The 48,022-nt window shown below is 49.4% G+C and carries 40 protein-coding genes and 1 pseudogene; 31 read left to right on the top strand and 10 right to left on the bottom strand.

Annotation, left to right across the window (positions count from 1 at the left end):
• Positions 1-342: 342 nt before the first annotated feature.
• Positions 343-2,007, top strand: coding sequence for a 2-isopropylmalate synthase (leuA, locus tag ACLTD4_RS15015; protein ID WP_002604818.1), 1,665 nt, complete (start codon positions 343-345; stop codon positions 2,005-2,007).
• A gap of 151 nt (positions 2,008-2,158) precedes the next feature.
• Here leuA and ACLTD4_RS15010 read toward each other — a convergent pair whose 3' ends face one another.
• The 4 genes from ACLTD4_RS15010 to ACLTD4_RS14995 form a co-directional block, all read right to left on the bottom strand.
• On the bottom strand, positions 2,159-3,244 hold the full coding sequence (locus ACLTD4_RS15010) for a DUF4179 domain-containing protein (RefSeq protein ID WP_117622406.1): 1,086 nt from the start codon (positions 3,242-3,244) through the stop codon (positions 2,159-2,161).
• Complete coding sequence (locus ACLTD4_RS15005; RefSeq protein WP_117622405.1) at positions 3,237-3,791, bottom strand: RNA polymerase sigma factor; 555 nt, start codon at positions 3,789-3,791, stop codon at positions 3,237-3,239. Before ACLTD4_RS15005 ends, ACLTD4_RS15010 begins: the two co-directional genes overlap by 8 nt.
• 157 nt (positions 3,792-3,948) lie before the next feature.
• A complete protein-coding gene (locus ACLTD4_RS15000) occupies positions 3,949-4,287 on the bottom strand; it encodes a hypothetical protein (RefSeq protein WP_002604815.1) in 339 nt (112 codons plus the stop codon).
• A gap of 17 nt (positions 4,288-4,304) precedes the next feature.
• Positions 4,305-5,078, bottom strand: a complete 774-nt coding sequence (locus ACLTD4_RS14995) for an SDR family oxidoreductase (protein WP_038259001.1) — start codon at positions 5,076-5,078, stop codon at positions 4,305-4,307.
• Between the two features lie 236 nt (positions 5,079-5,314).
• Here ACLTD4_RS14995 and ACLTD4_RS14990 point away from each other — a divergent pair.
• A pseudogene (locus tag ACLTD4_RS14990) lies at positions 5,315-6,738 on the top strand (glutamate synthase-related protein).
• Between the two features lie 156 nt (positions 6,739-6,894).
• Positions 6,895-7,998 (top strand): UDP-galactopyranose mutase, encoded by a 1,104-nt coding sequence (gene glf / locus ACLTD4_RS14985; protein ID WP_117622403.1) that lies wholly within the window; start codon positions 6,895-6,897, stop codon positions 7,996-7,998.
• A gap of 116 nt (positions 7,999-8,114) precedes the next feature.
• Here glf and ACLTD4_RS14980 read toward each other — a convergent pair whose 3' ends face one another.
• Both ACLTD4_RS14980 and ACLTD4_RS14975 read right to left on the bottom strand, forming a co-directional pair.
• Complete coding sequence (locus tag ACLTD4_RS14980) at positions 8,115-8,528, bottom strand: GNAT family N-acetyltransferase (protein ID WP_055653394.1); 414 nt, start codon at positions 8,526-8,528, stop codon at positions 8,115-8,117.
• A gap of 862 nt (positions 8,529-9,390) precedes the next feature.
• Positions 9,391-11,238, bottom strand: a complete 1,848-nt coding sequence (locus ACLTD4_RS14975) for an aminotransferase class I/II-fold pyridoxal phosphate-dependent enzyme (RefSeq protein ID WP_117622402.1) — start codon at positions 11,236-11,238, stop codon at positions 9,391-9,393.
• Positions 11,239-11,508: 270 nt separating this feature from the next.
• On the opposite strand from ACLTD4_RS14975, the gene ACLTD4_RS14970 reads away from it, so the two are divergent.
• Positions 11,509-12,903: a L,D-transpeptidase family protein gene (locus tag ACLTD4_RS14970; protein WP_055653397.1), complete on the top strand. Its 1,395-nt coding sequence runs from the start codon at positions 11,509-11,511 to the stop codon at positions 12,901-12,903.
• 188 nt (positions 12,904-13,091) lie between these two features.
• Here the strand turns inward: ACLTD4_RS14970 and ACLTD4_RS14965 are convergent, their stop codons facing one another.
• The gene (locus ACLTD4_RS14965) at positions 13,092-13,970 is read right to left on the bottom strand and encodes a LysR family transcriptional regulator (RefSeq protein WP_002604808.1); all 879 of its coding nucleotides are present in this window, start codon (positions 13,968-13,970) and stop codon (positions 13,092-13,094) included.
• Between the two features lie 169 nt (positions 13,971-14,139).
• On the opposite strand from ACLTD4_RS14965, the gene sdaAB reads away from it, so the two are divergent.
• From sdaAB to ACLTD4_RS14890, 15 genes are all read left to right on the top strand, one after another.
• The gene (gene sdaAB / locus ACLTD4_RS14960; RefSeq protein ID WP_002604807.1) at positions 14,140-14,808 is read left to right on the top strand and encodes an L-serine ammonia-lyase, iron-sulfur-dependent subunit beta; all 669 of its coding nucleotides are present in this window, start codon (positions 14,140-14,142) and stop codon (positions 14,806-14,808) included.
• A gap of 55 nt (positions 14,809-14,863) precedes the next feature.
• Positions 14,864-15,733 carry an L-serine ammonia-lyase, iron-sulfur-dependent, subunit alpha gene (gene sdaAA, locus ACLTD4_RS14955; RefSeq protein ID WP_181988693.1) on the top strand — a complete coding sequence of 290 codons (870 nt, stop codon included), beginning with the start codon at positions 14,864-14,866 and terminating at the stop codon, positions 15,731-15,733.
• 73 nt (positions 15,734-15,806) lie between these two features.
• The gene (locus tag ACLTD4_RS14950; protein ID WP_117622400.1) at positions 15,807-16,703 is read left to right on the top strand and encodes a LicD family protein; all 897 of its coding nucleotides are present in this window, start codon (positions 15,807-15,809) and stop codon (positions 16,701-16,703) included.
• Entirely contained in the window at positions 16,700-18,004 is a 1,305-nt protein-coding gene (locus tag ACLTD4_RS14945) for a lipopolysaccharide biosynthesis protein (protein ID WP_117622399.1), read from the top strand. The genes ACLTD4_RS14950 and ACLTD4_RS14945 overlap by 4 nt, the downstream gene beginning before the upstream one ends.
• Before the next feature lie 2 nt (positions 18,005-18,006).
• Positions 18,007-18,696 carry a glycosyltransferase family 2 protein gene (locus tag ACLTD4_RS14940; RefSeq protein WP_055653400.1) on the top strand — a complete coding sequence of 230 codons (690 nt, stop codon included), beginning with the start codon at positions 18,007-18,009 and terminating at the stop codon, positions 18,694-18,696.
• Positions 18,697-18,720: 24 nt separating this feature from the next.
• Positions 18,721-19,158: a DUF2304 domain-containing protein gene (locus tag ACLTD4_RS14935; RefSeq protein WP_117622398.1), complete on the top strand. Its 438-nt coding sequence runs from the start codon at positions 18,721-18,723 to the stop codon at positions 19,156-19,158.
• Positions 19,139-20,791, top strand: coding sequence for a DUF2142 domain-containing protein (locus ACLTD4_RS14930; protein WP_117622397.1), 1,653 nt, complete (start codon positions 19,139-19,141; stop codon positions 20,789-20,791). The genes ACLTD4_RS14935 and ACLTD4_RS14930 overlap by 20 nt, the downstream gene beginning before the upstream one ends.
• Positions 20,792-20,883: 92 nt before the next feature.
• On the top strand, positions 20,884-21,849 hold the full coding sequence (locus ACLTD4_RS14925; RefSeq protein ID WP_117622396.1) for a glycosyltransferase family 2 protein: 966 nt from the start codon (positions 20,884-20,886) through the stop codon (positions 21,847-21,849).
• Between the two features lie 408 nt (positions 21,850-22,257).
• A complete protein-coding gene (locus ACLTD4_RS14920) occupies positions 22,258-22,485 on the top strand; it encodes a hypothetical protein (protein WP_055653404.1) in 228 nt (75 codons plus the stop codon).
• A gap of 132 nt (positions 22,486-22,617) precedes the next feature.
• On the top strand, positions 22,618-23,172 hold the full coding sequence (rfbC, locus tag ACLTD4_RS14915; protein WP_002604796.1) for a dTDP-4-dehydrorhamnose 3,5-epimerase: 555 nt from the start codon (positions 22,618-22,620) through the stop codon (positions 23,170-23,172).
• Positions 23,173-23,189: 17 nt separating this feature from the next.
• A complete protein-coding gene (locus tag ACLTD4_RS14910; protein ID WP_025529492.1) occupies positions 23,190-23,999 on the top strand; it encodes an ABC transporter permease in 810 nt (269 codons plus the stop codon).
• Between the two features lie 27 nt (positions 24,000-24,026).
• The gene (locus ACLTD4_RS14905) at positions 24,027-25,367 is read left to right on the top strand and encodes an ABC transporter ATP-binding protein (protein WP_412331396.1); all 1,341 of its coding nucleotides are present in this window, start codon (positions 24,027-24,029) and stop codon (positions 25,365-25,367) included.
• Position 25,368: 1 nt separating this feature from the next.
• A complete protein-coding gene (locus ACLTD4_RS14900) occupies positions 25,369-26,151 on the top strand; it encodes a class I SAM-dependent methyltransferase (RefSeq protein WP_117622394.1) in 783 nt (260 codons plus the stop codon).
• Positions 26,138-29,299 (top strand): glycosyltransferase, encoded by a 3,162-nt coding sequence (locus ACLTD4_RS14895; protein WP_117622393.1) that lies wholly within the window; start codon positions 26,138-26,140, stop codon positions 29,297-29,299. Before ACLTD4_RS14900 ends, ACLTD4_RS14895 begins: the two co-directional genes overlap by 14 nt.
• A gap of 253 nt (positions 29,300-29,552) precedes the next feature.
• Complete coding sequence (locus ACLTD4_RS14890; RefSeq protein ID WP_117622392.1) at positions 29,553-30,173, top strand: PBECR4 domain-containing protein; 621 nt, start codon at positions 29,553-29,555, stop codon at positions 30,171-30,173.
• A 121-nt stretch (positions 30,174-30,294) separates the two neighbouring features.
• Here ACLTD4_RS14890 and ACLTD4_RS14885 read toward each other — a convergent pair whose 3' ends face one another.
• On the bottom strand, positions 30,295-31,995 hold the full coding sequence (locus tag ACLTD4_RS14885) for an AAA family ATPase (RefSeq protein ID WP_117622391.1): 1,701 nt from the start codon (positions 31,993-31,995) through the stop codon (positions 30,295-30,297).
• Between the two features lie 242 nt (positions 31,996-32,237).
• On the opposite strand from ACLTD4_RS14885, the gene ACLTD4_RS14880 reads away from it, so the two are divergent.
• From ACLTD4_RS14880 to ACLTD4_RS14825, 12 genes are all read left to right on the top strand, one after another.
• Positions 32,238-32,948, top strand: a complete 711-nt coding sequence (locus tag ACLTD4_RS14880; RefSeq protein ID WP_055653415.1) for a nucleotidyltransferase family protein — start codon at positions 32,238-32,240, stop codon at positions 32,946-32,948.
• Positions 32,945-34,015 carry a GHMP kinase gene (locus tag ACLTD4_RS14875; protein WP_117622390.1) on the top strand — a complete coding sequence of 357 codons (1,071 nt, stop codon included), beginning with the start codon at positions 32,945-32,947 and terminating at the stop codon, positions 34,013-34,015. Before ACLTD4_RS14880 ends, ACLTD4_RS14875 begins: the two co-directional genes overlap by 4 nt.
• Positions 34,016-34,067: 52 nt before the next feature.
• Complete coding sequence (gene gmhB / locus ACLTD4_RS14870) at positions 34,068-34,655, top strand: D-glycero-beta-D-manno-heptose 1,7-bisphosphate 7-phosphatase (RefSeq protein WP_055653416.1); 588 nt, start codon at positions 34,068-34,070, stop codon at positions 34,653-34,655.
• A 45-nt stretch (positions 34,656-34,700) separates the two neighbouring features.
• A complete protein-coding gene (locus ACLTD4_RS14865) occupies positions 34,701-35,336 on the top strand; it encodes an SIS domain-containing protein (RefSeq protein WP_055653417.1) in 636 nt (211 codons plus the stop codon).
• A gap of 24 nt (positions 35,337-35,360) precedes the next feature.
• Positions 35,361-37,241 carry a hypothetical protein gene (locus tag ACLTD4_RS14860; protein WP_117622389.1) on the top strand — a complete coding sequence of 627 codons (1,881 nt, stop codon included), beginning with the start codon at positions 35,361-35,363 and terminating at the stop codon, positions 37,239-37,241.
• A 41-nt stretch (positions 37,242-37,282) separates the two neighbouring features.
• Complete coding sequence (locus ACLTD4_RS14855) at positions 37,283-38,683, top strand: hypothetical protein (RefSeq protein WP_117634587.1); 1,401 nt, start codon at positions 37,283-37,285, stop codon at positions 38,681-38,683.
• A 25-nt stretch (positions 38,684-38,708) separates the two neighbouring features.
• The gene (locus ACLTD4_RS14850) at positions 38,709-41,099 is read left to right on the top strand and encodes a glycosyltransferase family 39 protein (RefSeq protein WP_117622388.1); all 2,391 of its coding nucleotides are present in this window, start codon (positions 38,709-38,711) and stop codon (positions 41,097-41,099) included.
• 21 nt (positions 41,100-41,120) lie between these two features.
• The gene (locus ACLTD4_RS14845; RefSeq protein ID WP_412331395.1) at positions 41,121-42,698 is read left to right on the top strand and encodes a DUF6056 family protein; all 1,578 of its coding nucleotides are present in this window, start codon (positions 41,121-41,123) and stop codon (positions 42,696-42,698) included.
• Between the two features lie 18 nt (positions 42,699-42,716).
• Positions 42,717-43,661, top strand: a complete 945-nt coding sequence (locus tag ACLTD4_RS14840) for a glycosyltransferase family 2 protein (RefSeq protein WP_117622386.1) — start codon at positions 42,717-42,719, stop codon at positions 43,659-43,661.
• Positions 43,661-44,716 carry a M42 family metallopeptidase gene (locus tag ACLTD4_RS14835; RefSeq protein WP_333490874.1) on the top strand — a complete coding sequence of 352 codons (1,056 nt, stop codon included), beginning with the start codon at positions 43,661-43,663 and terminating at the stop codon, positions 44,714-44,716. The genes ACLTD4_RS14840 and ACLTD4_RS14835 overlap by 1 nt, the downstream gene beginning before the upstream one ends.
• A 23-nt stretch (positions 44,717-44,739) precedes the next feature.
• Entirely contained in the window at positions 44,740-45,912 is a 1,173-nt protein-coding gene (locus ACLTD4_RS14830; protein ID WP_117622385.1) for a winged helix-turn-helix domain-containing protein, read from the top strand.
• A gap of 291 nt (positions 45,913-46,203) precedes the next feature.
• A complete protein-coding gene (locus ACLTD4_RS14825) occupies positions 46,204-46,494 on the top strand; it encodes a hypothetical protein (protein ID WP_117622384.1) in 291 nt (96 codons plus the stop codon).
• A 24-nt stretch (positions 46,495-46,518) separates the two neighbouring features.
• On the opposite strand, the gene ACLTD4_RS14820 is transcribed toward ACLTD4_RS14825, so the two are convergent.
• Together ACLTD4_RS14820 and ACLTD4_RS14815 are read right to left on the bottom strand one after the other, a co-directional pair.
• Positions 46,519-47,700, bottom strand: coding sequence for a VWA domain-containing protein (locus ACLTD4_RS14820; RefSeq protein ID WP_117622383.1), 1,182 nt, complete (start codon positions 47,698-47,700; stop codon positions 46,519-46,521).
• 58 nt (positions 47,701-47,758) lie between these two features.
• Positions 47,759-48,022 (bottom strand): DUF5682 family protein (locus tag ACLTD4_RS14815; protein ID WP_412331394.1); only part of this gene is annotated, 264 nt, incomplete at its 5' end.

Genomic DNA, 48,022 nt, shown 5'->3' with positions numbered 1-48,022 from the left:
TTTACATCAAAAAGGGATAGGATTCCTTATATTTTGGGCATTTTTTTAAAGTTGTGTATAAGTATAAACAGTAATGGTGCTTCTGTGGACAGAACTGCGGAAACTCGAGGAAGATTTTTGTTGTAACTCAATTCTGAACGTGCTATAATAGTATAACACTTTACCTCGGCAAATTCCGGGAGGGTGATTCTTATAGTAAAGGAATGATGAAGATGGGGTTAGACCTGTAAAAACCACGTTGTTCATTGTCAAGAAGTATAGCGTGATTTATCGACTCCAAAGCCCTGGATGAAGATAAAAGGGAATGAATCGAATAAAAATTATAATTTGGAGGAGAAAGACATGTTAAACTATCAGAGATATAAGCGGGTACCAGTAATCAATTATCCGGAGAGACAATGGCCGTACAAAGAGATTGAAAAAGCACCGATCTGGTGCAGCGTTGACTTGAGAGATGGAAACCAGGCGCTCATTGAGCCCATGGTTGTGGAAGAGAAGATTGAGATGTTCAACCTTCTTGTGAAGCTTGGTTTTAAGGAGATTGAGATCGGATTTCCGGCCGCTTCCCAGATTGAGTTTGATTTCTTAAGACAGCTCGTAGAAAGGAAACTGATTCCTGATGATGTGGTAGTCCAGGTTCTGGTTCAGTGCCGTGAGCATCTGATTAAGAGGACATTTGAGGCTATTCAGGGAATTAAGAAGGCGATTGTACATATTTATAACTCCACCTCCACTCTGCAGAGGGATGTGGTATTTCACAAGAGCAAAGAGGAGATCAAGGACATTGCCGTAGAAGGCACAGAGATGGTAAAGAAGTACATGGACGGGTTTGACGGGGAAGTAATCCTCGAATATTCACCGGAAAGCTTTACCGGAACGGAACTTGATTTCGCACTTGATATCTGTACGGCAGTACAGGATACATGGGGAGCGACTCCCGAGAAGAAGATCATTATCAATCTTCCTTCGACCGTGGAGATGACGACTCCTAACGTTTACGCAGATCAGATTGAGTGGATGGACCGTCACTTCAAGAACCGTGACAGCATCATTTTAAGCGTTCATCCCCATAACGACCGCGGAACCGGTATCGCGGCCACGGAGCTTGCGCTCCTGGCAGGCGCTGACAGGGTGGAGGGAACTCTGCTCGGCAACGGCGAACGGACCGGCAACGTGGATATTCTGACCGTGGCATATAATATGTTCTCCCAGGGCATCAATCCGGAGTTAAATCTGGAGAATGTCCGCGAGATCGTGGATGTATGTGAGCGGTGCACCAAGATGGAGGTCGAACCGAGACATCCGTATGCAGGAAAGCTCGTCTTTACCGCGTTCTCCGGTTCCCATCAGGATGCCATTAACAAGGGCATGCAGGCCATGCACGAGAGAAACCAGGAGCACTGGGAGGTTCCGTACCTTCCGATCGACCCGGCGGATATCGGCAGACAGTACGAACCAATCGTGCGCATCAACAGCCAGTCCGGCAAGGGCGGCGTGGCGTTCGTCATGGATACATTCTATGGTTTCAGGCTTCCGAAGGGAATGCACAAGGAATTTGCCGATGTTATTCAGGCGATTTCTGAGAAGCAGGGTGAGGTTGCGCCTGAGCAGATCATGGATGAGTTCAAGAGAAACTACAGCGAGCGCAAGGAACCGATCCATTTCCGTAAGTGCCAGATTACAGAGGCCGAGGACGATACCGAGTTCTCAACGCTGGCCAAGGTCCGTTATACCGACCACGGCGTGGAGAAGGTCTTTGAAGGCGTCGGAAACGGTCCTATCGATGCGGTACAGAAGGGACTTGAGAAAGAGCTGGGAATTGAAATCCGGGTACTGGATTACAACGAGCACGCACTTACTTCCGGTTCAGGAGCACAGGCGGCTTCCTATATCCACCTGCTGGATGTGAAGACCGGACGCGCCACATACGGCGTGGGCATCAGCTCCAACATCACCAGAGCCTCAATCAGAGGTATCTTTAGTGCGGTGAACCGTCTGTTTTATTAAAAAGGAAGAGATATAGCAGAGGCTGCTGCAGAACGACTGAGTGATCGGTCGTTTTGCAGCAGCCTTTTTGTTTCATAGGAAAGTTCAGCCTATGAAATAAAAAACCTCCGGGAGGATGCGCACTCCGCGCTAAGGGAGTACTCCTGTTACTTTAATTTAACGGATACTCTGTACCGTTGACTGAAATGGACTGTATCTCGGATACCAGGATAATCCGTCCGAATTCACCGGCTATTGCAAGCTTTCCGCTGGGATTCCTCTGCCCGTATGTGGTGGTGACAAGCGGTCCGGTCATAGGATCTTCTCCGATGACAACGCCGCCGCCTCCGGTTATTGTACCGCCTTCGCCGGAGTCGAAGGACATGGGCGTGATCAAATCTTCCTGTGATCCGTCCTTAAAGGTAAGGCTGATGGAAGGCGTGGGAAGTCCGCCGGAGGCAGCGCCTTCACTTCCGATAACCAGGAAGCCTAAGGGGGAGATCTGGAGCGTCTCAATCGTCAGACTGCTGTCGATGGCCTGATTGATGGTAAGCTCTGCAGCGGCCGCCGAGCCTTTGATATCCGATTCCAGGGTCAGGTTTCCCAGACTTTCAGACAGGGAGATTTTCATATTCCAGCCGGTACAGTCGGTCAGGGAATCCAGCTGAATGTGGTAAAAATGCTGGCTTTTCGATGAAAATTCCGTCAGTTCCGTGCAGGTAAAGGCCATGGTCTGTTCCTCCTGCTCAGAACCGGAGACGGGAGGCTGAAGCTCTACCTGGAACAGATTGAAAGGATCTGTTTTTTCGATGTCTTTGTCGGCCTTGCCGGATACGGTCTTCAGCGATACAATGAGGTTGATCTTGTAGCCGTCTGTCAGCATGCTGTCCAGCGCCATTTGCCGGGTGCCGTCCGTGACGGTGATTTCAGGTGTCAGAATATCCTGTCTGGCATTGTCAACCGTGTCTCCGTAGATGGAGCGGAAATACTCGAATCCTCCTACCATGGCAAACGCAGTCGTTGCAAACAGGCAGAAGACAGCGGCGATCGCCGCAATTTTCCATGTTTTCTTTTTCATATTTACTCTTTTCCCGACCGGTGCGGCCGTTTTCTGTTCCGGATGCAGCTTCTGAAATACGATATCTTCTATGCGCTGCTCCGAGGGGTGTAAGTCTGTCATATTGGTCACTTCCAGGTCTTCCATATATTGCGGGTTCATCCGGGAACATAAATCACTGATTTTTATCTTTTTATTCATATTGATATCCCCTTTCTTCAAAGATCCCTTTTATCCGTTTGCGGCATCTGTGCAGCTTTGTGCGGATCGTCGACTGGTTCATGGCCAGCCGTCTGCTGATGGCCTCGATGCGCTCACCCAGAAAGTAAAACCGGATAAAGATTTCCCTGTCCGGCTCGCCGAAGGCCTCCACTGCCGAATTGATAATCTGTGTCTGCTCCCGCTTGATGGCCAGTTCATCGGGATTTTCCCCGGCCTGCAATGTGATGATGTCATCGTCAAAGGGCAGGGCAGCTTCTCCGCGCTTTCGCAGTCTGCTGATCGCCGTATTGCGGGCGGTCTGAGCCAGATAGGGGCGCAGCGGCCTGTCCTCCATGAGGCCGGCCGCATGGTTCCAGACGGACAGAAATACGTCGGCGGACAGTTCCTCCACATCCTCCACGCTCAGGCTCCCTTGGGAAATGTTGCAGACAATAGCCGCTACATAGCCGGAATACTGCTTCATTAAGTCCCGGAGGCCGTCCTCCTCCCTGTGCTTTAGCTTTTGGATGATTTCGTAGTCATTCATGATATCCTCCTTTTTATGTATCTCACCTATCAGTACGCAGTCTGTCAGAAAATGTTTCAGTTTATTCCAACTTTTTTATTTCCGCGCAGGGCAGAAACACAGAGACCGCGGCAGCCTTCCGAGAAAGGTGCCGCGGTCTCCAAATGGGTTTGCTGATCTATAGCGGATAGATGTTCAGCCGTTTTATTTTGCCGTTCTCATCCGTCTCGGATAAGAAGGCGGTAACCGGTACGACGTGATCGTGGTAGGTAATAAAGTACCATACGGTATTATCCCCCACGTATTTGACACTGTGAATGGGAAATGGTCCCCCGTTGAATCCGAATTTGTGGTGGAACATCATCTCCACGGCCATCCTTCCTTCCAGGTGGATGGTGTCCATGCCGGCCTTTATAACGGACGAATCGTGAAGAACACCGTACTCATTAAACAGATCGGCCAGTGCCACTTCGTCGCCCTTTTTCATGCATTCAATATACTGCTCTAAGATTGTCATCACTTTTTCCTCCTTATTTAAATCTGCTCTGAACGAAGCAGGGCGTCAATGCCGCCGTCAACGAACAGAATGACTCCGTTGATGCCGCTTGCCAGCGGAGATGCCAGGAACACAATTCCATTGGCGATCTCCTGGGCGTCCAGGAATTCCCTGCGCCCGTAGCGTGTTGGTATCGGGATTAATAAGGCGGCTTCCATCTGGGCGTCTGTCATACCCTGGGTCATCGGTGTCGTCGTGTTGCCGGGGGCCACAGAGTTGATTCTCAGTCCGTCTACGGCCCAGGAAGGAGAAATCCGGCGGACCCAGCGGGCGAGTGCGTGTTTGGAGGAACTGTAGCAGGACGGTGTCTGATTCCTGGGGATATCGTCCGCCAGTTCCAGAATTCTGTCTTCATCCATGACGTTGGAGAGCATATCAACCCAGTCCATACGCACTGTCATGTTGGTGATGGAGTTGGAGGAGGTGATGACACAGTTGCCGCGTTTCTTCTTAAGTAATGGTCTTAAGCCTTCCGCCAATTGAATGCTGGCAAAGAAGTTCAGGGCAAATATCATCTTCGGCGGCGCGGTCGGACCGACACCTGCATTACAGATCAGAACATCGATTCCGTCGGGATACTTCTCAAAGACCGCCTCGATGGCACCCTGGCGTCCCTCCTTCGTGGACAGATCGGCCAGGTAGTCTCCGCCCTTATAATCAATGTTAAATACCTCATGACCCTGGTCCAGTAATGTCTTTCGTACCGCTGCTCCGATTCCGGTTGTTCCGCCGGTAATTACATATGTACTCACTGTTCTTACCTCTCTTTCTCCCATCTGTTTCATGGTGATGCCTAGATAATAGTAATTATTATTAACTTATGAAAACAGCATATCATGTCATGAATTAATTGTCAATTAAAATAAATATTTCACAATCTACGGTTAAAAAAAGGACAAACAGGTATTGTTGTTGCACAAAAATGGTGGTAAACTGGGACTATAAAAAATCCTGCATAAGAAAAGCGGGGAAAGAAAGGAGACAGAATATGGCGAGATTTCAGTGTGGTGTGTGCGGATTTGTTTATGATGAGGAAAAAGAAGGGAAACCTTTTGAAGATCTGAAAGAATGTCCGGTGTGCAGGCAGCCGGCCTCCGTGTTTGCCCCGTTAAAGGAAGCAGAGGAGGAAGCTGCATTGACGAAGGAGGAGGCAGTATCCGCGGAATCTGTGGATATCGGTGAAAATCGGCTAAAGGGCCTGGAATACGATCCAAAGTATGCGAGACAGGACAGCACCTGCCGCTATATGAAAGAGATCCATGAGATGGCGGTGAGCGGGAAGACGATTATCGATGCCATGGGCACAAAGATGGCCATGCCAAATTGGGATGATATCCTGATTCTGGGTGCGCAGCTGAATCCGCCGCCTTTGATGGAGCACGATCCGGTGAATATCACTACGGTGATCGGCAAGCGCGCGAAAAAGCCCATGGTGCTGGACGGACCGGTCTACATATCCCATATGTCCTTCGGAGCGATGTCGAAGGAGATGAAGGTGGCGCTGGCAGAGGGAAGCGCCATGGCCAGGACTGCCATGTGCAGCGGCGAGGGCGGAATACTGCCGGAGGAGAAGGCCGCGGCTTACAAGTATATCTTCGAGTACGTACCCAATAAATACAGCGTGACGCCTGAGAATCTCCAGGAGGCAGATGCCATCGAAATCAAGATTGGAGAACCGCCGGGATGGGCGGCCATCTGCCGGGAGAAAAGGTAACTCCTGAGATTGCTGCGATCCGTAATAAGCCGCTGGGCAAGGACGTGATCAGCCCTTCCAAATTTGAAGATATCCGCAGCAAAGAGGATTTGAGGGACCTGGTAACCCAGCTGCGCCTTGCGTCTGACGGACGGCCCATCGGGATCAAGATTGCGGCGGGAAGAATTGAAAAGGATTTGGAGTACTGTGTGTTCGCAGAACCTGATTTTATCACCATAGACGGCAGAGGAGGCGCCACGGGAGCCAGTCCGAAGCTGGTACGGGATTCCACCAGCGTTCCCACGGTCTTCGCCCTGTCGCGGGCGAGAAAGTATTTAGATGAGGCAGGAGCCGACATTGATCTGGTGATTACAGGCGGACTGCGGGTCTCCTCCGATTTTGCAAAGGCCATTGCCATGGGCGCGGATGCCGTGGCGATAGCGTCTGCGGGCCTGATTGCAGCGGCATGTCAGCAGTACCGGATCTGCGGAAGCGGAAACTGTCCGGTGGGAGCGGCCACGCAGGACCCGGAACTGAGAAAAAGGTTTAATGTCTGTGCCGCGTCTGCACGTGTCGGCAACTTTTTAAAATGCAGCTTTGAGGAACTGAAAACATACGCGCGGATTACCGGTCATGAAGATATCCACGATATGACGGTGGACGATCTGTGCACGATTAACCGGGAGATTTCGGAATTTACGGATATCCGGCATGCGTAAGACGGAAGACATATGAGATACATAAGATACGGTGACACGATACGGCCGCCGGGGCAGGGAACTGAAAGGACTCTGCTCCGGCGGCCGTTGTTTACATTTCCGGGCAGATATAGTACAATGATGGGCAGATGATTACAGAACAGGAGAACACAAAACATGAAAAAGTATGATTACGTCCTGGTAGGCAGCGGACTCTATTCCGGAGTCTTCGCATATCTGGCGGGAAAAAAGGGCAAGAAGTGTCTGGTGGTGGAAAAGCGGGATCATATCGGCGGCAATATTTACTGTGAGGACGTGGAAGGCATCCATGTTCATCGTTACGGCGCGCACATTTTCCATACCAGCAACCGGGAGGTCTGGAAATTTGTGAATGAACTGGCAGAGTTCAACCGCTATACCAACAGCCCGGTGGCAAATTATAAGGGTGAAATGTACAATATGCCCTTCAATATGAATACCTTCAGCAGGATGTGGGGCGTATCCACTCCGGCAGAGGCGAAAAAGAAGATTGAGGAACAGAAGGCCTCCGTAAAGGGAGAACCGAAGAATCTGGAAGAACAGGCCATCAGTCTGGTGGGCATGGATTTATACCAGAAGCTGATCAAGGGCTATACGGAGAAACAGTGGGGCCGTGACTGCAAGGACTTACCGTCCTTTATTATCAAACGGATTCCAGTGCGTTTTACGTATGACAATAATTATTTTAATGACCTGTTTCAGGGAATTCCGGTAGGCGGCTATAACGTAATTATAGACAAGCTGTTCGAGGGATGCGACATCGAGACGGGAGTGGATTACCTGGAGAATAAGGAGCGGTATGACTGTCTGGGTGAGACTGTTGTCTATACGGGGACCATCGACGCTTACTTCGGATACCGTTACGGAAAGCTGGAGTACAGAAGCCTGCGTTTTGAGAGCGAGACGGTGGACACCGATAATTATCAGGGGGTCGCTGTGGTAAACTACACAGACAGGGAGACTCCGTATACGCGGATTATCGAGCATAAGCATTTTGAATTCGGAACCCAGCCTAAATCGGTGATCACCCGGGAGTATCCGGTGACCTGGAGTGAGGGCATGGAACCGTACTATCCGGTCAACGATGAGAAAAATCAGGAGCTGTTCCAGAAATATGCGTCCCTGGCAGATGGCGAAAAGAACGTGATCTTCGGCGGCCGGCTGGGCGAATACAAGTATTACGATATGGATAAGGTGATTGAATCGGCGATGAAAAAGGCCGGAGAGGTGCTGGGAGTATAAACGGAATCGCGGCGGAATAATACAGAACGTGATATAAATTCAGAGTGGAGGCCGCAGGAAACTGCCGCCTCCATTTGACACATTCGGGCAGGAAGCAGTTTCGATCCGCCTCCATTTTAAAGAGTTTTGGTAAGATAATACCGTTTTCCCGTGAGTGGATATTCTTCCAGCGCAAACACTTCACGATAACCGTGTTTTTTATAAAAATCCGGCGCCTGGAAGCTGAACGTATCCAGAAAGGCGTATTTGCAGCCCCTTTTCGTGGCTTCTATTTCTGCTTCCTCCAGAATCCGGCTGCCGATATGCTGGCCTCTCAAGGATTCATCCACCCATAAAAACTTAACCATAAGCCAGTTGCCATGGGTCTCTCCAATCAGCCCCGCCAGTTTCCTGCCCTGCTCATCTTCCAAATAGATGCCCAGTTCCTTTGGATTTCTGTCCTCGATTCTGGCCAGATTATATTCCAGCAGTCCCTGAAAAATTTCCGATCTGTCCTTTTCTTCTATCTTTTCTGTTATTTTAAAATTCATTCTAATCCCCTTTTCTGATGTATGCTCCGCCTTCTGTGAGGCGGAATGGAAGTGCGGTGTGGGAGGTGCCCTTACAGTATAGGGGAAAGCCGGGCGGAGTGCAATGGTCTTTCTAAAGAATTCATGACATTTCCAGATGGCTATGGTAAACTGTATATATCAGCGGAAGAGGAGGTGAGGCCATGTCTGAGAAAACCGATTCCGTTGAGAAACGGGAACGGACGGCAGTGGCACCGCCATCTTAAGAACCGGCCTATAAGAAAGGGCCATTGCATGCAGCCGCGATACCAATTGAGTACTCAGCAGTAAGGGGGAAAACGATGAAAAGAAATAAAAACTGTTTCATAATTTTTTACACGGTTGTAAACATAGCTCCAGTTGTATTAACGATTCTTACAGATATGATGCTCAGAGCATACAAACGGTATGCTTTTCCCGCTATGCCTGTCTATTACCTGTATATTTTTACTCCAATTGTAATTTCAATCCTGTCTTTTATAAAGATAAAAATGCAAAGCAGAATGCCGGTTAAGCTTAGCAGACTTCTTAATATGATAGTCATTATATTTTTTGTTATTGCGGTAAAGCTTTTTTATCATACGCTGGGATTCATGCATTTTATCAGCACGTACGTCTTCACTGCATTTGTCTTTTATTTACAGTTGTGTTCTCTGGCTTATGATATTTTCTTTCGAAAAAGTGAGGATAATAAATGAATTAATTATTTGTATTCGACGTAATGAAAGAGAGCAGTATCTTACCTGCCGGAGCTCCAGCCCGGGAAGAAGATTCCCTGCATAAAACGGCCGGCGGCATGGAACCATTGAGTTCATATGCCGCCGGCCGTTTTATTCCTTGCAATTTACAAGGCTTCTGCACCGTCTGCCATCGCCTTAAGCGCCGCGATAAGTCTGAGGTTATCTTCTCCATTTCTGACTGCGATCCGCACATACTGTCTTCCGTTATGCAGCTTTGAGGTCAGATCCTTGATGAAAATATCGTGTTTCAACAGTTCGCAGGCAATCTCCCTGCTGGTGCGGCCTTCCATGACCTCGCACATCACATAGTTCGCCTGAGAAGGGATCGGCCGGAGAAATGAAACAGAGCTTAACTCCTTTATTAGCCCGCTTCGGTCTGCAGCCAGTTTTTTTAAGGATTCCCGGTAGTCTTTTTTATACTTTTCGCTGTTCTGCATAAAGAATTCGCCAAAGGAGTTGATGTTCCAGATCGGCGCCTCTTTTTTTAACAATGCGATCGCGGCCTCGTCGGAACTTGCCAGAACACCGAGGCGGATTCCGGGAACTCCATAGGATTTGGAGATGCTCTTTACGACGAAAAGACCGCTGTAGGACTGCAGCACCTCCTCATTAATCAGGGATAAGTCCAGGGCCTGCGTGTCTCCTGAAAGCTCTGCAAAGTCAGAAAAGCTTTCATCGATAACGAGGCGTATGGAACTTGTCCTGGCCCAGTCAATCAGCTTTTTAAGGCCTTCGCAGTCGATGTAATTGCCGCTGGGATTATCAGGGTTAATGAGGACCAGCGTACCTACCGTGTGGCCGGGACTGTCGTAATACCGGATTAAATCTTCCGCCGTGTAGGAGAAATCTTCATTATCCGGTGTGTAGACAACCGATAATGCGCTGTCATAGCGATTGGGATATTCTTCAAAGGTCGGGCGGATAAAGCCTACAGGACCTTCCGTGTGTTCCATGAGTACCTTAATCAGTTCTGCGGCACCATTGCCGATCACGATGTGCTCCGGCCGTACGCCGAAGTTTCTGGAGGCCAGCAGGCTGTTGATCCGCATACCGGAGGGATATTCCGAGATCAGGATCTCAAAATTGGATTTCATCTCGTCGAGCATCTTCTGAGGCGGAAAATAGGGATTGACGAGATAGCAGAAGTCCAGCAGCTTCGGATAACGCCAGTGGCCGCCGTAGCGGGAGGCAATGGCATCATACCGCTTCTGGATGGTGCTGGCAAAAAGGCTTTCCGCAATATCCAGATCCTGAATGTCGTCGATCTCATACCAGACCTCGCCGTTCAGCCTTTTAGCCTTGATCTCCTTTGTCTCCAGAAGGGCGATGAGTTTGATGACGGATTCGTAGTATTCGTTGTTGCCCATGGCCTTCGCATACGCTTCCAGGAAGGGAACGTAGGTGTTGGCGGAAAAATGCTGACTGAATTTATAGATATTGACGGTCTTATAGTAACCGCCCTTGTCTTCGAACTTTAAGTATTTACCCGGGATAAAATCTTTGATGGAATCGTCGTCATCCAGCACCATGCAGGTTCCGTCCATCCAGCTGGCGAACTTGTCCACCAGAGCCAGGGTCTCTCTGGAGTCTTCCATCAGAATATCTACCAGGGCTTCCTCAAAAATGATATCGGATTCAAAGAGCAGCGTATCCTCGGATACGAGATACTGTTTGGCCAGAGCCAGGGAGTAGATATTGTTCGTTTTGTCATAGACCTCATTGTTGATAAAGCAGATGGGAGTCTGTATGGCCAGCGTACCGATATAGTCCATGAGCTTCCGGCCTTCATAGCCTACCACAATGACAATTCTGGAAAGCTGTTTTTTATCGAGAATGCGCAGCGCGCGTTCAATTAAAGTGGTTCCATTCACCTTTACCATACATTTTGTATTTTCCGCGGTATATTCCTTCAGTCTCTTTCCCATACCTGCGGCCAGGATGATTGCCTGCATCGCGTTCCTCCAATCCGCGCCCGTCGCGGGCACTTCAAAATTCAGCTTCATTTTATCACAGGCGGGAGATGATTACAATGCGGAAACGCTGGGAGTGGGCTGAATGTATCTTAAGATATTAAGAATTCTTACGATTTTCTTATAAAATTACGATTTTTCCGGATGCTTTACTTTTAAAAATCGCTATAGTATAATGATACTATCTGCTTTTTAGAGTATGGAAAGCCCGTTTCTTTCGGGAAAAAACGGATGTATCAGGAGGATAAGGATATGTTACAGGCATTGAAAAAGGTGGCGGGTGCCGTAGCGCTTGCCGCTTTCATGGTGTTAGGCTGCATGACGGCATTTGCCGACGATGAGGTACAAAATCCACCGTCTCCACATGTTGTATATCAGGTATTTACCGATGGTCAGTGGAAGAATGAAGCCATGGACAAGCAGTCGGCATCAGATTCAGCATCGCCGGTGGAGGGCCTTAAGGTATGGCTCACCGGTGTGGACGGGAGTATTTCCTACCGCGTATACTTACACGACGGCGGCTGGCAGGGCTGGGTTTCTGACGGAGCTGTGGCAGGCGGAGAGAATACCGGGAATCAGATTGAAGCGATTCAGATGAAGCTTTCAGGATACGCAGGACAGGTACTGGATGTCTGGTACCGGGCAACTGTTTCAGGCAAAGAAAAACTTGGCCTGGCCATGACTGGAAGTCCGGCTGGAACCGTAGGAGAGGGGAAACCCTTGACGAGCCTGGAGGCTTACCTGACAGAAGTGAATCATAACGAGAGCGACGGGACACCGTCTGTCAGAACGAATCTTCCATTTGGATTCTATGATGACAATGGCGTAACACGCTACACGGATGTTCCTGGCGGTGTGTTTACCGGCTGGGTCGATCATGACGGAGTGCGCTACTATGTCAGAGACAACTCTTTCTTAACCGGCTGGCAGTACTTAGACGGACTGAAGTTTTACTTCGACGAACAGGGAAAACTGGTCCAGGATTTAGACCCGATTATCGGAATCCAGAGTTCCTACGTAATTAAGGTCAACAAACAGCTAAACACACTGATTCCTTATGCAAAGGATGGCGATAACGGATACATTATTCCGGTGAAATCCATGCTGTGTTCCGTGGGAGATGACACCCCGCTGGGAACCTTCCATACACCGGAGAAGTACCGCTGGCGCCTTATGGTAAATGATACCTATACCCAGTATGCGACCAGAATTACCGCTGGACAGGGATTTTTGATTCACTCGGTCTGTTACGACAAACCCGACATCTACACGATGCAGTCCGTCGGTTATAACGGACTGGGCGTGGTGCGTTCCCTTGGCTGTATCCGTCTGACCGCGGAGAATGCCAAGTGGGTATATGACAACTGCCCGATCGGCACCACGATCGAGATCTTCGAGGATCCGGTAAGTGTAGGCCCATACTATAAACCAACCGTAACTCCGATACCGGTTGAACAGACATGGGATCCGACCGATCCGCTGGTAAGCGAGGATATGAAGAATCAGGCCGCAGCGGCACAGCAGGAAGAAGCTGCACGCCGTCAGGCGGAAGAGCAGGCAGCGGCACAGGCCGCAGCCGAGCAGAAGGCAGCAGAAGAAGCCGCAGAGAAGGAAAGACAGGAAGTCGGACCGGGCTTTGGACTGTAAAAGATGAAAGAAGTGCAGCATCAGAATCTGTTTAAGGCAGATTCTGATGCTGCTTTTTTCATTCCATAGGAAAGTTCGTCCTATGGAATGAAAACCCTCCGGGGGATGCGCACTCCGCGCTAAGGAAATTTGGTTGCTGAAGCAACCGCGCTCCGGCGCAAGAGTCCGGCGAGCCGGGCTCTTCGTTTTCATTCCATCATGGCCAGCCGTATAAATTCATCCATTTCCCGCGTCTTCCATTTATCCTTGTGGTAGAAGATCTGGCGGTACATGGAGGCGTGGAAATCGGTGACATCGAGGACACAGGTCTGCCCCTTTGCGGCGCTTTCCATAACGGCGAAGCGTGGAAGGAAGGAGAGACCCTTGTTCTCCTCGATCATTTTAATGATAAATTCGGTATTGCTGATCTCCAGAAATGGGGTCAGCAGTATATTCTTCGTTGCCAGATAGCGGTCAAATGCGCGCCTGTAATTGGCATTCTTCTCCGTCAGGAAGAAGGGCTCATGAAGCAGCTCCTCCAGTTTAATCCCTTTCTTTCCGGCTAAAGGAAAGGAGGGCGAGGAGAGGAAGACCACCTCTTCCTTCTGTTCCATGGCCTTATACCAGTTGCTGTCATAGCGGGGCTCGTCCAGAATATAGATAAGATCCAGCTGGTTGTGTTCCATCATTTCGATCAATTCTTCCGGCGGCGCGGTGGTGATCCGTATCGCTACCTTCGGGTGATGTTCCCTGAAATAGCGCAGGATAGAAGGAAATTTCGAAAAACAGAGGGACTCAATGGTGCCGATATGGAGGGGATTTTTGAGTTCCGTTTCATCGCTGACGGACAGCTTCGCCCGATTGACCTCATAGAGGATATCGTAAGCACTGGTCAAAAACTGGCTTCCCTGCGGTGTGAGTGTGACCTTTCTTCCGATCCGGTCGAAGAGTCTGGTGCCCAGCTCCTCCTCCAGCAGCCGGATCTGTACCGTGACAGCGGACTGAGAATACCCCAGGCTCCCGGCTGCCTTTGAAAAGCTCTGAAGCTGTGCCGCCCGGATAAATGTGCTCAACTGACGCAGTTCCATTTGATTTACGCCCCTTTCCAAGGATGATTCCGGAATATAATCTATTAAAAATATTCAATAAGTATATAAAATATATGAATTGGATTCATACATAATGCCATGATATAATGAGACCATAAAGATGTCAACCGTGAAATGAAAAAACAGGAAACGGTGCAGGGAGGTTATCATGTCGTTTATCAGTGTTTTTGATGTATTGGGGCCTAATATGATCGGCCCATCCAGTTCACACACGGCGGGAACCGCTGTCATTGCCTATCTCGCCCAAAAGATGATCAATGGGCCGCTTAAGAAGGTAGAATTTACCCTTTACGGGTCATTTGCCAAAACGTACAAAGGCCACGGTACGGACCGGGCTCTCTTAGGCGGAATTATGGGATTTTCCACGGATGATACCAGGATCCGGGAATCATTCCGTATCGCTGACGAGCGGGGCCTTGAGTTTCAATTCATTGTAAATGATACGGAAACCGATATTTACCCAAACACCGTGGATATCCGCATGGAGAATGAGGCCGGCCAGGTCATGACCGTGCGCGGGGAGTCTCTGGGGGGCGGAAAGGTGCGGATCGTGCGCATCAACCAGGTGAAGGTGGATTTCTCCGGCGAGTACAGCGCCGTCATCGTCGTCCATCAGGACAAGCCGGGTGTCGCCGCCCATATCACAAAAGTATTGAGCGACTGCAGCGTCAATATTGCCTTTATGAGAATATTCCGCGAGGCGAAGGGACATACGGCCTACACCATTGTGGAGTCTGACAACCGCCTGCCCGAAAATATAACTGAGACCTTAAGAGAAAACAGCCACGTTCATGATGTGATGATCGTACAGTCATAGGAATGGCGCCGCCGTGTATCTGAAGCAGGCGGCACAGGTGAGGAGAAGAAAAATGATGGATTTTAAAAATGCCAGAGAGCTTCTGGATTTATGCAGTGAAAATCATTGTCCGATATCAACGATTATGCGGAAGAGAGAATGTGACCAGGGAGAGACAACATCCGAGGAGGCGGACGGACGTATGAGGCGTGTCCTGGAGATCATGCGCTCATCCGCCACAGAGCCGATTGAAAGGCCAGGGAAATCCATGGGCGGCCTGATCGGCGGAGAGGCCCGGAAGCTGGCCGTACGCCGGGAACATGGACAAGCCGTATGCGGTACAGTCATGAGCCGGGCGATCACCCACGCCATGGCTGTCCTGGAGGTAAATTCCTCCATGGGACTGATCGTAGCGGCCCCCACAGCAGGCTCCTCCGGCATCGTCCCGGGACTGCTGCTGGCCCTTCAGGAAGAGTACGGCCTTACTGACGACCAGCTTATTGACGCCCTTTACAACGCTGGAGCCGTCGGCTACCTGGCCATGCGCAACGCCACGGTGGCTGGAGCCGTAGGGGGCTGTCAGGCCGAGGTCGGAATCGCCTCCGCCATGGCCGCGTCAGCCGCGGTAGAGCTGATGGAGGGAACCCCGGAGCAGTGCCTCTACGCCGCCTCCACGGTTCTCATGAACATGCTTGGCCTCGTCTGCGACCCCGTAGGCGGCCTTGTAGAATATCCCTGCCAGAACCGCAACGCTTCCGGTGTGGCCAATGCCCTGATCGCTGCAGAGATTTCCTTAAGCGGAATCAGACAGCTGATCCCCTTCGATGAGATGCTGGCTACCATGTACTCTGTGGGCAAAAAGCTTCCTTCTGAACTCCGTGAAACCGCTTTGGGAGGCTGTGCCTCAACTCCATCAGCCTGTCAGTTGTGCCATTTATCCAGTTAATTGAGAGGCTTTACTTTTCCGCCCCAATATTGTAGAATAAAACGGAACATTGTTAGAAATTGGAGGCAGACGGATGGCAGGTTTTTATGAACCGGAGATCCTTTCCCGTGTACAGCAGATGGAATTGGAGATACTGAAGGATGTCATGGATCTCTGTGACAGCCACGGGCTTCTCTGCTTCGGAATGGCGGGAACGGCGATTGGAGCGATTCGGCATAAGGGGTTTATTCCGTGGGATGACGACATTGACGTTGCCATGCCAAGGAAGGATTTTGAGTGCCTTTTAAAGCTGGTGGAAGAAGAACTCGGCGATAAGTATTACGTCCTGAACTGGCGGACCAGTGAGAATTACCCGCTGATGACGACGAGGATCTGCCGCCGCGGCACCAGATTCGTGGATTCTCCCATGAGGGATGTGGACAGCCCTCTCGGAGTATTTTTAGATATGTATGTATATGACGATATACCGGATTCCGGGTTTCTCATGAAGCTTCAGGCATGGGAGGCCTGGTTTTTCAGTAAACTTTTAATTCTGCGGTCGATTCCCCGGCCGTATCTGGCCCAGACCGGCTGGAAGGCCAGGGTGATCACCGCCATCTGTATTGCAGTGCATAACGTGCTGAAGGGACTCCGCATCTCGAAGCGGGGACTGGCGGCCCGCTGTGAGAAGATCTGCCGCCGTTACGAGGGGAAAGATACGAAGCGCATGGCCTTTTATCCGGATACGAACCCATTCTGGAATGTAGTGGAGAAGGCGGCGTTTTCGCCGGGCATGAAGCTGGATTTTGAGGGCTTTAAGCTGGTATTTCCAAGAACAGAGCATGACATTCTCACCTATATGTACGGGGACTATATGCAGATGCCTCCGGTGGAGAAGAGGAAGACCCATTATCCCTACATTCTCGACCTGGGCGACGGAGCAGTACTGTCGGGAGAAACGGTCACAGACAGAGGAATGAAGAAGATATGAAATGGCTCAGACAAAGGATGTTCGGCAGTCTCCGTACAGGAACTGCCGAGGTAGAACGGCAGAATATTGCCTGGAACATGATCGGGAGCCTGATTTATGCCGGCTCCAGCATGATTCTGACTGCTCTGGTCAATCATTTAATCGGCCCGGAGCAGGGCGGTATCTTCGGATTTGCGTTCAGCGCATTCGGTCAGCAGATGTTTCTGGTGGCCTATTTTGGTATGCGTCCGTTTCAGAGCACCGATGTAAATCAGGCCTACACCTTTGGAGAGTACCGGCGTGTCAGGCTTTATACGTGTATGGCGGCCGTTATATTCGGCATAATTTATATTTTCGTTAATTCGTTTATCGTACCGGATGGATATTCACGCCAGAAGACGGTGGTGGTTTTTCTGATGGTAATTTATAAGGTTCTGGATGGCTTTGCCGATGTCTATGAATCGGAATTCCAGCGGGAAGGACGTCTCTATCTGACCGGGAAAGCCATGGCATACCGGACGATTCTGTCGGTAATCCTGTTTCTGGGCGCGCTTTATGCGACACAGGATCTGGTATTTTCCTGTGTAATCGCAGTACTGGCCCAGGCGGCCGGAATTCTGTTGTTCGACTGGAACACCATGAAGCTGGTGCCCGGCGTGAACCTTTCGCGGGCGGCAGGAAAATCCCTGGCTTTGATCCGGGAATCCTTTCTTCTGTTTCTGTCGGTCTTCCTCGACGGCCTGATCTTTGCTATGGCGAAATATGCTGTGGATGCACAGATGACCTCGATGGACACCGCCATTTTCGTGGCTGTCTTTATGCCGACCTCTGTCATCAATCTGGCGGCCAACTTCGTGATCCGGCCGTTTTTAACGAAGATGTCCTACCAGTGGGAGGAAAAAAAGTTCGTCGAATTTACCCGGGATTTAAAGAGGCTGGTGGCCATTATACTGGTCCTGACAGTCATCGCACTGGCCGGCGCCTGGGCGATCGGCGTGCCGGTGCTGGGGGCGATCTCCAATGTGGAGCTGGCGCCATATAAGTCCGGACTTCTGTATATTATTCTGGGAGGCGGGTTCTTTGCGGTTATGAATCTGTTTTATTATGTGCTTGTTATTATGAAATGCCAGCGCAGGATCTTCTTTGGATACGTTCCTGTGTGCCTTCTGTCCGTGGTTCTGTCGTTTCTTCTGGTTAAGATCGGCGGAATCAACGGAGGGGCATTTTCCTATATGCTGGAAATGCTGGTGCTCATGATGTGCTTCATGGGTCAGGCATTCTATGTATTTCACAGAGCGAAGAAACGACAGGGAGGGGGTTGACCATGGACAAGGTGCTGGTGATCATACCTGCGTATAACGAGGCGCTCAATATTGAGCGTGTCGTGACGGGGCTTCAGGAGGAATATCCCATCTTTGATTACGTGATCGTCAATGACGGCTCTGCGGATGAGACGGCGGCTGTCTGCCGGCGCTGCGGATTTCATCTGATCGATTTGCCTGTAAATCTGGGGCTGGCCGGGGCATTTCAGACAGGACTCAAGTATGCGTACCGTAAAGGATACCGCTACGCGATCCAGTTTGACGGCGACGGACAGCACAGGCCGGAATATATTGAGGCAATGCGGGAAAAAATGGATGAGGGATACGATATTGTGATCGGTTCCCGTTTCGTCACGGAGAAGAAGCCGAATTCCATGCGCATGCTGGGAAGCAGGCTGCTGTCGGCGGCGATCCGGCTGACAACCGGAGTTTCAGTCGCGGACCCGACCTCCGGAATGCGTATGTTTAATGAGCGCATGATCCGTGAGTTTGCAGAAGGCTTAAACTATGGCCCGGAGCCGGATACGATTTCCTATCTGCTGAAGCAGGGCGCGCGGGTGGCGGAGATTCAGGTGACGATGGATGAGAGAATCCTCGGAGAGAGTTACTTAAAGCCTGTGAGCGCCGCTCGTTACATGGGGAAAATGATGTTTTCCATCCTGCTGGTGCAGAATTTCAGGAAACGCGCCTGAGGATAAGAGAAGGGAGAATGTACGATGACCGTTATACTTCGGTGGGTACTGATAATAGTTTCCATACTGCTGACATTTTTTGTGCTGAGAAAGATCCGTCAGTCCAAGGTAAAGATTGAGGACTCCATATTCTGGGTGATGTTCGCCCTGATGATGGTTGTGTTCAGCATATTCCCGGGATTAGCCGACATTCTGTCTGATTTCGTCGGAACGTATTCCACCTCTAATTTCATCTTCATGTTTGTGATCTTTATTCTGCTTGTGAAGGTGTTCTTTCTGTCGCTCAAGATCTCACAGCTGGAAAGCAGGGTGACGGAGCTGATCCAGCAGATGGCGCTCGACAGAAAAGAAGATGCAGACAGAAAGGAAGATGGAGACAGAAAAGAAGATGGGAACAGAAAGGGCGTGGAAACCTATCCGGATAAGAAGGGAGAAACGCGCGATGAACACAGATACTGTTAAAGTCGGAAAGAAGAGAAATCTTCAAACTGCAAAAAAGATTGCGGGACAGAGCGGTCTGTGGATGGCGGCGGCCGCAATCCTTTTTCTTCTCATCGTCTTCGTAAAGCCGTATCACAATGTGATTGACGCCATTCCTTCTCCGGAATACGAGTCCGTGCGTCTTTTTTATATCTGGGTTTTGCGGCTGGGGATCGTGTTTCTGGCAGTTCTTGCCGGAATACTCTGGATATACGGGAAGAAACCTGGCTGGTTGTTTCCGGCTACGGTCATCTGCCTGGGACTCTTTTACATGATGATACTGCCGCCGTTTTCGGCTCCGGACGAACCGCGCCATTTCGTCAGCGCATACCGGCTGTCAAACCAGATTATGGGGAAACAGGCAGTGGCGGACGAGGCATTCCTTTCATCGGCGTCGGATAAGGAAAAGGAATACATTGCCCGGGGCGGCAACGTGCTGGTGCGGGAGCAGGACGGACGGGAGGAACCGTATTCCAGCGTGGGACGGGATTCCTACGCGCTGATGCTTAGGGAACTGTTTACGAAGGATGCAGGCAGCGGCACGACGGTCCGTTTCGAGGCGCCGGTGAATACAACGCCGGTGGTCTACTTACCGCAGGCGCTGGGCATTTCCTTTGCAAGAGTACTGCATCTGGGATATATTCCGCTCATCTATATGGGGCGTCTGTTCAACCTGCTGGCATTTGCCGGCATGGCATGGCTGGCTGTCCGGATTATGCCGTTTAAGAAAGAAATGTTCATGGCCGTGAGTCTTCTCCCCATGACCCTCCATCTGGCTGCCTCCTTATCGTACGATACGTCGCTTATCGGCCTGTCTCTCCTGTTTTTCGCATGGTGCTTTTATCTGGCCTACGAGAAGATACAGATCGGAATTCGTGATACGGTGGTTCTTGGACTTCTTCTTGTCCTTTTAGAACCGTGTAAAATTGTATATCTGCCGCTGGCGGGGATCTGCCTTTTGATTCCGGCGTCAAAATTCGGCGAGAAGAAACGGTACTGGATCTCGGTAGCCGCGGTCATTGGAGTGATGGCGCTGGCTATCTTCTTAATCAACAACGTGGTACTGTCCGCCTGGATTCAGGATACGGAAAATATAATCAGCTGGGAAGGCGGATCGGCCGGATATACGATCCAGGATATCTTAAAGGAGCCGTACCAGGCGTTCCTGATTTATTATGAGACACTGGTGACGCAGTTAGACTACTATCAGGCCACCATGCTGGGCGGGTATCTGGGAAATCTGGATCCCAATCTGACGGTTCCGTATTTCTGTCTGTACCTGTTGTGGGGAATCTTGATTGTAAGCTCTGTAAGGAGAGCCGGGGATCACACTCCGTTTAAGCCCGGTCAGAAGGTGTGGATCGCGGTTCTTACATTACTGAGCTTCTGTCTGGTGCTGACCTCCATGCTTCTGGGCTGGACTCCAAAGGGCTTCACCTATATCGCGGGAATCCAGGGGCGGTATTTCCTGCCTATTCTTCCGCTGATTCTGCTGATGATTTATGGAGATAATCTGACTATTAAGAGGGATTATTCGAAGGGGATTTATTATCTGGAGTGTTTTGTCAGCATCTATGCGCTTGTGAGAATCTGCTCTGTGACGTGTATCAGATGATGGGAGACTGTAGACAGATGATGGATAGCAAACAGATGGTAGATAGCAAACAGATGACAGATAGCAGAAATAAATAACAGAAAGGCTGGACTATGGCAGTAGAAACGATTGAAAAAAACCGAACGGTGGATGTCATTATTCCGGTATATAAACCGGATGCGGTATTTGAAACGCTTTTAGAGCGGCTGGGAAAGCAAAACTATCCGATCCGGCGCATTATTATTATGAATACGGAACAGTCTTTCTGGAAAGAAGATATTTATGAGACTGTCCCAAATCTGGAAGTACACCACGTGACAAAAAATGAGTTTGATCATGGCGGAACGAGAAACCAGGGAGCTTCATATTCGGAAGCCGATATCATGGTATTTATGACGGACGATGCGATCCCCGCGGACAGGGAGTTAATCGGAGCGCTGGTAAAGGGACTGAGTCAGAAAGGGCCGTCAGGAGAATACGTGGCGGCGGCCTATGCGAGACAGCTGCCAAACCGTGACTGCGCTCCGGCGGAAAAATATACCAGGTCCTTTAACTATCCGGCGGAAAGCTATGTGAAGACGAAAGGCGATTTAGAGGAACTGGGAATTAAGACATTCTTTGCTTCCAATGTCTGCTGTGCCTATGACAGAAGGCTTTTTCTTGAGGCAGGCGGATTTACGAACCAGACGATCTTTAATGAGGATATGATTTACGCAGGAAATGCAGTTCTCTATCGGGGGCAGGCGATTGCCTATGTTGCAGAGGCCAGGGTGATTCATTCTCATAATTATGGGTGCAGCGCTCAGCTAAAGCGCAATTTTGATCTTGCAGTTTCCCAGACAGACCACCCGGAAGTATTTGACGGAATCCGCTCAGAGAGCGAGGGAATCCGTTTGGTGAAAAAGACGTGTAAATGGCTCGTAGAACAGAAAAAGCCATGGCTGATCCCCGGAGTGATTGTAAAAAGCGGATTTAAGTATCTGGGATATCTGATGGGGAAACGGTATAGGAAGCTTCCGAGGTGGGTGATTATGAAAATAACGATGAATCGGGAATATTGGGGGAAAGTATCGGGATAATAAGGGTGCTGCCAAAACGGTAAGTGGTTCACCTTTCGGCGAAATGAGTACATTTTGAGAACTTCCCGTATTTTCGGAGGTGATACATATGTGGAAAATAAGAACGAAAGGGACAGATGATGTTAGGTATTGTTGTCGGGATTGTCGGTATCATCGTGACTGTGATCAGTATTGTAGTAACAGTGGTGAGTATCAGACATGATGACAAAAAAGACAGAATAAATTGACATCAAAAAAGCAACCGCTCGACTTCCCAAAGTAGTAGTTGCTTTTTTTGATAGTAACTATTAACCAAGGTGAACCGTTTGCTATGGCAGCACCTTTTTGTAATTACATTGTAGCAGAGTAGAATGATTGTGTCAAGGATTCTAAAATATAAAGTGGAAAAAAATAAGAACGAAAGGACAGATGATGTTAGAGATTGTTGTTGGGATTGTCGGTATCATCGTGACTGTGGTCAGTATTGTAGTAACAGTCGTGAGTATCAGACATACTGACAAAGAAGACAAGAAAGACTACTATCAAAAAGCAACCGCCTCTCTCCAAAGTCGTGGTTGCTTTTTGATAGTAACTGTTAACCAAGGTGAGCCGTTTGCTATGGCAGCACCTTTATGTGTTTACATTGTAGCAGAGTAAATATCATCTGACAAGATGGGAAGATACACGAATTCTAAGGTAAAATCCCCCATCTAGTGGAAATTTAAGCTGAGTTGTGATAGAATGCTACAAGACAAGAAATGACAAAGTGATGTAAAGGAGCATGAAAATATGGGAAAGATAAAAGTAACACCGTGTGATATTAAAGGGCTTTATGTGATTGAACCGTCTGTATTTCCGGATTCCAGGGGATATTTTATGGAGACTTATAACCAGAATGATTTTAAGGAAGCAGGACTTAACATGGTATTTGTGCAGGACAACCAGTCCATGTCTGTGAAGGGTGTGCTTCGCGGCCTTCATTTCCAGAAGCAGTTTCCACAGGGAAAGCTGGTGCGCGCAGTGCGCGGAAGCGTCTTTGACGTGGCGGTGGATCTTCGTTCTGATTCCGAGACGTACGGGAAATGGTTTGGCGTTGAACTGACTGCAGAGAATAAAAAGCAGTTTTATATCCCGGAGGGCTTTGCCCACGGCTTCCTGGTTCTGTCCGATGAGGCGGAATTTGCTTACAAATGTACGGATTTCTACCATCCGGGCGACGAGGGCGGAATTCTCTGGAGCGATCCGGAGATCGGCATCGACTGGCCGATCGAGGAAGGTATGGAACTGATCATTTCCGATAAGGACCAGAAGTGGAGCGGTATTCGGGATACATTTAAATTTTAACCGGAGAGGAGCGGACCATGGATTATCTGGTTTCCTTATGTAAAGAGATTGTACACAAGAGAAAATTGATTCTGGACCTGGCAAAGGCGGACTTTAAGAAGCGGTTTGTAGGTTCCTATTTCGGTATCGTGTGGATGTTCTTACAGCCGCTTGCGACTGTGATCGTCTATTTTTGCGTATTCCAGCTGGGATTCAAGAGTGTGCCGCCAGTGGACTACCCTTACGTGTTGTGGTTGATTCCAGGCATTATGCCATGGTTTTACTTCAGCGAGGTGTTAAACTCGGGAACTAATTGTTTGCAGGAGTACAGCTATTTGGTCAAGAAGGTGGTATTCCGTGTGGAGATACTGCCAGTCATCAAGATGCTGTCCTGTATGATGGTACATGGAATTTTCGCCATTATCATGATTGTTGTCTTCCTGGCATACCGCATACCGCCCAGGTTCAGCTGGTTACAGATTATTTATTATACGTTTGCATGTTCCATGCTCTCGCTGGCTGTGACGTATTTCACCAGCGCTATCAATGTATTTTTCAAAGACATGGCGCAGATTATAGGAATTATGCTGCAGTTTGGGATGTGGATGGTACCCATTATGTGGGCACCGGAGATACTCCCCAATGCGCCTGCGTGGCTGACACCACTGTTAAAAATTAATCCATTTTACTACATCGTGGCCGGTTACCGCGACAGCATGCTGACCGGGGACGGATTCTGGATGCGGCCGACACTGGGAATCTACTTCTGGGCGGTGACCATCATTTTGATGCTGCTCGGACTGAAGGTATTTAAAAAGCTGCGGCCGCATTTTTCCGATGTACTGTAAGAGGCCCGAAATGGAGGACTAAGATTCGTGAAATCAAAAAATAGTGCGATTTCGGTAAAGGATGTTACAAAGATTTACCGGCTATACGAAAATCCCATCGACCGTTTAAAAGAGGCGATGAGCATTACCCATAAAAATTTTCACAGAGATTTCTACGCGTTAAACGGAATTTCCTTTGATGTAAATAAAGGCGAGACGGTGGGAATCATCGGAACAAATGGTTCCGGTAAGTCCACCATCCTAAAGATTATTACCGGGGTTCTGACCCCGACGACCGGCGAGGTGGAGGTGGACGGAGTGATCTCCGCCTTACTGGAGCTGGGAGCCGGATTCAACATGGATTACACCGGCATTGAAAATATCTTTATGAACGGCACCATGATGGGCTTTTCCAGAAAGGAGATGGAGGCGAAGCTTCAGGATATTCTGGAGTTTGCCGATATCGGAGATTTCGTCTATCAGCCCGTTAAGACGTATTCCAGCGGTATGTTTGTGCGGCTGGCTTTTGCGCTTGCGATTAATGTGGAGCCGGAGATTCTGATCGTCGACGAGGCGCTGTCGGTAGGCGACGTCTTCTTTCAGGCCAAGTGCTACCGGCGTATGGAAGAGATCAGGAAGAACGGCACCACCATTCTGATGGTTACCCACGATATGGGCGCCATTATTAAGTACTGCGACCGCGTCGTGGTGCTGAACAAAGGTGCATTTATCGCCCAGGGAGAACCGGGGAAGATGGTTGATTTATATAAGAAGATTCTGGCAAATCAGATGGATCAGCTGGAAGACGAGCTGGTGGAACTGAATTCGGAGGAGATGAGTGATTTCTCGGGAGACAGCGCCGCCGGACAGAAGCGGAAGGCGGAAGCCCACAGCGGCCTCATGAAGGAAAAACTGACGATCAATCCCGCAAAGACGGAGTATGGCGATGGACGGGCGGAGATCGTGGATTTCGGCCTTTTTGACGAGCGGGGCAATTTGACGAACCTGCTTTTAAAGGGCGAGATGTTTACGATTAAAGAGCGGATCCATTTTAACACCAGTCTGGATACCCCGATTTTTACGTATACGATCAAGGATAAACGGGGAGCCGATTTGACGGGAACCAATACCATGTATGAATCGGCGGATGTAAAGCCGGTGAAGAACGGCGACGAATACGAGGTGGAATTCAGTCAGAAGATGTCGCTTCAGGGAGGCGAATATCTGCTTTCCATGAGCTGTACCGGATTTGAAAACGGGGAGCACGTGGTATATCACCGTCTGTATGATATTGCAAATATAACGGTAATTTCCAATAAGAACACAGTGGGCGTCTACGATATGGAATCGGAAGTGAAGGTGGCCCTGAAACGGGGAGGAGGAAAATGATATGGGGAGCATCAGTTCCGAAATAAAAGATCTCCTGATGAAGTATCACGGCGACACGAAGCTGGCGATTAAGGAAGAGCCGGAGCCCGCATACTTTTACGCGTTATCGGATACCCGGGAAAATGTACTGGAATGGTTTGATTTCAAACCGGAAGCCTCTCTTCTTGAGGTCGGATCCGGCTGCGGGGCTTTAACCGGCCTTTACAGCAGACGGGTGAAGGACGTGACCGTTCTGGATGAAGATCTGGAGGACCTGGAAGTGAACCGCCTCCGCCATGGCGCCTGCGGGAATATTCAGTATGTGAAGGGCAGCCTTGACACGTATGAGGGCGGCGCATTTGATTACGTGGTGATGGCCGGATCCCTGAAAATACCGTATGAAGTGCAGATTAACAGGGCTAAATCTCTGCTGAAGCCGGGCGGAACCCTGATTGTAGCGGTGGATAACCGTCTTGGTCTCAAATATAAGTCGGGCGTGAAACCGGATGAGACCTGCCTGCTTAAGAAGGAGCTGACGGAGCTTCTGTGCAGCGCCTCTGACGGAAAATGCGGCAAACTCGAATACTATTATCCCATGCCGGATTACCGTCTGCCCGTGACCATCTATTCGGATGAGCATCTTCCTGCGAAGGGAGAGCTGGCTCACGCGGTCCTCGCTTACGATTATCCGGAATATATCCGGTTTGATCCGGGAAAATTTTTCGACGAAATATGTGAAGCCGGACTGTTTGAAACGTTTGCAAACTCATTTTTAGCCATATGGAGCAGCTATGAAGAAGACTAAGTACATTAAATACAACAGGACCCGCCGGGAAGAGTTTCAGATACGGACCTGTATCGTGGAAGAGGACGGGAAACAGTATGTGGAGAAAACGGCTTTAAACGAGCAGGCAGTCTCCCATATCCGGTCGATGAAGGAAAAATATGACCGTCTGACCGATCAGAGTCCTCTGGGAGTAGCCCTGGTGACACTGGATCAGGAGGGACGCACTGCGCGTTTCCCATTTCTGAAGGGGGAGACCATGGCCGAGATCCTGGGCCGCAAAATAAAAGAGGAACGTGTCCCGGTGGAGGAACTGAAGAAAGCCATGGAACTGGTCCTGGAGGTTCGGCAAGGTTTCTTAAGACCGTTTGAGCTGACGGATGAGTTTACTGCTGTGTTTGGACGGTATACGAATTCCGATGGAGAAACAGAGGCCGGAGCAGCCGGGTTATTGGCTGGTGAATTAACAGCGGAACAGGACGAGGCATTTGTTGCCTCCAATGTGGACTGCCTGTTCGAGAACATCATGGTGACCGAAGACGGCCCGTGCTGTCTCGACTATGAATGGGTGTTCTTTTTCCCGATTCCGGTGCGCTTTATCCGTTACCGTATGCTGTATTATTTTTATGAGCAGTACAGAAGCCTTCTGGGAGAGACGACTCTGCCGGAGTTTATGGTGAATTTCGGCATCCGCCCGGAAATGATCCCGGTTTACGGAGAGATGGAACACCATTTCCAGGAGTATGTTCATGGAGAGAACCAGAAGATCTATCTGACGAATTACATGCACGATGTCCATATAATTCCGGAAGACATGAACGAGGTAAAACGGGCGGTAGAAAAGCAGCGGGAATGGGTAAAACAGCTCCAACTGGAGATTGAGGAAAAAGATTTGTCTATCCGCAAGCAGATCGAGCTGAAGCGTCTGACGGACAATCATGTGACGAATCTGGAAGTGATGATCGGCAATCTCCGCCAGGATAACGAGAACATGGCCCAGACGATTGCAGTCTTAAACCGCCATGAAGCCATCATTTTCAAGGTGAAGAGAAAGCTGGGAGAGAAATTCAACCAGAAGTTTCCCAAGGGAACCAGAAAACGGAAGATCCTGGGCTATGTGAAGAACACATTCCGCCATCCGGTGGAGTCCTTCCACTTATACACCACTCCCGAGGGGCGGAATCTCATTGAGGGAGACATGAAGATCGGCGAGGGATACCGGATTCATGGAAAACTCAGGTTTAAAGAAGAGAAAGAGCCGATGGTATCTATCGTCATTCCGGTTTACAATCAGATTGATTATACGTATGTCTGCCTGGCCTCTATTTTGGAACACACCACGGATGTATCGTATGAGGTGATTATCGCGGATGATGTCTCGACGGATGCCACTATGGAGCTGTCGAAATTTGTGGAACACGTGACCATTTGCAGAAATGAGACGAATCAGGGATTCTTACGCAACTGCAATCAGGCGGCGAAGGCGGCCCGCGGAAAATACGTGATGTTCTTGAATAACGACACCCAGGTCACACCGGGATGGCTTAAGAGCCTGGTGGACTTAATCGAGCGCGATCCGTCGATTGGTATGGTGGGTTCCAAACTGGTTTATCCGGATGGGCGGCTTCAGGAGGCGGGCGGAATCATCTGGAGCGACGGTTCCGGCTGGAATTACGGCCGTCTGGACGATCCGGACAAGCCGGAATATAATTACGTAAAAGATGTGGACTATATTTCAGGAGCCGCAATTCTCTTATCCAATAATCTGTGGAAACAGATCGGCGGTTTCGACGACCGGTTTGCGCCTGCGTACTGTGAAGATTCCGACCTTGCTTTCGAGGTGAGAAAGGCTGGTTACCGGGTGGTATATCAGCCGCTTTCGAAGGTAATCCATTTTGAAGGCATTTCCAATGGAACCGATGTGAGTGGCAGCGGCCTTAAGCGGTACCAGGTGGAAAATTCCGTGAAGTTAAAGGAAAAATGGGCGGATGAATTCAGGAAACAGTGTGTAAACAACGGTAATCCGGACCCATTCCGGGCACGCGAGCGGAGCCAGGGAAAGGATATTATCCTGGTGATCGATCACTACGTTCCTACGTATGACAGGGACGCGGGGTCTAAGACCACCTTCCAGTATTTAAAGATGTTCCTGGAAAAGGGCTATGTGGTAAAATTTTTAGGCGACAATTTCCTTCACGAGGAGCCGTATTCCACCGTACTGATGCAGATGGGGATAGAAATCCTCTATGGACGCGACTATCAGGTGAAAATCTGGGACTGGCTGAAGGAGCATGGGGATGACATCACAGCCGCCTATTTAAACAGGCCTCATATTGCGGAAAAATACGTGGACTTTATAGAGGAACACACCAATATCAAGATGATTTACTACGGCCATGATCTCCATTTCCTGAGAGAGGGCCGTGAATACCAGCTGACAGGGGACGAAAAGAAGCGGGATGCGTCGGAATACTGGAAAGCCATCGAATTCCGCATCATGCGGAAGGCGGCGGTATCGTATTATCCGTCCTATGTGGAGCGCGACGCGATCCATATGATCGATCCCACAATCCGGGTAAAGGCAATCGTGGCCTATGTATTCGAGAAATTCTTAGAGTCGGTCCCGGATGACTTTGAGAAGAGGGAAGGACTGCTGTTTGTAGGCGGCTTCGCCCATCCGCCGAATGTGGATGCGGTTCTCTGGTTCGCCCGAGAGATATTCCCTAAGATCCGTGAAAAACTGGAGGTTCCCTTCTACATCGTCGGATCGAAGGTGACAGAGGAAATCCAGTCCCTGGAGCAGCCGGGAAACGGTATCATCGTGAAGGGCTTCGTCTCTGAAGAAGAACTCTCCGAGCTGTACCGCACCTGCCGGATCGTGGTAGTTCCCCTGCGCTACGGCGCCGGAGTCAAAGGCAAGGTTATCGAGGCGCTTTATAACGGCGCGCCTGTCGTTACAACCTCGATCGGCGCGGAAGGAATCGCGGAGGCTGAATCGGTCATGTGCATCAAGGACGCCCCGGAAGAATTTGCCGAAGAGACGGTCCGTCTCTACCAGGACCCGGAGAGTCTCCGTGAACTGAGCCGGAAAACGCAGGATTATATTCGCGAGTATTATAGCGTGGATGCGGCGTGGAGTGTGGTGGAGGAAGACTTTCGTTTGGTATAAAACGTTTGGTAAAAAATACAAAGTTAAATTGACATAGTTAAAAAAAAAGAGTATTATAATAATAACAGCAGATAACAAGAGTATCTGTAGCTGTTAATGCATATGGCTTGGTCAGACAAGTGATATGTACAGGCAAAGAAGGGGTTGCATAGTCTCCACATTCTGAATAGGTTCATGAATAAATAAGAACCGAAAGAAAATATGCCAAAGGGTTCTGCATATGCAGGACCTTTTGTTATACCAGGGAGAAAAAATGGGTGTAGATTTACTTTGGAATGCTGCGGTTATATATGGAGAATTAAATAATGTTGGATATTCCATACTGCTTGGAAGAAAAAAGCAAATGTATCAACTTGATATATGTTTCCCATATGAATCTTTTTATCATCTGGCAGGTCTACAGCATTTACCTGATATTACATATCCTTCAAAAAATAAAGAACGTATCTATAAGGATATATGTAACCGAAAAATTAAATATGAGACGATTGCTAAATCTGCCTTTTTTAAGGAATACAATATTAAGGAGAGGCTTGAAAATTTGCCTCAACTGGAGAAAATGCTTGATAATACAGGTGGAATTTTTCGTATTAACCGTAATTTATACAGAGAATATACTACAATAAAAGCCGATTATTTGGTGGAATACATAATGCCTGATCAAACTAATGAAATTCTTTATTTTTTTCTGATAGCGATGAATAAACGGCAGTCGGAGACTTTGCAGACGGGCTGTTCATTTTTCAAAAGACATGATATAGATTATTCCAGAGGCACGGCTAAAACAACTTTACTCCTGGCAGAAAAAACAACTGATTTGGAACGGGGAAGTAAAATCCTCCTTTATCGAAATCCAAATTATAAAAAAGATTAAAATTTGTAACGAAAATTAAGAGGGGCTGAAAAGCGCTCGTGGCTCCTTTTCGGCTCCCCCCAAAAGCAGGGAAAGAACCGTTTTTTATGAGCCACTGCCTTTTTTTATTTTTATGCTACGGTCAGACAAGCGTTTTGCGGACTGATTTTACGCGGCACTGTTTTTTGAAAAATGCGATTCCATAGTTAAGAACTTCTGTGTAGCCTTCCTCTGGCAGCCAGTCGTTGTAATGGTTTACTTCGATCTGTTTCAGAGCGGCGTCACAGGCGGTCTCCATACCTTTGTAGGTATCGGACACCTTCAGCTCCAGAATAATGGGGGACTTCGATACATTGAGACTGCGTATCGCAATGTCGTATCGTCCAAGTCCGGCCTCTCTGTTAGACGTTACAAGGTATTCCTTCAAATTCTCTAAAATTCCCAGAAAAAATCCGTGGTAGAATGCTTCGCCTCCATCCATATAGCTGATGGAGTTTATTAGCAGCTCCGACAACTCCTTCTGGAAGCTTTCCGTCTCACCGCTTAAAAGTGCCTGATAAAGAGCGGTCATATCCCTTGTTTTTATCAGATCACGAAACCAGTTCATAACTGTGCTGTTATAGATATACCGTACCTCTCTGTTGGGAATGGCCAGGCGGACATATTGGATATCCTCTTCCATCCTGACAGAAGTCTGTTTCAGGTAACCGGTAAAGAACAGAAAATTCCAGAGATTATCCTCAGAATCATAGATATCTCCGTATGTGATGTCTTCATGAACCGGTTTTTCTATGATGCCGCCGGCTATAAGATTTTCGATTTCAGATTTTACCTGGAAGTCCGCCCTCTCAACAAGGTCCTTTACTATGGCATTGGAACTGGTATTTTTCCAATAAGGGGACGGAAATGCTGCCGGGTTTATTGACAGAGCTTTTACGTAATTAATCACGCTCCAGGGATTATAAACTTCGGCATTCCCGAACAGATATCCATCGTACCATTCCTTTAGTTCCATCTGCTTTTCCGTTCTGTGATAATCCTGGAGCAACTGATCGGCTTCCTCCTGCAGGAAACCAAAATGTTCTCCGTAGGCATCAGACAGAATGGAATGAATCTCCAGATTGTTCAGACCTGTAAAAATGGATTCTTTTGAGATCCTTAAACAACCGGTCATCACTGCAAATTCCAGGCATGGATTTGTCTTGAGTGCTGATTCAAAAACGGAACGGATAAAACTTATCATCTGGTCATAAAAACCCGCGAACCAGGAGTTTTCCAGGGGTACATCGTATTCATCAATGAGGATAACGGTTTTTGCATCATAACATTTCGTCAGACATTCAGAGAGAAAACGGATTGAGGTAGCGTATTCCTGTTCACTGCCTTCTTCTTTTGCTATTCTCATATATTTATCCCTTTCCAGCTCTAATTTTCCGCTGTCAAGAATCGATATATGGCGTTTGTATTCTCTGGCGATTTCTTCACGCAGGCAGCCGAAGGCCAGTTCATAGGAGGGCTGTTTCCCTGATTTCAAGGAGAGGTTTATGACTGGAAAGGCATTCATTTTTGCCAGATAAGTGTCACCAGCTTCCATAATTTTCATTCCTTGAAATAAAGAACGATTGCGTTCATTCCATTCATTTTCACCTGTATTTTCAAAATAGTACTGGAGCATGCTTATATTCAGGGTTTTGCCGAATCGGCGGGGACGGGTAAATAAGTTCACTTTCCCCTTCAGATCGAGCAGTTCCTTTATGAACCAGGTTTTATCTACGTAGTAGTAGCTACCGAGAATTAATTCATCAAAGCGGTCAATTCCGACAGGCAGTGGTTTGTATTTCATAAAGACGACCTCCTTTTGCCAAATCAATGGTATCGTATCCTTTGCTAATTATATCAGAAAGCCAGGGTGTTCTCAATTGTTTCAATCAGGTATTATGTAGAAGTACACTGCAAAATTATTTCAAAATCCTTAAGATGGTGGATTGTTTCCCGCAATCTATGGTATAATGTGATGCAAAATGGATTATTATGCAGTTTTGTAGCTGTTACAGATATTTTTATATAGCAGGAGGAAATCATACGATGCAGGCAGTATTACTGGCAGGTGGATTGGGAACCAGGCTTCGTTCCGTGGTGGCTGACCGACCGAAGCCCATGGCGCTCATTGGGGATAAGCCGTTTATGGAGTATGTGGTGCGGGAGCTGAAGAATCATGGAATCACGGAAATTGTTTTCGCTGTTGGATATAAAGGCTCTATGGTGGAAGAATATTTTGGTGATGGAGAACGTCTGGGAATCAAGGTTTCCTATGCGTATGAGGAGACTCTGTTAGGCACTGCAGGTGCCATTAAGAATGCCGGCCGTCTGGTGACGGATGAGCGTTTTTTCGTCTTAAATGCGGATACCTTTTATCAGATTCAGTATGACCGTCTGGTGAAGATGAGCCAGGAGAAGAATCTGGACATGGCGCTTGTACTCCGTGAGGTACCCGATGTGTCGCGGTATGGCCGGGCTGTCCTGGAAGGAGACCGTCTGACTGCGTTTGATGAAAAGACGGAAGGTACCAGTCCGGGGACGATTAACGGCGGGGTTTATTACATGAAACGCGCCCTGCTGGACGAGATACCGGAGGGAAAGGTATCCTTAGAGCATGATATGATTCCAAAATGGCTTTCCGGCGGGGAGAAGGCTCTCGGCGGAATTGTAAACGACGGATATTTCATTGATATCGGAATTCCGGAGGACTATTACCGTTTCATAGATGATGTGGAGAAAGGGGCAGTAACTGTATGATAATCAGAGGAAGAGCGCCGCTTCGGGTCAGTTTTGGCGGCGGAGGCACAGATGTGGCGCCGTTCTGCGTGGAGCAGGGCGGAGCGATCATTGGAAGCACGATCAACAAGTATGCGTATTGTTCCATCGTTCCCAGGAATGACGATCAGATTATCGTCCATTCGCTGGACTTCGATATGACGGTGAAATACAATACAAAGGAAAACTACGTTTACGACGGCCGCCTGGATCTCGTAACGGCGGCGTTAAAGGCCATGGACATCAAGCAGGGATGCGAGGTATACTTACAGTGCGACGCACCTCCAGGATCAGGTCTTGGAACGTCTTCCACGGTTATGGTGGCGCTGCTGATTGCCATGGCGAAGTGGAAGGGCGTTTATTTAGACGGTTATGCCCTGGCCGATCTGGCATACCAGGTGGAACGGGAAGACTTAAAGATTGACGGCGGCTATCAGGATCAGTACGCGGCTACCTTCGGCGGATTTAACTTCATTGAATTCCATGGACGCAACAATGTGGTGGTGAATCCACTGCGCATTAAGAAGGAAATCATCCACGAGCTGCAGTATAATTTACTGCTGTGCTATACGGGAAATATCCATGTGTCCGCCAATATCATCAAGGATCAGGTGAAGAACTACGAGAAGAAGGACGCGTTCGACGCCATGTGTGAGGTGAAGGCGCTGGCTTATGCCTTAAAGGACGAGCTTTTAAAGGGGAACTTATACAGCTTCGGCAAGCTGCTGGACTACGGATGGCAGAGCAAGAAGCGCATGAGCAGCAAGATCACCACTCCGCAGATCAACGAACTCTATGATGAGGCGCTGAAGACGGGGGCTCTTGGCGGGAAGCTGCTGGGCGCGGGCGGAGGCGGATATCTGCTTGTATACTGTCCCTACAATGTGCGCCATAAAGTGGCGGCCAGGCTGGAAGCGGCAGGCGGTCAGCTGACGGACTGGAATTTCGAACTCAGAGGCGCCCAGGCATGGGTAACGGATGAGGAACGGTGGAATTACGACAGTGTGAAGGTGCACATGCCTAACGGAGACTACACTTTTAATCTGTAAAACGGGAACCTATATAATTTGAACAAAAAAACATATCACAGGAAGACGATGCATGGACAGAGTTATTTTTTTAGACCGTGATGGAACCATTAACGAAGAGGTGGAGTATTTACACAGGCCGGAGGATTTAAGACTTCTTCCCGGTGTGGGGGAGGCCATCCGGCGTCTGCGGGAGTATGGATTTGCCGTCGTTGTGGTGACGAATCAGGCGGGAGTCGCAAGAGGGTATTATGAGGAAGAAGACGTAACCGTGCTCCATGACTTTATGAATGAGCAGTTAAAAGAGCAGGGCGCCTGTATCGACCATTTTTTCTACTGCCCCCATCACCCGGTTCACGGCATTGGAAAATACCGGGTGGCATGCCATTGCCGCAAACCGGAGACCGGAATGTTTCTCATGGCAGAGCAGTTCTATCAGGTGGATAAGGCCAATTCCTATATGATCGGCGATAAGCTGCTGGATGTGGAAGCTGGCCATAACTACGGCGTGAAATCCGTGCTTGTTGGGACCGGATACGGCGCAGAGACTGTGGCAGACATGACGGAGGAGGAGCAGAAGAACGCATTCGAACACTACTCCCCGGATCTGCTGTCTGCGGCGGACTGGATAATTGGAGAAACCACGACAAAACACCCATAACAAAGTGCCCATAACAAAATGCCCTTAAAAAGGAGGAACGATAAGATGGAACCTATGAAGTATTTAGAGGAACTGGTGGAGCGGTATCCGGCACTTGATGCGGTAAAAGATGATGTGCGGAAAGCGTATGAACTGCTGGAAGCCTGCTATGAACAGGGCGGTAAGCTGCTGATTGCCGGTAACGGCGGAAGCTGTGCCGACGCGGAACACATTGTCGGTGAACTGATGAAGGGATTCGTGAAGCGCAGAGAGGTATCCGATTCTTTTGCCGAATGCTTGAGAAGCGCTGATGAGGTCCGGGGAGCGGAACTGGCGAAGAAGCTGCAGGGCGGCCTTCCGGCCATTGCCTTAACCGGCCACGCAGGACTTTCCACCGCCTATTTGAATGACGTGGACGGGGATCTGATCTTCGCCCAGCAGACGTACGGATACGGAAGGCCTGGCGATGTGCTGATCGGTATTTCAACCTCCGGCAATGCGAAGAACGTGATGTATGCCATGACCGTTGCAAAGGCCCTGGGCATGAAGACCATCGGACTCACTGGAAAAGACGGCGGAGCGCTGAAGAGAGAGGCCGATGTTTCTGTCGTCGTGCCTGAGACGGAGACATTTAAGATTCAGGAGCTGCATCTTCCGGTTTATCACGCCCTGTGCCTGATGCTGGAAGAACGCTTTTTCTAAATTCGGGACAGATTGGAGACTGCTATGACAGAAAAGCACTTTATGGATGGAATCGGTAAATGGAAGGATGAGATCATTGCCGCGGGACTTCTTATGGCGTTTGCCTTCTTCATAAACAGAGGAATTGAAATAAAGGGGCTTTATATGGATGACCTCTATCTGTGGTCCTGTTACGGAGAGCAGACCTTTGGGCAGTTTATATTTCCCATGGGGAGTACACGGTTTCGTTTCCTGTATTATCTGGCTGCATGGCTGGAGCTGGCGGTGATTGGTAATCATATCGGATGGTTTGTGCCTCTGAACATCATCTTAAACGGCTGTATCGCCTATTCGGTATACCGTTTTGGAAAGCGGCTGTCGAGAAGCTATCTGATGGGACTCGGATGCGGGTTTCTGTACCTCTTATCCAGAATGTCCTACTACCAGATCAGCCAGGTGTACGGACTGATGGAGAGTCTGGCGCTGTGGGCGGCGCTGGGGATTCTTTACTGTCTGCTTCGTTACGTGGATGAGAAGGGGGATGGAAAGAAGTACTTAATCCGGTCGTGCGTGCTCTATTTTGCAGTCTGCTTTATCCATGAGCGCTATCTGGCGCTGCTTCCCCTCATTTATCTGGCGATTCTGTATAAGAAGGGAAAAAAGAAGGCGTTCTGGTTTCTTCCTGCGGGAGTGTTCGCAGTGGTCATGGCGATCCGTGTGCTGACGACCGGAGGTGTTGCGCCCGCAGGCACGGGAGGGACCAACGTCGCCGAGACGTTCAGCGTGATGACCTCCATACGCTATGCGATCGACCAGGTCCTGTATATTTTCGGCATCAATGCCGGACCGGGCCATCTAAGCGGCGCCAGCTGGACCGAGTCGCCGTCATGGATTCATGTGCAGATCATTGCCGCGGACCTGGTGCTGCTGGTGCTTGTGATACTGGCAGTCATCCGTTTGATCCGGGATAAGGAAGGCCGCCTTAAGTATCTCCGTGATATCAGCCTGTTCCTTGTATTTATCGCCCTCTGTATCGGCGCATCCAGTGTCACAATCCGTGTGGAGACGAGATGGATCTATGTGTCCATGACAGCCGCCTATCTGCTGGCCGCCTATTTATATGGGATGATAACGGCAAAGCCGGAACACGGCAAGGTCGTTGATATCAAGAGGGAAGCGAGAAAGGCAGCCGATAAAAAAGCGGGACGCCAGAGTGCGGTTCTCTGCGGCGGCCTGTTTCTGGTCTATATTATCATCATGTTTCCCGTGGAGAATTACTACCGGGGACAGTATCCCAACCTTTATTTCTGGGCCGACCAGCAGCGGTATAATTCGCTGGCGGAGGAGACGTATGGAAAATACGGGGACGATATCTTCGGCCGGAAGATCTATATCATAGGTAATTCATACCAGATGAGCGATTTCACGGCGAGGACCTTCTTTAAGGAGTTTGACCGTGACAGGAAGGCGGAAGGAACGGAAGTTCATTTCATCGATTCTATCCATGATATCGGCCTGATCACCAATAATATGCTGGTGCTGAAGGAAGATCCGGCCCACAATGCATTTCAGGATGTCACCGACTTTGTCCGTAATTTAAAATGCGAGGCGGTCTACGGATATTACCGGGACGGCTGGATGGACGAGAGCGCCGAAGTCAGAATTATGACAGGAACCAGTGGAGTGATCAAATTGGAGATATACTACCCGGGAGAACTGACGGGATCGGAGATTTCGAAGATTTCCCTGAATGGGGAACCGGTCAAGGATCTGGTCATCAATCAGAATACCATGAAGCTGGAGATTGAGGCGGAACCGAATCAGATCGCCTGCCTCCGGTTTGATAATAATTTTTACTTAAAGGACGCGGGAGAACAGAGAGGGGAGAAGCGTTTCTCCATGATTGTGAACTTTGCGGCAGACTAGTACAGCATTGCATGAGAATGAATTACCTGGAAAGGAACTTTATGAAACGCAGATACTATTTATCCATCCTTCCCCTGGCCGGAATCCTGTTCGGCATGTGGTATATCCATATTGCGGCATCCGATGTGATCTATTCCGATTATATCAGACTGGTGAACAGTTATCTTCCGGATGTTTGGAACCCGGAGAAATTCTTTGTGCCGGATGTTCTCACCAGAATTCCGGTAAATTATCTGTCCCGCATCATCAATGTGGCGTTTTTTGGATTCAACACCATGTTTGACCGGGTGCTCGGCGTTCTTGCGCTGGGACTTTCCGGATTTGTCCTGGGAAAATACTGCCTGTTAAGGAAGGTGGGGGCCGTCTGGTTTACTATCCTGATGGCGCTGATGTTCAGCCTGAATAAATGGGAGATGCTGATCAATGGAAGCGGCTGGGCCCATTTCCTGGCCTTCGCCGGATTCTATTACCACTATCTCGTTATGGACAGGCTGTGGACCGGGGACGAGAAGACGGGAGACAGAAAGCTTCTCGTGATCCTTCCGTTTGCCATAACCATCCTGACGGCCGGTCCGTACTGCGCTGTCTATTCTGTGGTGGTCATGATGGCATATGGCTTCATGGCGATTCTGGATTACCGGAAAACGAAGCGGCTTGAGAAAACGTATCTTCTCTATGCTCTGTGTACACTGGCGGCTCTGCTCCTTTATATGTGGAGTAATTCGCTTACGGTGGAGGATCATGCCGCGGCGGCCGAGGTGGGGCTGTTCACACAGCTTGCGCAGACTCCGGGCTTTTTTGTCCGGTTTATCCTGATCTCCTTTTCCTCCATGGTCGTTGGAATCGAGGAGGCAATTGCCGCATTTAAGGGCAATATCGTCCCGTTTGCGATTCTGGGATTTCTTGTGATAGCGGCTTACTTATACGCGCTGTATTTAAATTTCCGGTACCGGCTGTATGAAAAGTCAATGGTGCCGCTCATACTGATTGTATCGGGAGGACTCAACCATGTGCTGATTCTCCTGTCACGGTGGATTTTTCTGGTTGATGACTATGGCGCCAGCTCAAGATACGCCCTGCAGTTTCAGGCGGGGATATTTGGAATTATACTGACCTTTGCGCTGTGCCGGAACGAGATGGTGGTGAAAAAAATGGCGCGCGGAAAATACCGTATCTTCTCTGCCGCGGTTGTTTCTTTCTGCCTGCTGTTTCTGGCCGGTAATGCGTATACGACATACCATGAACTGAAAAAGGCTCCGGATCGGAAAGAAACCTTTGAGATACGGGCGCAGATGGCGCTGAACTTCGAAGAGATGACGGATGAGGAGCTGAGGGATGGGTTTGAATACCGGAGGACCCGCCCGGAAAGCGGGGCGCAGGTCAGGGAGGCGCTGACGATCTTAAAAGACAACGGCTGGGGTGTCTTTAGGCCAAATAAATAAATTTGTAACTGAGGTGGAGAAACTGATGGAACGGACTCATAAATCTCCCCGCGGGAGGCGGGGCGGCAGCTCTCTGCAGAGCAGAGGGCTGGTTTTACTTCTGTGGGTGTGCGCCCTGGGGGCGATCGCGTATTCCGCGGACCAGTTGTTCGTAAAGGGAATTCTGTCCTGGCACAGGCAGCAGAAAGAATATTACGATATGATGGCAGAGGTGACTGCGCTCTTCTGCGTTTTTACTGTCCTGTATGGACTCATAAGAAGCCGGATTTTAAAGGCGGTCGGGACCGTGGCAGTTCTGTCCGTCTTTTTCTGGGGGCATATGGTATTTCTCCCGGTGGTGACGGCAGGCGTCTATCTGGCCTACTTGATTGTATTGGGAGAATTTTTTTGCAGAACGGTCCTGAGGCTTAAGGAGTCCGACGGCGCAGCGGTACATTTCCTGTGCGGCTCTCTTCTTGTGATCCTGGTCTTCTGCCTGATGTCGGCCGTGGGAATCGGCGCCATCGGGTATCTGCAGGTATTTGTGGTGGTCAGCGGAATTTTTCTGGTGTTCTGGCGGTGTGTGCGGCACGGAAAGAAAAATGTGAAAGAACCGGCTGGAAATGGCCGGGGAAATAGCTGGAAAAATAGCTGGGGATATAGCCGGAGGTCCGGGCGGGAGAGTGAGAGCGGAATTTGGCTCATGGCGCTCTGCTTTGCATTTATCGTGACCATGTTCTGTATTCAGGCCGGGCGCATGAATACTGCTCTGGATTTTGACAGCCTCTGGTACGGCGTCCGCTCCCGGTACGTGCTGGACAATGGAAACGGAATTTACGAAAATATGGGGACCATCGGAATCGTCTACACCTATTCCAAGGGCTGGGAAGTGATGACGCTTCCCCTCGCAAATCTGCCCTCATACAGTTTCCTTCTTGCTTTTAATCTGTGGCTGACGGCGGGCGTCATATTTATGGCGTACCAGATTGCCCGTTTCTATATGGGAAAAGGCCACTCGACCGTATTTGCCGCTCTTTTAGCCGGAGTGCCTGGAATCATGAATATGGCCATCACTACAAAGACGGATATTGCCACGCTTCTCTTCCAGGAAATCATGATCTATTATCTTCTCAAGTATTTGAAGGAGGGAAGAAGGGAGTGGAGATATCTGGCATACGGATTCGCCTCCTTCTTTCTGACATGGACACTGAAACCGACGGCCCTCGTATTCTCAACCGCTATTCTCGGTATGAGCGTGCTGTTTCTGTTGTGGAAACGCCTGCTTCCGTTGTGGGGCGGGAAACGAAAGGCTGGACAGGCCGGGGGGAAAGGGAATGCTGGACAAGGCGGCGCGCTGGGACTTTTTCTGCTGTCGCTTCTGTCGCTCGCCGGAATCTGGGCCAGAACGGTAATCATCACAGGGCTTCCGGTGACCTCGGTGTTCTCTTCCATTCTTACAAAGCTTGGGCTGGAGATGAAGTATCCCTTCAATGTCAATAAAATTCCTAACAGCGGGGCGGAGCTGCCTCTTGGCGAACAGCTTGTGAATTTTATCGAGCGGGCCTTCGGCTTCCTGCTTCGGCCGCTGGGCGTGGATATGGACCATGTGATTCTGGCCTGGGGTGGATTTCTGCTGTTTATCGTGCTTCTTTTGTGGATATTCAGTTTGTTTTACAGAAAAAATGTGGAAAATGATAGTGAAAGGCTGCTTTCGTCCTGGCTGAACGTTGTGTTTATCCCCTTTTTGATCGTCTGCGTAGTCAGTCTCTATATGCTGGTACAGGTGGACGGAAATTACTTTATGCTGCTGTATGTCCTGGCTGCGCTTTACGTGATGCGGCTTGTGGTCCGGATCTCGGATAAGGCGGTGAGAAACGGGCTATGCGGTATACTGGTTCCTGTCATGTGTTTCTGTGCGGTGGTGTCCTCCCTGACAAACTGGAGCTGGGTCGTGGGATTTTCGCCGGTTTCCTGGAATCATCACGGGTACTACGACCACCAGGAGGCGAAGCACCAGGAAATGGTGGAAAAAGGAAACGGGCAGATCTGGGATATTCTTGCGGAAGACCCCGAAAACCGTCTGATTGCGGTGGGAGACCATCCTGGAGTGCTGGGATTCCCCTGCAATGCCCAGTCGTACGATGATATCACCGGTTCCTGGGGAAATGTGGTTCTGGTGAAAACCATGGATAATTTCGTGGAGTTTATGGACTATGCGAAGACGGATTACGTCTACACAGAGGCCGGATATATGGAAGAGGAACAACGGTGCTACAGCCTCGTTCGCACGCTCATTGAATATGGCAAGCTGATTCCTGTCTGTTATGAGGAGGGAAACATGCTGGCGCGGGTGGATATCGACGGAGAATATACGGAAACCAGCCGGGCAGCATTGACAGAATTTGACAAATGTTATATAAAGAAGAATGTGGAATAGGCGGAAAGGTTGGAGTTGGAAATGAAGAAAGAAGTTAAAATAGGAATCGGGCTGGTATTTCTGGCGTTTTACGTGTTTCTGATCATGCAGTTCGGCAAGGTATTCGTGTATTATGACGACTTCGGATATTTATCGCTCAGCTATGGAAATACGGTGCCGGATGTGATTGGTTCCAATTATACGTTATCCCAGCTGCTTTCCTTTATGGGGAAACACTACTTCTATTCGAATGGAAGGCTGTTCTATTTATTCCTGTTCAGCTTTTTAAATATGATAGGCGGACTGGCTGCGGTCCAGATCTTTATGGCGACCAGTGTTCTGGCGATTCTGATTCTGGTCCATTACGTGGTAATGCGCCATATAAAGCCTGCGGGATGGCGCCCGGTGTTTCTGGCTGCTTTTATCTGCCTGCTCTATGGAACCATCGGAATTCTGATTCAGCGTCTGGGAACGTACTGGTATGCGGCCAGCTTTCTGTATGTGGTACCTACGGTTACATTCCTGGTACTGGCAGTTCTTTACTATGAGACAATTGGGGAAGAACCGGAGACCTGGAAAAAGGCAGTCTGCATCGTGCTGGCATTCTTCGCAGCATTTTCTCAGGAAGAGTGGCTGGTGGCCGTGATCGGATATATCTGCATGGTAATTGCCTGGAAGACTTTGAAGAAATACCGCGTCCGCGTTTACGATTTCGGAACGCTGGCAGCGGCTGTGGCCGGGGCGCTTCCGATTCTGACCTCACCGGCGGTAAAGATGCGTATGGACAACAACAGTGAGTTTTCCAATCTGCCGTTTATCCAGAAGGTAATGACCAACTTAAGAAATTTGATGAACCTGTTCTTTTCTTCCGATAATCAGAATTACCTGGCAGTGCTCCTGATGGCTCTGATGGGGCTTGGAGCCTATATGATCTGGAAGAAGATGAAGCTGCCTGTTTTAAATATCGTTTATCTGGCATTTTCCGCGGCCATCACCGTGTACCTGTTCCTGAAGCTGAACCGCCATGTCCTGGGGGCTGGCGGCCATTCTCAGGTGATGATATGGGTTCTGTTTCTCTATCTGATCGTGACTGCGGTGCAGGTGATCCGTATTTTATATGACAGAGACCAGATTTTGATGGGAATGATATTCCTGGCAGCGATTCTGACGCTGGCCTGCCTTGTGGTGGTGCCGGAGCTTCCCCAGCGGGTGATCCTTCCGTTTATCTATCTGTCCTATACACTGTTCGGGTACTTATTCTGCCTGATCCTGCTGGAACGGAAGAGTGTGGTATGGGGGCTGGCCGGGCTAGCCTTCGTGGCGGCCGTCAGCATTCCCAACCTTAAGAATATTTACCGGGGGTACAGCATCAACTATGAAGTGCTCATGTACAACGATGGCGTCATCCGGGATGCCGCGGCACGAATCCGCGGGGGAGAGGAGATAAAGAAATTAACTCTTTATCAGAATCCCGACCGTCTGTGCAGCTGTGAGATGGTTTACGATGAGAATTTTAAGTATATGATATACTGGATGGACGAGTATTACGATCTGCCGTCCGAAGTGGAACTGGAGTATGAGCCAATCACTGATTTGAGTGCATGGCAGCAAACACACTGACTTAAAGGAGTATAAACTGTGGAGAAAAAATTATCGGTCGTCGTATCCTGCTATAATGAGGAACTGGCGCTGCGCCAGTTTTACGCGGAGACGTCGAAGGTACTGAAAAGCTTGAGCTGGGATTATGAACTTATTTTCGTCAATGACGGAAGCCAGGATGGCAGCATTGAAATTCTGAAGGAACTGGCGTCTGGAGATGAGAAGGTGAAGGTGGTAGATTTTTCCCGCAATTTCGGCCACGAGGCCGCTATGATCGCGGGCATGGACTACAGCAGCGGGGACGGAATCGTCTGTATGGACGCGGACCTTCAGCATCCGCCGGAATGCCTGCCTGGAATCATTGCAAAGCTGGACGAAGGGTACGATGTCATCAATATGGTCCGTACGAAAAATGAGTCCGCCGGCTGGTTTAAGAACTTTGCCGGAGCGGCGTTTTACCGGCTGATTAATATTCTCTCCGATGTGAAATTTGAACCGAACGCCTCTGATTTCTTCGCTGTATCGAAGAAGGCGGCAAAGGTGCTTAAGACAAATTACCGTGAAAAGGTTCGTTTTCTTCGCGGCTATGTGCAGAATATCGGATTCAGACGGACAACCATTGAATACGAGGCCAGAAACCGTGTGGCCGGGGAAAGTAAGTACAGCATCAAGAAGCTGATCACATTTTCCATGAACACGATCATGTGCTTTTCCAATCTGCCGCTGAAGCTGGGCATTTACGCCGGCGGATTTGCGGGAGTCCTGGGAATTATTATGATGATTTACACGATCTGGAGCTGGGCGGAGGTTGGAACACCCAGCGGCTACGCGACAACCATTGTGCTGATCTGCTTCATGTTTGCAATTCTTTTCCTCATTGTCGGGATCATCGGGAATTATATTGCGATTCTGTTTGCGGAGTTGAAGGACAGGCCGATCTATATTGTGGGTGAGACGAAGAATTTCCCGGAGGAGAAGGAATAATGAAAGTAAAGATGACATGTAAAAAAGTGGATACGATGAACTATGTAGTGGCGTTTCTGGAAAAACTGGTCAATACGCCAAGTCCCAGTGGATTTACGGATGAAGTGATGGCTCTGGTGGAGAAGGAGGCGGCCGGTTTCGATTTCCGGTCCCATTACAGCAGGAAAGGCGGCCTCATCATTGAGGTTCCCGGGAATACGGATGCGGTTCTGGGGCTTTCCGCCCATGTGGACACGCTGGGGGCTATGGTCCGTTCCATCAGCTCCGAGGGAATGCTGCGCATCGTTCCGGTGGGTGGCTTCATGATGGAGAGTATTGAAGGAATGTACTGTAAGGTACATACCAGAACGGGAAAGGTATATACCGGTACGATTCTCACAAAGGAACCGTCGGTTCATACGTATGATGATGCCAAAACCCTGGAGAGAAAGCCGAAGAATATGGAAGTACGCCTGGATGAGAGGGTGAAGAGTGAAGACGATGTCAAGGCGCTGGATATCTCCGCCGGTGATTATATCAGCTTTGATCCGATGTTTGTCTATACGGAAAACGGTTTTATCAAGTCTCGTCATCTCGATGACAAGGCCTCTGTGGCTGTGCTGATGGGAGTATTGAAGGAGCTGGGGGAATCCGGTGTGAAGCCGGAGCGCACAATTAAGATCGTAATCAGCAATTATGAGGAAGTCGGTTTCGGCGCAAGCTGGATTCCGGAAGATATCGAGGAATTTATCGCAGTTGATATGGGAGCGCTGGGTGATGATCTGGCTGGAGATGAATACCGGGTATCCATCTGCGCGCTGGATTCTTCCGGACCATACGATTACAAGATGACAAGCCGTCTGATCGAGATCGCTAAGGAGCAGGAGATCGGGTACGCCGTGGACATTTTCCCGCATTATGGCTCTGACGTGGGAGCGGCTCTGCGCGGCGGTCACAATATCCGCGGCGCGCTGATCGGACAGGGTGTTCATGCGTCGCATGGCACGGAGCGGACGCATGTGGAAGGGCTGGAGCAGACGCTTCGGCTGATCGAAGGATATCTTGGACTGAACTAGGGCGTACAGATGGGGAGGTTAGAATGGAGACGGTTCAATTAACCAGGGAGCAGGCGCGGCGTTTTTTGCTGCGGAGACATGGCCTTTTGGGTGGATACCGGTTTGAAGGAAAACGGGGAGTCCTGGAGTTTGTAAAACAGGAGGGCTGTATACAATTCGATCCGGTAAACGTATGCGGAAGGAGTCCGGAGCTGGTCCTGTTGTCCCGGGTAAAGGGATTTACGAAGCAGATGCTTTATGAGCTTCTGTACCAGGACCGGGTGCTGATTGATTACTTCGATAAAAACCTCTCCATCTTTGCCACGGAGGACTGGCCCTATTTTGAATGCTACCGCGACCAGCACCGCCAGTGGGAACGGAGCCATGCCGATATCGAGACGGTGAGTGAGCAGGTGAAAGGGATCATTGCGGAGCGGGGAGCGGTCTGCTCCGCCGATTTGGACATGCCGGGGAAGGTGCACTGGTACTGGAGCGATACGAAGCTTTCCCGGGCGGCGCTGGAACATCTGTATTTTACCGGTGATCTGGCTGTTCATCACAAAAAGGGTACGGTAAAATATTACGACTTGATCAGCCGCTGTGTCCCGGAGGAAATCTTAAACCGGAAGGATCCGCTGCCGAATGAACAGGAGCACCAGAAATGGCGCGTTCTGCGGAGAATCCGTTCCGTCGGTCTCTTATGGAACCGCCCTTCAGATGCATGGCTGAATATTACAAACTTAAACGCTGCCGGACGCCGGACTATTTTCGAAAGCCTGCTGAAAGAGCATGCCATCGTTCCCGTTTCGGTAGAAGGAATCCCGGAAACTTTTTATATGGCCAGCGAGGATCTGGAACTGGCGGAAGCATGCGGTGCAGGGAAGAGCTGGAAGAAAAGGTGCGAGTTTCTGGCGCCGCTCGATAACCTGCTGTGGGATCGGAATTTGATTCGCATGATCTTTGACTTCGATTACAAATGGGAGATTTATACTCCGGTGGAGAAACGGAAATACGGCCATTACGTGCTCCCGATTCTCTACGGCGACCGCCTGATCGGACGTATCGAGGCACCATACGACCGGAAGGAAAAACAGCTGAATGTGAAAAATATCTGGTATGAGCCGGGAGTCAGGAAGTCGGCGGAGATGCAGAGGGCGCTTAACGGTGCAGTGGAGCGGCTGGCTGAATTTAACCGGGGGGAAGTTAGCGGAAGTTAGCGGTTTTACCTTGCGCCGCCGTAAATATATTTGCGATTCAGAATCATCTATAGTATAATTATATTTATGAATAAATATCGATGGTTCCTATAATGGCACTTATGAGAAGCGTATTTTCTTATAGGTGCTTTTTCCGTCAGATCTGATTCCATCAGGTCTCTATTTTTTTTTGAAAATTTCTGAGAATTCCTGTTAATTTTCCGCCTGTTGATAAACATAAGTGCCATTATAGGAAAAGAATCCGATAACAGCGTTTTTATCAAACGTTTTGCGCGAAAGGAGCTCCTCAAAATGACTGAAAAAGTATGTTTTACCACTCTGGAGACAGATGAAAAGTTAAATTATCTTTATGATGAGATGAGAGGATTGGCAAAGAGGCAGGACCAGATGATGGGGGATTTGGAATACATAGGAAAGCAGCTCAGACGGGTAGAGATTATTCAGGATGACAATATTGCGGACAGCATTGCAGCCATGGTATCGAATTTTTCGGATATATCAAAAAAGATGGATCATTTCATTAACATGGAAGCTGTCCTTCATACAATAAAGTCAGATGTGAAGATCATAAAAGAGCTTTAGAGTGTGTTCTTAATGCGGGGCCGGCTATTTGCCGGCCCGCTCCAGGTCTTTCTGAAATACGTTGAGATCCTGTCCCTTCAGAGCCCGTTCCAATAGCTGTGGAACCTTCTGCGGATTGCACGCAAAGCAGGGGATTCCCACGGAGGCGATCCGTCCGGCGATCTGTTCGTCGTAGTAGGGACGGCCGCCGTCAGCAATGGCGAGAAGGCAGATGACCGACACCCCGGAATCCTTCATTTCGCCCAAACGGCGCAGAAGGCCGGCGCGGCTTCCGCCTTCCATCAGATCGCTGATAAGGAAGAACAGGGTTTTCTTTGGAGTATCAATCAACTGTTGGCAGTAGGCCACCGATTTCTCGATGTCGGTGCCTCCGCCCAGCTGGAAGCCAAACAGAAGATCCACCGGATCATCGCATTTTTCTGTTAAGTCCACCACATTCGTGTCGAAGGCCACGATATGCGTTTTTAAGGATCGGAGACTGGCCAGAATGCAGCTGATCACGGAGGAGTAGATCACCGATTCTCCCATGGAGCCGCTCTGATCCACATCCAGGATCACTGTGTAGCGGTTGGACATATTTTTGGATGTCCTGTCATAAAAGTAAAAGCGTTCCGGGACCAGCTTCTTTAAATCGGGATTATAGTTCTTCAAATTCCGGCGGATTGTTTCCTTATAGTCGAGGGCAGCGGCTGATGGGATCGGGCTGTGGCGCCTTCGGTCAACCGCGGCGGTAACGGCTCTGCGGATATCGTCTGCCAGCAGGCGGTTAATCTCTTCCACGATCCGTTCAATAAAGGAACGGACCTGCTCCTTGGAGCGTTTTGGTATCTGATCCTTAAGGGTCAGCATCATGGAAGCCAGATTTAAGTCCGGTTCCAGCTTTTCCAGGAGCTCCGGCTCGAACATCAGCTGTTTTAAGCCGCAGCGTTCCATGGCATCTGCCTGGATGATCGATACCAGTTCCTTGTCGAAAAGCGATCTCACATCGCCCAGCCATTTGGAGACAACGGGGGCCGAAGGGCCTTTGCCTGCGCCGCGGGCGCCGAAGCCTCCGCCGGAGGAGGTATTGTCATAGATGGCGGCAAGCGCCTGATCCATCAAATCCTGTTCCCCGCTTAAGGAGGTGTCGCCCATAGCGGAAAATCCGGCCTCACTCTCTTCGCCCAGAATTAACCGCCACCGTTTGATTCTATCTTCCAGTTCCATATATGTCACCTCCCATGTAACCGTTCAGACGGCTCATCTTCCTGACCGAAAAAGCCGGTCATATTCCGTCAAAGTCAAAATCATCGAGCGAATCTATCATTTCCAGTTCTTCCGTCTTTAAGGCGCGGGTCACGGTTTCAGAGACCTGATCCTTGTTCACCTGCCAGATTTCCCCCAGATTCTCTGCCACATCGGCTTTTTCGCCTGGAGTAAAATCAGAAAATGCCCGCCGGAGAAAAAGGAGCGCCCGTTTGAACTCTTCCTCATCCAGCGTATCTAAGTAGCTGCTTAGTTCCTTCCACAGGCTGAGCCGGGCGATAAG

Source organism: Hungatella sp., assembly GCF_046966825.1.
Note: the sequence above shows the minus strand (reverse complement) of the source record. Positions and strands in the feature narration are given on the sequence as shown.

What these genes read in the sequence shown, in the direction of transcription:
- leuA (WP_002604818.1), top strand. Translation starts at nt 343, where the DNA reads ATGTTAAACTATCAGAGATATAAGCGGGTACCAGTAATCAATTATCCG.
- ACLTD4_RS15010 (WP_117622406.1), bottom strand. Translation starts at nt 3,244, where the DNA reads ATGAATAAAAAGATAAAAATCAGTGATTTATGTTCCCGGATGAACCCG.
- ACLTD4_RS15005 (WP_117622405.1), bottom strand. Translation starts at nt 3,791, where the DNA reads ATGAATGACTACGAAATCATCCAAAAGCTAAAGCACAGGGAGGAGGAC.
- ACLTD4_RS15000 (WP_002604815.1), bottom strand. Translation starts at nt 4,287, where the DNA reads ATGACAATCTTAGAGCAGTATATTGAATGCATGAAAAAGGGCGACGAA.
- glf (WP_117622403.1), top strand. Translation starts at nt 6,895, where the DNA reads ATGAAAAAGTATGATTACGTCCTGGTAGGCAGCGGACTCTATTCCGGA.
- ACLTD4_RS14980 (WP_055653394.1), bottom strand. Translation starts at nt 8,528, where the DNA reads ATGAATTTTAAAATAACAGAAAAGATAGAAGAAAAGGACAGATCGGAA.
- ACLTD4_RS14975 (WP_117622402.1), bottom strand. Translation starts at nt 11,238, where the DNA reads ATGCAGGCAATCATCCTGGCCGCAGGTATGGGAAAGAGACTGAAGGAA.
- ACLTD4_RS14970 (WP_055653397.1), top strand. Translation starts at nt 11,509, where the DNA reads ATGTTACAGGCATTGAAAAAGGTGGCGGGTGCCGTAGCGCTTGCCGCT.
- ACLTD4_RS14965 (WP_002604808.1), bottom strand. Translation starts at nt 13,970, where the DNA reads ATGGAACTGCGTCAGTTGAGCACATTTATCCGGGCGGCACAGCTTCAG.
- sdaAB (WP_002604807.1), top strand. Translation starts at nt 14,140, where the DNA reads ATGTCGTTTATCAGTGTTTTTGATGTATTGGGGCCTAATATGATCGGC.
- sdaAA (WP_181988693.1), top strand. Translation starts at nt 14,864, where the DNA reads ATGGATTTTAAAAATGCCAGAGAGCTTCTGGATTTATGCAGTGAAAAT.
- ACLTD4_RS14950 (WP_117622400.1), top strand. Translation starts at nt 15,807, where the DNA reads ATGGCAGGTTTTTATGAACCGGAGATCCTTTCCCGTGTACAGCAGATG.
- ACLTD4_RS14945 (WP_117622399.1), top strand. Translation starts at nt 16,700, where the DNA reads ATGAAATGGCTCAGACAAAGGATGTTCGGCAGTCTCCGTACAGGAACT.
- ACLTD4_RS14940 (WP_055653400.1), top strand. Translation starts at nt 18,007, where the DNA reads ATGGACAAGGTGCTGGTGATCATACCTGCGTATAACGAGGCGCTCAAT.
- ACLTD4_RS14935 (WP_117622398.1), top strand. Translation starts at nt 18,721, where the DNA reads ATGACCGTTATACTTCGGTGGGTACTGATAATAGTTTCCATACTGCTG.
- ACLTD4_RS14930 (WP_117622397.1), top strand. Translation starts at nt 19,139, where the DNA reads ATGAACACAGATACTGTTAAAGTCGGAAAGAAGAGAAATCTTCAAACT.
- ACLTD4_RS14925 (WP_117622396.1), top strand. Translation starts at nt 20,884, where the DNA reads ATGGCAGTAGAAACGATTGAAAAAAACCGAACGGTGGATGTCATTATT.
- ACLTD4_RS14920 (WP_055653404.1), top strand. Translation starts at nt 22,258, where the DNA reads ATGATGTTAGAGATTGTTGTTGGGATTGTCGGTATCATCGTGACTGTG.
- rfbC (WP_002604796.1), top strand. Translation starts at nt 22,618, where the DNA reads ATGGGAAAGATAAAAGTAACACCGTGTGATATTAAAGGGCTTTATGTG.
- ACLTD4_RS14910 (WP_025529492.1), top strand. Translation starts at nt 23,190, where the DNA reads ATGGATTATCTGGTTTCCTTATGTAAAGAGATTGTACACAAGAGAAAA.
- ACLTD4_RS14900 (WP_117622394.1), top strand. Translation starts at nt 25,369, where the DNA reads ATGGGGAGCATCAGTTCCGAAATAAAAGATCTCCTGATGAAGTATCAC.
- ACLTD4_RS14895 (WP_117622393.1), top strand. Translation starts at nt 26,138, where the DNA reads ATGAAGAAGACTAAGTACATTAAATACAACAGGACCCGCCGGGAAGAG.
- ACLTD4_RS14890 (WP_117622392.1), top strand. Translation starts at nt 29,553, where the DNA reads ATGGGTGTAGATTTACTTTGGAATGCTGCGGTTATATATGGAGAATTA.
- ACLTD4_RS14885 (WP_117622391.1), bottom strand. Translation starts at nt 31,995, where the DNA reads ATGAAATACAAACCACTGCCTGTCGGAATTGACCGCTTTGATGAATTA.
- ACLTD4_RS14880 (WP_055653415.1), top strand. Translation starts at nt 32,238, where the DNA reads ATGCAGGCAGTATTACTGGCAGGTGGATTGGGAACCAGGCTTCGTTCC.
- ACLTD4_RS14875 (WP_117622390.1), top strand. Translation starts at nt 32,945, where the DNA reads ATGATAATCAGAGGAAGAGCGCCGCTTCGGGTCAGTTTTGGCGGCGGA.
- gmhB (WP_055653416.1), top strand. Translation starts at nt 34,068, where the DNA reads ATGGACAGAGTTATTTTTTTAGACCGTGATGGAACCATTAACGAAGAG.
- ACLTD4_RS14865 (WP_055653417.1), top strand. Translation starts at nt 34,701, where the DNA reads ATGGAACCTATGAAGTATTTAGAGGAACTGGTGGAGCGGTATCCGGCA.
- ACLTD4_RS14860 (WP_117622389.1), top strand. Translation starts at nt 35,361, where the DNA reads ATGACAGAAAAGCACTTTATGGATGGAATCGGTAAATGGAAGGATGAG.
- ACLTD4_RS14855 (WP_117634587.1), top strand. Translation starts at nt 37,283, where the DNA reads ATGAAACGCAGATACTATTTATCCATCCTTCCCCTGGCCGGAATCCTG.
- ACLTD4_RS14850 (WP_117622388.1), top strand. Translation starts at nt 38,709, where the DNA reads ATGGAACGGACTCATAAATCTCCCCGCGGGAGGCGGGGCGGCAGCTCT.
- ACLTD4_RS14845 (WP_412331395.1), top strand. Translation starts at nt 41,121, where the DNA reads ATGAAGAAAGAAGTTAAAATAGGAATCGGGCTGGTATTTCTGGCGTTT.
- ACLTD4_RS14835 (WP_333490874.1), top strand. Translation starts at nt 43,661, where the DNA reads ATGAAAGTAAAGATGACATGTAAAAAAGTGGATACGATGAACTATGTA.
- ACLTD4_RS14830 (WP_117622385.1), top strand. Translation starts at nt 44,740, where the DNA reads ATGGAGACGGTTCAATTAACCAGGGAGCAGGCGCGGCGTTTTTTGCTG.
- ACLTD4_RS14825 (WP_117622384.1), top strand. Translation starts at nt 46,204, where the DNA reads ATGACTGAAAAAGTATGTTTTACCACTCTGGAGACAGATGAAAAGTTA.
- ACLTD4_RS14820 (WP_117622383.1), bottom strand. Translation starts at nt 47,700, where the DNA reads ATGGAACTGGAAGATAGAATCAAACGGTGGCGGTTAATTCTGGGCGAA.